A 56,359-nucleotide genomic window follows, 5' to 3' on the forward strand; every position below is an offset into this window, starting at 1 on the left:
GGAACGCGGGCGGGTCTATCTGACCGGCACGCAAGCCCTGGTGCGGTTGCCCATGATGCAGCGCCAGCGGGACGTCGCCGCCGGCCTCAATACGGGTGGCTACATCACCGGCTATCGCGGCTCACCGCTCGGTGGTTTCGACCAGGCATTGTGGCAGGCCAAGCCCTTCACCGAGAAGAACCACATCGAATTCCGGCCGGCGCTGAACGAGGACCTCGCGGCGACGGCCCTCTGGGGCACCCAGCAGATCCACCTCTATCCCGGCGCCCGCTACGACGGCGTCTTCGGCATGTGGTACGGCAAGGGGCCGGGTGTCGACCGCTCCGGCGATGCCCTGAAGCACGCCAACTATGCCGGGACGTCCCCGCACGGCGGCGTGATTGCCCTCGCCGGCGATGACCACATGGCCAAGTCCTCGACCCTGGCCCATCAGAGCGAGCCTGCCTTCATCGCGGCCGGCATCCCGATCATCCATGCTGCCAGCGTCCAGGAGTATCTGGACCTCGGCCTGCACGCGTTCGCGATGTCGCGTTACTCCGGTCTTTGGATCGGCTTCAAGGTCCTGAGCGAGACCGTGGATTCGTCGGCCTCGGTCCATATCGATCCGCATCAGGTCGGAATTTGTAGCCCGACGGACTTCGTCATGCCGCCCGAAGGGCTGCACATTCGGTGGCCTGACGACTGGCTTGGTCAGGAGAGACGCCTCGTCACGCTGAAGCATCCGGCAGCGCTCGCCTACTGGCGCGCCAATCGGCTCGATCGGGTGATGATCGGCCGGGCCGATGCGCGCTTCGGCGTCGTCACCGTCGGCAAATCCTATCTCGACGTCCGTCAGGCATTGGACGAGCTCGGCCTCGACGACGCCGAAATCGAGCGGCTGGGCATCGCCATCTACAAGGTTGGTCTGGTCTGGCCACTGGAAACCCAAGGCGCGACCGCCTTCAGCGAGGGCAAGCGCGAGATCCTCGTGGTCGAAGAGAAGCGGCCGCTGATCGAGCAGCAACTGAAGGACGCGCTGTTCAATGCCCCAGCCGATCGCCGTCCGATCGTCGTCGGCAAGATCGACGAGCAGAACCGGCCACTGCTCAAATCGGACGGCGAGCTGACCCCATTCGAGATCGCTTCCGCTATCGTTGCCCGCGTCGGCCTCGGCGCCTTCAGTCAACGCACGCGGGAGCGCTTCGAGGGCCTGAGGCGGCGCGCGCTCCGGCAGATCCGCAACGAGGCCGGCATGGCGCGGGTGCCCTATTTCTGCTCTGGCTGCCCGCACAACACTTCGACCAAGGTGCCGGAAGGCTCGATGGCAATGGCCGGCATCGGCTGCCACACGCTCGCGATCGGCATGGAGCGCAACACCAGGACCTTCACGCACATGGGCGCCGAAGGCGCATCCTGGGTCGGTGCCAGCCATTTCACCGACATGCCGCACGTTTTCCAGAACCTCGGCGACGGCACCTATTTCCATTCCGGCTATCTCGCGATCCGCCAGGCGATCGCCGCCGACACGAACATCACCTACAAGATCCTCTACAACGACGCGGTGGCCATGACCGGCGGCCAGCCGCACGACGGCAACGTCCATCCATGGACGATCAGCCAGCAGGTTCACGCCGAGGGCGTGCGGCGCATCGCGCTGGTGAGCGACGAGCCCCGCAAATATCCGGCCGACGCCCGCTGGGCGCCGGGCGTCACCTTCCACCATCGCGATCGGCTCGACGAAGTGCAGCGCGAGCTGCGCGACTGGAAGGGCGTGTCTGTGCTCATCTACGACCAGACCTGCGCCGCCGAGAAGCGCCGGCGCCGCAAGCGCGGGACCTATCCCGACCCGGCCAGGCGTGCCTTTATCAACGAGGCCGTCTGCGAGGCCTGTGGGGACTGCTCCGTCCAGTCGAACTGCCTCTCCGTGACGCCGGTCGAGACCGAGTTCGGCGTCAAGCGCGCCATCGACCAGTCCTCTTGCAACAAGGATTTCTCCTGCGTGAACGGCTTTTGTCCCAGTTTCGTTACCGTCGAAGGCGGCCGCCTGCGCCGGGGCGCGGCAGAGAAGGCCAAGCCGGCGCCGGTCGCGAGCGAGCCGCCACTTCCCATGGCACCTCGACCGCCTTCCGTCAGTGACAGGCCATACGGCGTGCTGATCACGGGTATTGGTGGCACAGGGGTCGTCACCATCGGTGCGATCGTGGGGATGGCCGCCCATCTCGAGGGCAAGGGCGCCACCGTGCTCGACCAGCTTGGCATGGCGCAGAAGGGGGGCGCGGTCATCAGCCACGTCCGGATTGGCCAGTCGCCCGAAGCACTGCACGCAGTCCGCCTGGGCGCCGGCGGCGCCGATGTGTTGCTGGGCTGCGATCTGGTCGTGAGCGCGAGCCCCGAAGCCCTGGCCAAGCTCGAGCCCGGGGTTTCCCGCGCCGTCGTCAATACCCACGAAACCATCACCGGCGAGTTCACGCGCCGACCCGATCTCGCCTTTCCCTCACATACGCTACGCCTCTCGATCGAGGCAGCCGCGGGTGCCGAGGCCTGCGATTTCCTCGAAGCGACGAAGCTCGCCACCGGCCTGACCGGCGATTCGATCGCGACCAATCTCTTCATGCTGGGATACGCCTACCAGAGGGGATTGATCCCGATCGGCCATGATGCACTCGAACAGGCGATCGAATTGAACGGTACCGCGGTAGCGATGAATCTCGGCGCCTTTCGCTGGGGCCGCCGCGCGGCCACCGATCGCCATGCCGTCGAGAACCTCGTGGCGCCGGCCGCCCCGGGCAATGTCGTCGCGTTCACTCGCGCATCGCATACGCTCGACGAGCTCGTCGCTTCCCGAACAACACTGCTTGCCCAGTTCCAGAACCGGTCACTGGCGGAGCGCTACCGCGCACTGGTCGAACGAGTTCAGGCGGCCGAACAGAAGGCCGTGCCGCGCGAGAGCCCGCTCGCAGAGGCCGTCGCCCACAACTATGCCAGGCTGCTCGCCTACAAGGACGAGTACGAAGTGGCGCGTCTCCACACGCATGCCGCCTTTGCCGCAGGGCTCAGTCAGCAGTTCGAAGGCGACTACCGGCTCAGGTTCCATCTGGCACCGCCGTTGTTGGCACGCCGCGATCCCGGGACGGGCCATCTGCTCAAGCGGGAATACGGTCCCTGGATACTGCCCGCCTTCCGCCTTCTCGCGCGGTTGAAATTCCTGCGCGCCACGCCATTGGATCCCTTCGGTCACACGGCCGAGCGCAAGCAGGAACGCGGCCTGATCGGCGACTACGAGCGGCTGGTCGACGAGCTTCTCTCGGGCCTCACGCCAGCCAACCATGCGCTCGCCGTCAAGCTCGCGTCGGTGCCCGACGAGATCAGGGGCTACGGACATGTCAAGCAGGCCAACCTCGTGAAGGCCAAGCGCAAGGAGGCCGACCTTCTCGCCCAATGGCGCAATCCCGCGCCCTTCAAGCAGGCGGCCGAGTAGCCGGCTGGAAAAGAAGACGCAAACCGCATAGAAGAGCCGCATGCGCCTGCGTCTTCCGACAGTCCTGACCTTTGCCGTCCTCGGGCTCACTGCCTGTGCACCGGCATACGAGGACGGTCACCTCTCGCGTTCGATCAATCAGCAGCGGGTCGTGCGCGATACCTGCCTTTCCACCGAAGCGAGCTCGCTCGATGATGGACGTTCCGCCCCAGAAGTCGTCGCCCGGGCCGCCTCCGCCGCCTGCACCGCCCAGAACGACAAGCTCATTCAGCTCATGTCGACGATGGACCAGGGTGGCGAGGCGCAAATCACCGAAGCGGTCCGCAAGGACTCGGTCGTCAAGGCCACGTCCTACGTTCTCGCCATACGGGCCCGGAACGGAAAGTAGATCGATCTCTTCGTCCGGCCGTCAGCGCGGTGTCACCCGTTTGGCCCGCAGCACCGCCGCCTGCCCTTGGTCGGCCGGCACTTCGCTGATCGAGCAACGCGGACCCCAGAGGCCGCCATTCATGGCAACCTCGACATACCGCGTCTCGCCGGCGGCGATGTCGACCTGCCGTTCCGCGGTGTTGTCGGTCTTGCACACGATATCGATAGGACCAGGTGGTCCTTCGAGCCGGAAGTAGGTATTCGCGGCAAGCGCGGCGCCATAGCCACCGGCCACGCCGACATCGACCGTCTTGGCGAGCGCCATCCAGCCCGGCCGGTAGACATATATCGCGCCCGCCCCTTGCGCGGGCGGATCGAAGCGCTTGCCCTCCTGATCGGCTTGCGGGTCGGCCATCGGCACGCCGGCGCAGGCCGCGAGCGCCATCGTCAGGGTCGTCGTCAAGACAATGCGGATCACGGACGGGCTCCTCGCTCTGGGCATCGAGGCTTATCGCATGCGCCGGCTTGCGGGCGAATTGACGGCGAATTGGTGGAAAAGCACATCGCAGCAACGATCGGGCGAGCCCGGCGTTGCTCACGCATGCGCCGGTGCAAACCGTGCTTGCCAGCGCCGCCCGACTTTCACGAGGGGAATGCGATGCCGTCCAAAAAGCCACCCTCCGCGGAGACCAAGCGCAAGACCGACGACAAGCTGGATCAGGCCCTCAAGGACAGCTTTCCCTCGAGCGATCCGGTTTCCATCATCGAGCCCGCACCCGAGGAACCCGGTGAAACTTCGGAAACGGAGAAGCGAAAGCCACCGGAGAAAACTCCGCGCTCGCGGGCCCTGAATCGCGGTTGAAGCAAGGCGGCCGCAGTCAGCGGCCGATCTTCTGCCACCACTGGCGATCAGGCTGGGGCCAGCCACGCGCTGCCATGCAACTCGCAATCAGGCGATCGCTGGACTTGGCATCGCCGTAGGCATCCATCTGGGCAGGCAGCGCACCTTGGCCGTAGCGGTCGCGGTCGTCGCGGAACACGTCACGACGGGTAGTGTCGACCATCCGCCGACTCTTCAGATCGTCGTTGACCTGGGCGGCGCAAAGCGAGTGGTCATGGTCGTATTTTTCCGGGTTCTTCGCGCGCGCATCGTCAGCTGCCGGTTGAGTGCAGCCGGCCGCCAGCAGCATCACGGCCATGACGACGGCCCGCCTTCTCATTTGATGCCTCCGACGGCAGCTTCGATCGCCTTGAGGGCGTCCGGCGCCCGGGCCGCGTCGGGACCGCCGCCCTGGGCCATGTCGGGGCGGCCGCCGCCGCCCTTGCCGCCCAGCGCCGCGACGCCCGCCTTGACGAGGTCGACCGCGCTCAGCGTCTTCGACAGATCGTCGGTGACTCCGACCACCGCCGAGGCCTTGCCCTCCTCGACGCCGATCAACGCCACAACACCCGACCCGAGTTTCTTCTTGAATTCGTCGGCCATGCCCTTGAGGTCCTTGCCGGGAACGCCGTTCAGGACCCGGCCGATCATCTTCACCTTGCCGACCTGCCGCACCTCGTCGGCGACGCCGCCGCCTCCGGCGCCGCTGCCCGCGAGCGCCAGCGCCTTGCGGGCATCGGACAGCTCGCGCTCGACCTTGCGCTGGCCTTCGACCATCGCCGCAAGACGGTTCGGCAGGTCTTCGGGCCGAACCTTCAGCGTGTTGGCCGCCTGATTCAGCAGGTCGAGCTGATGACGCACATATTCCTCGGCCGCCGCGCCAGCCAGGGCCTCGATACGACGCACTCCCGCCGATACCGCTCCCTCCCCGACGATGCGGAACAGGCCGATGTCGCCCGTGCGCTGGGCATGGGTCCCACCGCATAGCTCGATCGAGTATTTCTCGCCGTCGGCGCCGCCCATCGAGAGGACGCGCACCTCGTCGCCGTACTTCTCGCCGAACAGCGCCATGGCGCCGGCCGCAATCGCCTCCTCGGGCGTCATGAGACGCGTATCGACCGGCGTGTTGAGGCGAATGCGCTCGTTCACTTCATCCTCGATGCGCCGCAGCTCCTCCTGCGAGATCGACTTAGTGTGGCTGATGTCGAAACGCAGCCTGTCCGGCGCCACCAGCGAGCCCTTCTGCGTGACATGCGTGCCGAGATGACGGCGCAGTGCCTCGTGCAACAGATGGGTCGCCGAGTGATGAGCCCGCAACTGCGCACGGCGGACGGCATCGACCGTCATGACCACATCGTCGCCGACCTTGATTGCGCCCTTGCCGACCTTCGCATGATGGGCGTGCAAATCGCCCACCATCTTCTGCACGTCGGCAATCTCGGCCTCGCCCGCCGGACCGACGAACCGGCCGGTGTCGCCGAGTTGGCCGCCCGCCTCGGCATAAAACGGCGTCTGGTTGACCACCAGCCAGCCGGTCTGCCCGGCCTCGAGCGAAGTGACTTCCTTGCCCTCGACGATGATCGCCGTGACCTTGCCTTCGGCGCGCTCGGTATCGTAGCCGAGGAACTCAGTGGCACCGACCTTCTGGCGGACATCGAACCAAATCGCCTCCGACGCCGCCTCGCCCGAGCCCGCCCACGCCGCCCGGGCCTTGGCACGCTGCTCGTCCATCGCCTTGTCGAAGCCGGCGGTGTCGACCGTGATGCTGCGCGCGCGCAACACATCCTGCGTGAGGTCGAGCGGGAAGCCATAGGTGTCGTACAGCCTGAAGGCCACCTCGCCCTTCAGCGTGCCGCCCGCGGACAAGCCTCGGGTCTCGTCCTCCAGAAGCTTGAGGCCGGTGCCGAGGGTGCGCTTGAAGCGCGTCTCCTCGAGCCGCAACGTCTCGGTGATCAGCACCTGCGCGCGTCCGAGCTCGGGATAGGCGTCACCCATCTCATGCACGAGCGTCGGCACCAGCCTGTAGACCATCGGCTCGGTCGCCCCGAGGATATGCGCATGCCGCATCGCCCGGCGCATGATACGGCGCAGGACGTAGCCGCGGCCCTCGTTCGAGGGCAGCACGCCGTCCGCGATCAGGAACGAGGTGGCGCGCAAGTGGTCGGCAATCACCTTGTGCGAGGCCGACTGCGGGCCGTCGGGATCGACGCCGGTCTCATGCGCGACAGCCTCGATCAGGACGCGGAACAAATCGATGTCGTAGTTGTTGTGCTTACCCTGCAGAACCGCGGCGATGCGTTCCAGCCCCATGCCGGTGTCGATGGAGGGCTTGGGCAGCGGCATCCGCAGGTCCCTGGTCTGCTGCTCAAACTGCATGAAGACCAGATTCCAGATCTCGACGAACCGGTCGCCGTCCTCGTCCGGGCTGCCCGGAGGCCCGCCTGGAATCCCCTCGCCGTGATCGAAGAAGATCTCCGAGCACGGGCCGCAGGGGCCGGTGTCGCCCATTGCCCAGAAATTGTCCGAGGTCGGGATGCGGATGATCTTGCTGTTGGAAAAGCCGGTGATCTTGCGCCAGCAGGTCTCGGCCTCGTCATCCTCGGCGAACACGGTCACCAAAAGCCGGTCCCGGGGCAGGCCGAATTCCTTGGTGATCAGGTTCCAGGCCAGCTCGATCGCGCGTTCCTTGAAGTAGTCGCCGAACGAGAAATTGCCCAGCATCTCGAAGAAGGTGTGATGGCGCGCGGTATAGCCGACATTCTCGAGGTCGTTGTGCTTGCCGCCGGCCCGCACGCATTTTTGCGAGGTGGTGGCGCGCGAATAGGGCCGCTTCTCGAGGCCGGTGAAGACGTTCTTGAACTGCACCATGCCGGCATTGGTGAACATCAACGTCGGGTCGTTGCGCGGCACCAACGGGCTCGAGCCGACGATCTCGTGGCCGTTCTTGTGGAAGTACTCTAGGAATGTGCGACGGATGTCGCTGACGCTTGCCATGGTGCGATCCTTGTAGCGTGCGCGCGTCGCCCAAGTCCATCCGCGGGGAATAGCGGTTTTATGGTCGATTCAGGCCAAGTCACGGCCACTTTGCGCCTCTCCGTCGGGGATTTTCGTATCGCCCATCCCATGACCGTGCCGGTCGATGCCGTCCCTGCGACAGCGGTCGTTCCGGTGCTGCAAGGCCTCGTTAACGCCGTGGTCGAGGCCGCCGAGGAGCGCACCTCACAGATGGGAAAGGCCATCTCTTGCCGCAAGGGCTGCGGCGCCTGCTGTCGTCAGCTCGTGCCGATCTCTCGGACCGAAGGCGAAAGGCTTCTGGCCGTGCTTGACGCTCTGCCGGTCGAGCGGCGCGCCGCCGTGCAGGCCCGCTTTGCTGCAGCGGACGCCGCGCTCGCACAATCGGGCCTGCGCGACGGGCTGCTCGATCCCGAAAAGCGCGCGAGCAAGACGGACCGCGAGCTTTCAACCGCCTATTTTGCCCTCGGCATCGCCTGCCCCTTCCTCGAAGACGAAAGCTGCTCCATTCACCCCGAGCGACCGCTGGTCTGCCGCGAATATCTCGTGACATCGCCGGCCGAGCTTTGTGCCGGACCGGCACAAGAAGGTGTGGCTCCCGTGCCGGTGCCGAAGCTCTCGGCAGCTGCCCGCGGTCTCCAGGACGAGACCGAGACCTGGTTTCCGCTCGCCCTGCTGACGGCATGGAGCCAGGCGCGCCGCGCCGACCCCGTCAACCGGACAGGGCCGGAATGGGTACAGCGCTTCCTGAAGATGCTCGGTTCGAAGTAACCGGACCTTGCTGCTCTACTTGGTCGCCGACTCTGTGGGTTGCTTCGGACGAACCGAATCGGCAACACCCTGGATGAAGGCAATGATCTTGACCACGTCCTCGTCCTTCAACTTGCCGGTGAAGTCCGGCATGCCTTGCGGCTTGAAGGGACCGTTGAACACTATGTCCTTAAGATTCGTGATCGTCTCCGCGCTGACGTAGCCGAGATTCCTGACGTTGCCGCCGTTGTAGACGCCCGGCACGCCGTGACAGATCGCGCAGTTCGACACATAGAGCAGCGTGCCCGGAACGACATCGGCCGGATCGTATTTCACGCCCGTGAGCAGGCCTGCAGTCTGGTACTTGGTGAAGGGTGGCAACTGCGCCTTGCCGTCCACGGCGAAGGTATAGACCGTGCCGGGACTGTCGAGTTCCGTTGCTCGCACCGCCACGCCGAAAACGCCGCCCCAGCCGACCGCGACCGACACATATTGCACGCCGTCGATCAGGTAGGTCGAGGCCGCCGCGACCACGCCGGTGCCGGTCGGCGTCTCCCAGAGCTTCTCGCCGGTCTTGGCATTGTAGGCGATGAAACGACCGTCCGCGGTACCCTGGAAGACGAGGTTGCCGGCGGTGGTGAGCGTCCCCCCATTCCAGGGCGCAACATAATTCTGACGCCAGACCTCCTGCTGCTTCACGGGATCCCAGGCGATCAGCCGGCCGAACGGCAGGCTCTTGGGTGGCGTCGCATTTATCGCGAAGCCCAGGTTCCAGCCGAGGTTGCCCGCGAATTCGCCCGGCTTGTTCCCGTTGTGCGACCAATTCGGTTGCCCGGTCAGATTCACCGGCACGTTCTGCGCCGGCAGATAGACGAGGCCGGTCATCGGATTGAACGACATCGGGTGCCAATTGTGGGCGCCATACGGGCCGGGAATGGCGTCGAACGCCTTGTCGGGCGAGCGGGCTTCGGCCACTTCGATGGGCCGGCCATCCGGCCCGTATCCGGTCGCCCAGTTCACATCGACGAAGTTCTTGGCCGAGATGAACTTGCCGTTGGTGCGATCGATGACGAAGAAAAAGCCGTTCTTCGGCGCGTGCAGGATGACCTTGCGCGGCGCGCCATCGATCGTGATGTCGGCCAGGATCATCGGCTGGGTGGAGGTATAGTCCCAATTGTCGCCCGGCGTTTCCTGGTAGTGCCACTTGTATTTGCCGCTGTCGGCGTCCAGCGCCACGATCGAGGCGAGGTAGAGATTGTCGCCGCCGGCGGGGCTGCGCAGGTTGCGATTCCACGGCGACCCGTTGCCGGTGCCGATATAGACCATGTTGAGGTCGGGATCGTAGGTGATGGTGTCCCACGGCGTTCCGCCGCCGCCATTGATCCAATACTTGCCCGCCGGATCCCAGGTCTTGGCGGCGGCCGCCATCGACTCGTCCTCGTAGGGCTTGCTCGGGTCGCCCGGCACCGCGAACCAACGCCATGCCTGGTTGCCGGTCTCGGCGTCATAAGCGGTTACGTAGCCGCGCACGCCGTACTCGGCACCGCCGTTGCCGATGATCACCTTGCCCTTGGCGGCGCGCGGAGCGCCGGTGATGGTGTACGAATGGGAGTGATCGATGATCGTGTCTTTCTCCCAGACCTTCTGGCCGGTCACGGCATCGAGCGCGATCAATCGGCCGTCATAGGCGCCCACATAGACCTTGCCCTTGTAGAGTGCCACGCCCCGGTTCACGACGTCGCAGCAGCCCTTGTAGCCGTTCTCTCGGGCCACGCCGGGATCGAAGGTCCAGATCTTCTTGCCGGTGCGGGCATCGATGGCGTGGACGACGCTCCACGAGGCGGTGACGTACATGATGCCGTCGACCACGATCGGGGTCGCCTCGACGCCGCGGGACGAGTCGAGGCTGTAGGACCAAACGAGACCGAGTTTGTTGACGTTGTCGGCATTGATCTGATCGAGCTTGCTGAACCGCGTCTCCGCGTAGTCCAGGCCGATGGTCGGCCAGTCCTTCGAGGTCGCAGTGTTGGTCCGGACCGCGCTCTCGTCGATCGCCGACGTCACGGACCTTATGTGCTCGGCCGATCCCTTGGCTTGTTGCGCCAGCGCGCCGGCGCCGAAGGCGATCGTCGTGACGACTGCCGCCATCGCCCAGGGGAAAAAGTTGTTCGGGAGAATCGCAGCGAATTCGGCACGGTCGGCAAGACGTCCCATGGCATCCTCCCCGATGGTTTCTGACGCCCGAGAGCGTTCTCAAACGAGGAAAGGCCGGCTGGTGCGAAAAACTAGTGCGGACGCCACGCGGCAGCCAGTCCATACCGAACGCGCTCGCGGATGATCGCTATGGAATGTTGGCGGGTGCCGGAAGGCTCGTCAATAGAAGTAGATAAAGCTTCTCGTCTTCGTGCTGCAGAAATGAAAGGGGCGGTGCTGCGCGTGGGGGAACAGCACCGCCCGGACCGGAGACAGAGGCTTGATGTAGTCCGGTCGAAAGCCTAGTCGTCCTGATCCTCGTCGCCGCCCTTGCCGCCATCCATCAGCGCGTCGGCGACGATCCCGGCGTTGGCCCGGACTTTCTGCTCGATCGCCTGGGCGATCTCCGGATGTTCCTTGAGGTAGGTCTTGGCGTTCTCGCGGCCCTGGCCGATACGCTGGCCGTCATAGGAGAACCAGGAGCCCGACTTCTCGACCACGCCGGCTTTCTCGCCGAGATCGATCAGCTCGCCGCTCTTGCTCACGCCCTCGCCGTACATGATGTCGAACTCGACCACCTTGAACGGCGGTGCCACCTTGTTCTTCACCACCTTCACGCGCGTAGCGTTGCCGACCACCTCGTCCCTGTCCTTGAGCGCGCCGATACGACGAATGTCGAGGCGCACCGAAGCGTAGAACTTCAGCGCATTGCCGCCGGTCGTCGTCTCCGGGCTACCGAACATCACGCCGATCTTCATGCGGATCTGGTTGATGAAGATCACCAGGGTGTTCGACTTGGAGATCGAGGCCGTGAGCTTGCGCAGCGCCTGGCTCATCAGGCGCGCCTGCAGGCCCGGCAGCGCGTCCCCCATCTCGCCTTCGAGTTCGGCCCGCGGCACGAGAGCGGCAACCGAGTCGATCACCAGCACGTCGATGGCGCCGGAGCGAACCAGCGTGTCGGCGATCTCGAGCGCCTGCTCGCCTGCATCGGGCTGGGAAATCAGGAGGTTGTCGATGTCGACGCCCAGCTTCTTGGCGTAGGCCGGATCGAGCGCATGTTCGGCATCGATGAAGGCACAGGCGCCGCCCTTCTTCTGGGCTTCGGCCACGCAGTGCAGCGCCAGGGTGGTTTTGCCAGAGCTTTCCGGCCCGTAGATCTCGACGATGCGGCCCTTGGGCAGGCCGCCGATGCCAAGCGCAATATCGAGGCCCAGCGAGCCGGTCGACACCGCCTCGATCTCCAACGCCTCGCGCTGGCCGAGCTTCATGATCGATCCCTTGCCGAAGGCGCGTTCAATCTGCGCCAGAGCGGCATCGAGCGCCTTGTTCTTGTTCTCCATGCCCTCTTTCTCGACCAGTTTCAGCGCTGCCGACATTGGCTGCCTCCTCTTGTTCTCCCACGCTCGCGTCCGAAGCGGCAATGCGGATAAGTCCGCCAGGGAATGACGCCAATGTACCTAGTTTGTTCACATCATCAAGTGACTAATTAATCACCTGAAATAATTAAACTTATTGACACAAGTTCTAGGTATGTTCTGTCGTCAGCGACGCCAGCCTGTGGATCGCGGCGATAAGGCCGACGACCAGCCATTGTTTGTCCACGACCCGTCGGCCGGCGTAACATCGGCGCAACCAAATGGAAATGGGCGCATCATGGGGGGACTGTAGCGGTCGGCGATGACCAGCATCGCAACAGAGGCGCCGTCCCTGACCCCGACCCGGCCGTCTCGCCGCACGCTGCGCGGCCGGCTGGGACGACGGGTCTTGCCCTATTTGCTTCTCGCGCCCTCGCTCGCGCTGCTCGCGGGTTTCACCTACCTGCCGATCGTACGCGTGGTCTGGGACTCCCTGCGCGACCGGCCGCTCGGCCGGCTCGCAAGTGTGTTCGTCGGATTCGGCAACTATGCCGGGCTGCTCTCCGACCACGCTTTCATGAAGGCGGTCGTCAACAACCTGATCTACGCCTTCGGAACCGTACCGCTCAGCATGGTTTTGGCTCTCTTGTTCGCACTCGCCTTGCAGCGCTCGACGCGGGTCAACTCGATGCTCCGCGCTCTGGTGCTTTTCCCGTCGATGGTGCCGCTGGTGGCGGCCGCGTCGCTGTTCTTCTTCATCTTCCTGCCCGGTGTCGGATTGTTCGACTACTATCTCGGCAAGATCGGCGTCAGGGGCGCCAACTGGCTGGGCGATCCCGACATCGCGCTGTGGTCCCTGATCGGCATCACGGTGTGGAAGAACGCCGGCTACTACATGCTGTTCTATCTCGCCGGTCTGCAGACCCTGCCCGGAGATGTTCTCGAGGCCGCTACCATTGATGGCGCCAACACCTGGCAGCGCCTGCGTCACGTCATCGTGCCCCTGCTAGCGCCCACCACCGCTTTCGTGCTGGTGATCGCCCTGATCAACGTGCTCACCCAGGTCGACCATGTGATCGTGCTGACCAAAGGCGGACCGAGCAACTCGACCAAGCTGGTGCTCTACTACATCTTCGAGCAGGCGCACGAGAACTTCGCCGCCGGCAAGGCGGCCGCGGCGAGCGTGCTGTCGGTAGCCTTCCTGCTTGCAGTGTCGGTCGTGTCGCTCAAGACCATGGAACGGGGCGCCCATGCGGCGAGCTAGCCTCGCCATCACCGGGCTGATGCTGGTTGTCGGCTTCTTCTGGTCGACACCGTTCCTGTGGACGCTGGTCGCCTCGTTCAGGCCGGACAGCGCCATCGGCATGGCGTCGTTGGTGCCGGACTACAAGCCGACCTTGGCCAACTTCGCGGAAGCACTCGATACCGGCAACTTCGCGATCTACTACCTGAACACCGCCATCGTCGCCTTCGGTATCCTGGCGGTGCAGATCGTGACCATCTCGCTGGCCGGCTACGCCTTCGCGCGCCTCTCCTTCCCGGGCCGCGAGCTGATCTTCTACGTCTTTCTGCTGCAGCTCATGCTGGTGCCGCCGATCCTGATCGTGCCCAATCTACGCACCATCGTCGATCTCGGCCTCTACGGCAGCCTGCTCGGCGTGATGGCGCCCTACTTCGCCTCCGCCTTCGGCACCTTCCTGATGCGCCAGACCTTCCGTCAGATCCCGCGCGACTTCGAGGAAGCTGCGGTGATCGACGGTGCGCACTGGTGGCAGACGCTGTGGCACGTCCTGCTGCCGATGGCCAAGCCCGGGCTGGTCGCCTTCTCGCTGGTCTCTCTGATGGCGCACTGGAACGAGTTCCTGTGGCCGTTGATGGTGCTGAACGAGCCGCGTACCCAAACGCTCACCATCGGGCTGGCGACCTTTGCGCTCGGCAGCGAAGGCGGCAAGGAATGGGGGGTGCTGGCTGCCGGTACCCTCCTCGTGATGTTCCCCCTGCTCGCTCTGTTCGCGGTCTTCCAGCGGCAGTTCGTCAACAGTTTCATGTTCTCGGGACTCAAAGGATAAAGGAGATAGCTCATGCGCTGGCTTTCCTTCGCTGCCGCCGTCGCCCTCGCGGTCATCGCGCCGGCGCTGGCCGACGCCCAGACGAGAATCGACTTCTTCTTTCCCGTGCCGGTCGACGGCAAGCTCGCCAAGGAAATGACGCGGCTGGTCAAGGTCTACAACGAGAGCCAGAAGGACGTATCGGTCACGGCCGTCTATACCGGCAGCTACGACGAAACCAAGCTCAAGGCGCAGGCCGCGGCAAGTGCCGGCAAGCCGCCGGCGGTCGTGCTGATGAGCGCCAACTTCGTGCTCGACCTCAAGCTTTCCGGCGACCTGATTTCGCTCGAGCCGATGCTCAAGGCCGACGGCGCGACTCGCGAAGCCTTCCTGGCCGACTTCTGGCCGGCGCTGCACGCCAATGCCACGGTCGACGGCGAACTCTATGCCGTGCCGTACCAGAACTCGACGCCGCTGCTTTACTACAACAAGGATCACTTCAAGGAAGCGGGCCTGGATCCCGAGAAGCCGCCAAAGACCTGGTCCGAGCTGGTGGCCGACGCCAAGAAGCTGACCAAGGGCAGCGGCGACAATGTCGAGCGCTACGGCTTCTCGATGCCCGAAGGCTACGACTACATGGGCTGGATCATGGAAGCCCTGTGCCTGTCCAACGGCGGCCGCTACTTCAACGAGGAGTATGGCGGCGAGGTCTACTACGACACGCCGTCGATGCTGGGCGCCGCGCAGTTCGTCGAGGATCTCGTCTACAAGCACAAGGTGATGCAGCCGGGCGTGGTCGAGGGCGGTGCCGTGTCGACCAACTTCCTCGCCGGCAAGGTGTCGATGATGCTGCTCTCGACCGGCAGCCTCTCCTTCATCCGAGACAACATGAAGGCGAGCTACGGCGTGGCCTACGTGCCGAAGAACGTGCGCAATGCCGTGCCGATCGGCGGCGGATCGCTGGTCATGTTCAAGGGGCTCAACGAGGATCAGAAGGCGGCCGGCTGGAAATTCATCAAATGGCTGAGCTCGCCCGAGACCCTGGGCGGCTGGAGTCGTTTCACCGGCTACTTCGCACCGCGCAAGTCGTCCTACGACCTGCCCGAGATGAAGGAGTTCATGGCCAAGTACCCGGACGCCAAGGTGGCGATCGAGGAATTGCCGTTCGCCAAGCCGTGGTTCGCGACCTACCAGACCGTGGCGGTGCGCAAGGCGCTGGAAGACCAGATTCAGGCCGTGCTGAACGGCAAGAAGAAGGCCCCGGAGGCAGTCAAGGAGGCGCAGCGCAACGCCGATGCGCTGATGAAGCCCTATGTCGACCAGACGGCGCTGAAGTTGCCGTAGCTTGATTGGAGTACCAGTATGACTCTCATTGCGCAGATCACCGACATGCACATCCGGCCTTCAGGGAAGAAGGCCTACGGCGTGGTCGACACGGAGGCAATGCTGCGTGGTGCGGTGTCGTCCATCCTTGCGGAGTCGCGGCGGCCCGACCTCGTGATCGCTTCGGGCGACCTTACAGACTGCGGGCTGGTCGAGGAGTACGAGCTGTTGCGCGACATCCTGAAGCCCTTGCCGATGCCGGTGTACCTCATCCCCGGAAACCACGACCGGCGCGAGAATCTTCGGCTCGTGTTCGGGAGCGAGGGCTACATGCCGATGAACGGCGAGTTCCTGCACTATACGGTGGAGGATCAGCCGCTGCGCCTGATCGCGCTCGACACCGTGGTCCCCGGCAAGGGCCATGGCGAGATGGATGCGCCACGACTTGCCTGGCTAAGGTCGCGCCTCGACGAGCAGCCCGACCGGCCAACCATGATCTTCATGCACCATCCGCCGTTCCCGACGGGTCTGCAGCACATGGATTCCATCAACTGCCGCAACGCGGACGCAATGGCGGAGCTGGTGCGCCGGTATCCCAACGTCGAACGCGTGGTCTGCGGCCACCATCACCGTTCGATCCAGATCCGCTGGGCCGGAACGATCGGCAGTGTCGCGCCGTCGGTCGCCCATCAGGTCGTCCTCGACCTGCAGCCGCACGAGGATGCGCTCTTCACGATGGAACCGCCGGGCTATCACCTGCATCTCTGGCAACCCGACGCCGGCGTCATCACCCACACCTCGTTCGTCGGCCAGTTCGCCGGCCCCTATCCCTTCCTGCTCGATCCCGACTATCCGGCGTTCGGCGACAAGGCGGCGGCGCCTATGACACACAATGCTGCAACAAAACCGATGTCGTCCCGAGCATAGCGCGCGGGAACCCCGGTTACCGAAAGGTCCTTCGGCCTTTGGCTTCGGGAGGACAAGCAAAAATGCCGAGCCTCTTCATTTCGGCCCCAGCATCCCCGCCGTCTTGAGCGCGGCGATGCCGGCCCGGTCGTAGCCGATCCCGGCAAGCACTTCCTCGTTGTGCTGGCCAATCTCGGGCGGGTCGCTGACGAGCGGCGGCCGCCAACCGAACATCTGAACGGGCAGCAACGGCAAGCGCGTCTTCACGCCGCCCGGCAGCGTGGTCGGGGACAGCGAGCCGTTGGCCAGCAGATGGGGATGGTCGAACAGATCCTGCGGTCGAGCGACCGGCGCGAACGAGATGTCGGCTTCGAGCGCCAGCTTTTCCAGTTCATCCTTGATGTAGCGTTTGAAGACCTCGGCCACCTTGGGCACCAGCCACGGTCGCGCCTCGATGCGCTGGTTGTTGGTCGCGAGCCTGGGGTCGCCGGCGAGTTCGGTCTGCCGGAAGACCTCGCAGAAACGCTTCCACTGTCCGTCGCTGGTGATGCCGATGAAGACCTGCTGGCCGTCGGCAGTGGCGAACGTTTCGTAGACCGCCCATGAGCTCACGCGTTCGGGCATCGGTGGCGGCGGTGCCCCGTTCATCGCCGTGATCGCAAGATGCTGGCCCATCAGGAAGACGACAGACTCGAAGAGCGCACTTTCGACCAGCCCGCCCTTGCCTGTGCTGTCGCGCTGCTTCAGCGCCAGCACCGTGCCGAAGGCGCCGAACATGCCGCCCACGATGTCGACCACCGACGTGCCGGCCCGCAACGGGCGGCCGCTCGGGCCGGTCATGTAGGCGAGGCCGCCCATCATCTGCACGACCTCATCGAGCGCCGGCCGCTTCTCGTACGGGCCCGGCAGGAAGCCCTTGAGCGCGCAATAGACGAGGCGCGGATTGATCTTCTCCAGATGCTCCGGCCCCAGGCCGCGCCTGCTCATGGAGCCCGGCGCGAAGTTCTCGATCAGCACGTCGGCCGACTGCAGGAGGTTCTCCAGCACCTTGCGGCCCGCGGGCGCATCGGCATCGAGCGCGAGGCTCTTCTTGTTGCGGTTGAAATAGCCGAAGAAGCCCGCGCCAAAGCCGCGTAGCTTGCGTGTGCGGTCTCCGTCCACCGGCTCGACCTTGATCACCTCGGCGCCGAGATCGGCCAGGATCATGCCGCAGGAGGGGCCGAGGATGGTATGCGTGAGCTCGACGACGCGGACGCCTTTGAGGGGCGGTTCGATGCTCATGGGAGCCCGTCGCTCCAGTGACGTCTCATGTCATGAGCGCCACTGGAGTGGCGCGCCCCTATGAAAACCACGTATCGATGTCCTTCGTGAAGGGAAGACCGGCGGCTTCGCCCAGAATGTGGTGTCCCATACCGGCGCCCACCAGGAAAGCCTCTTGATGCGGCACTGAGTTCGCCCTGAGCATCGCGCGAACGGCCGCGGCGTCATGGCCCCAGCCGATCGCCTCCACCTTGCCGTCGAAGACGCGATTGAGGATGCGGAGGAAGCCGGCCCGCTCCTCTTCGCTGAGCGCGGGCACGGCATCGATGTCCCCGAGCAGAAACAAGCGGCCGCCGAACCTTGCAATGAGGGCCGCGACGGAATTGCGCGGCTCGACGATGATTTCGCGTTTCGGACCGCGCCGTACCCGCGCCGCAAGCGAAAGGGGCATGACCGCGGCCCCGAGATTGGTGCCGGTATCCATCAGTGCCGCCGTCAACTCGCGATAGCTGATGCCGAGCCGCTCGGCCCGCCGGACGCGCATTTTCGCGACCTCCGGATTCGGCGTCTTCCAGGCCTTGGCGGCAGCACGTCGCCACACCCAGGCCTCCCACGACATGTCGAAGGTCGGGCCGTTGTTGTGGCCGATGCCCGGCCTGCGCAGCAGGGTCTCGACATTGGCATGCCGGCCCCGTAGACGGTCGAAGCGATCACCCATTGCGCAAGTCTACTGCAAGGATGATGCCAAAACGAGGAGCGCGCCCAACCGGGGAGTGACAGGTGGACGATTTTCAGGTCGATGTACTGATCGTAGGGGCTGGAAATGCGGCAGCATGCGCGGCGCTGGCGGCTCGCGAGACCGGCGCCACGGTGGCGATGCTGGAGGCGGCCCCGGAAGCCGAGCGCGGCGGCAACAGCACCTACACCGCCGGCGCCATGCGCGTGGTGTTCCACGGCGTCGACGATCTCGTGCAGCTCTACGACCTCACCGAGGACGAAAAGCGCGACGTCGATTTCGGCAGCTATACGGCCGATCAGTACCTCGACGACATGGGTCGCGTGACCAACTATCGCTGCGACCCCGAGCTCACGGACATCCTGATCGGTCGGAGCTTCGAGACCCTGAAGTGGATGCGCTCCAAGGGCGTGCGCTTCCAGCCGAGCTACGGTCGGCAGGCCTTCAAGGTGAACGGCAAGTACAAATTCTGGGGTGGCTTGGCCGTCGAAGCCTGGGGCGGCGGTCCGGGCCTGGTCGATCTCGAGCACAAGGCCGCCGTCAAGGCGGGGATTCCCATCCATTACGAGACCCCGGCGGTCTCCCTGATCGAGGAAGATGGCGTGGTGCGCGGCGTGATCGCCCGTCACAAAGGGCGAAAGATCAGGATCGGCGCCAAGGCCGTGGTGCTGGCCTGCGGCGGCTTCGAGAGCAACGCCGAGATGCGCACGCGCTATCTCGGCCCGACCTGGGATCTCGCCAAGGTGCGCGGCACGCGGTTCAATACCGGTGCGGGCATCAACATGGCCCTGGCCGTCGGCGCCATGCCGCATGGCAACTGGTCGGGCGGCCATGCCGTGGGCTGGGACATGAATGCGCCGCAGTTCGGCGATCTCGAGGTCGGCGACAACTTCCAGAAGCACTCCTACCCGCTCGGCATCATGGTGAATGCCAACGGCGTGCGCTTCGTCGACGAGGGAGCCGACTTCCGCAACTACACCTACGCCAAATACGGCGCCGTAATCCTGGCTCAGCCTCAGCAGTTTGCCTGGCAGATCTTCGACTGCAAGGTGCTCGACAAGCTGCGTGACGAGTACCGCATCAAGCGCGTGACCAAGGTACGGGCCGATACGATCGAGGAGCTGGCAAGGAAGCTGGAAGGCGTGGACGCCGAGCAGTTCCTGAAAACCATCAGGGAATGGAACACAGCCGTCATGACCGATGTGCCGTTCAACCCCGCGATCAAGGACGGCCGCGGCACGCGCGCGCTCGCCGTGCCGAAAAGCAACTGGGCCAACACGATCGACGCGCCGCCGTTCGAGGCCTATGCGGTGACCTGTGGCCTCACCTTCACCTTCGGTGGACTCAAGGTCACGACCGACGGCGAGGTCGAGAGTACCGACGGCACCCCTATTCCCGGGCTGTTCGCGGCGGGCGAACTCGTCGGCGGGCTCTTCTATCACAATTATCCCGGCGGCACGGGCCTCGTCTCCGGTGCCGTGCTCGGCAAGCTTGCCGGCGACTCGGCGGGTCGTTACATCTCCGGCAAGAATTGAGGCCGTCTCTCCCTCTCCTTGCTCCTTGCCGGGCAACGACATGATAGTCTTGCCGGGGAACCAAGGAGGGCATCATGCAACACATAGCGCTTCGCGGTCGTGCCGTCGTAATGCAGCCCGGCACAGGTCCTTCCTATTGGCAACCGGTCCCGGCCAACGGGCACGCCGATCCTGTTCTGATCCCGGAGAACACGGGCTTCGAGAGTCTGTCCATGGGCTTTCAGACTGTGGCGCCCCGAAGCCGGATCCGTGAACATTCCCACGGCGATCAGGTCGAGCTGCAGATCTGTTTCCGCGGCAAGGGGCGAGTCATGGTCGACGGTGTCGAACATCCCCTGCTGCCGGGCACAGCCTGCTTCCTGGGCTATGACGTCAAACACGAAATCATCAACGACGCCGACGAAGAGCTGGTCATGCTTTGGGTCATCTCGCCGCCGGGACTGGAGGATTTCTTCCGTGCCATCGGTCGCCAGCGTGTCGCGGGAGAGCCCGCGCCCGACCCCTTCCAGCGTCCCGCCGACGTGGTGGCAATTGAACGCAAGATGGGGATGAACGATACGGCGGCCTAGGGTCAGCTACCGGCCTTGCGATACGTGCCCGGACCGCGGCAAGTGGGCAGGCAGGGATCGACATCATCAATCCAGGGAGACCAGTTAATGCAGCATCTCACACGACGCCAGGCTCTGGCTGCCGGCGCCGGCGTTCTTCTCTTGCCGTCGGGGTCACGCGCCGAAGGTACCTGGCCCAGCGGTCCGGTCACGATGGTCGTCGGCTATGCAGCGGGCGGCGGTGCCGACATCAATGCGCGCGAGCTGGCGCAAATCCTGTCCCCCCAGATAGGCCGGCAGGCGCTCGTCGACAACAAGGGCGGGGCTGCGGGCAGTCTGGGCGTGCGTGTGGTCGCGAGTGCCAAGCCCGACGGCCAGACGCTCTTCTATGCCGTCGGCACCAACGTAATCATCAATCCGCACATCCAGAAGGGCATGATCGACACGATGGCCGCGCTGGCGCCGATCTGCCAGACCACCGCCTACCAGTACGTGCTGGCAGTCAACCCCAAGGTCCCCGCCCAATCGGTGGCCGAGCTGGTGGCGCTCGCCAGGAAGGAGCCTGAGAAGCTCACCTTCTCCTCGTCCGGTGTAGGCGGAAACAATCATCTGGCCGGTGCTCTGTTCGCCGAGGCCGCCGGCATCAAGTTGACGCACGTGCCCTACAAGGGTACCGGCCCGGCGCTGGCGGACGTGATCAGCGGCCAGATCACCATGAACTTCTCGTCACTGCCGCCGGCCGTCAGCCAGATCAAGGCCGGCAACCTCAGGGCGCTCGCCGTGACGGGTGGGACGCGCGTGAAATCGCTGCCCGACGTGGCGACCCTCAAGGAACAGGGCATCGACGTCGTCGTGGACAGCTGGCATGGGCTGTTCGCGCCGGCCAGGACTCCCGATCCCGTGCTCGACCGGATTGAGAAGGCGGTCAAGGAGGCGATGAAGGAGCCGAAGTGGGAAGCCGCCCTGTCCAAGGACGGCCTCGAGCTGGCGCCCGAACGCAGCCGCGCGGAGTTCGCGGCCTTCGTCCGCCATGAGCACGATTTCTGGGGCAAGAAGCTCAAGGCGCTCAATATCGAGATGGAATAGCGATCGAAGCGACGGTGTCGCTCCAACTGTCACCTGAGGTCCCCGGTGGACAATCTTTCAGGTCCTCCGCGTTTCGGCACTACACAGAAGCCCTGCGCCTCCACACCCAGGGTCGGGTTGAACTTGCTGCGAAAGTTCTCGAATGCCACGGCCGCGGTCAGCTCGACGACTTGCGGCTCGGTGAAATGTTTCCTCAGTTCGGCAAACAACGCATCGTCGACCTGCTGGTCGGTCAGGGTAATGCGTTCGGCGTATTCGAGTGCCACGCGCTCGGCGGCACTGAACAGCTTACTATCGCGCCAGGTGAGCACTTCCGCGACCTTGTCCAGCCCGCCTTCGCTTTCCGCCGCACGGACGGAATTGACGTCAATTCAAAACGGGCAGCCGTTGATCGACGCCACGCGCAGATAGATCAGCGGCAGCATCCCCTTGGGAAGATGGCCCGACTGACCGATCGCCTGGCCGAGTTGCTGGGCCGCCTTCAAGATCGGCGGGCAGTGCGCCATCACTTTCGTCGGATTGAGCAGGTCGCCGAAGATCTCGCGCTGCTTGTCGAAGATCGGCTTCAGGGTCGGATCGCCGCCGTCCTCCGTGATTTCACTCACTCGCGCCATTCCGCCACCTCTTCGACGAGCAGATTACAATCGTCGTCCACAGCAGCACGAGGAACCTTTCCTCATGCCAGCCTGAGCCGGAGTGAAGATCCCGCGCTTCGCTCCGGACAACAGCAGCCCTAGAACCCCAGCACCTTCGCCTGCACCACGCCCTCCACGGCGGCGATCTTGGCCAGCAGCGCGGGCGAGATCGGCTGATCGACCTGGACAAGCGCGATCGCCGAACCGCCGGGCTTGTCGCGGCCGAGGTGGAAGGTTGCGATATTGACCTTGTTCTCGCCCAGGATCGTGCCCAATCGGCCGATGAAGCCGGGCTTGTCGTCGTTGGTGATGTAGAGCATGTGCGGAGCGAACTCGGCCTCGATCTCGATGCCCTTGATCTCGACGACACGCGGATGTCGGCCGCCGAACAGCGTGCCGGTCACCGACCGCGTGTACTTCTCGGTCGTGACCGCGAGCCGGATAAGCGACTGATAATCGCTGTCGCGCTCATGCTTCACCTCGGCGACGTCGATGCCGCGCTCGCGTGCGACAGCGGGAGCGTTCACCATGTTCACCGAGTCGAGCTGAGGGCGCAAAACGCCCATCAGGGCCACCTGCGAGAGCGGCTTGATATTGAGGCCCGCTACCTGGCCTTCGTATTCGATCGAGACCGCCTTGATGTCGGTGTCGGTGAGCTGGCCCGCAAACGAGCCGAGCTTCTCCACTAGATCGAGGTATGGCGCAAGCTTGGGGGCCTCCTCGGCCGTGACGTTGGGCATGTTGAGCGAGTTCACGACCGCACCGGTCAACAGATAGTCCGACATTTGCTCGGCCACCTGCAGTGCCACGTTCTCCTGCGCCTCGACCGTGGAGGCTCCGAGATGCGGCGTGCAGACCAGGTTGGGCGCCCCGAACAGCACGTTCTGCTTGGCCGGCTCCTCGGTGAAGACGTCGAAGCCTGCGCCGGCGATGTGGCCGGAGACCAGCAGGTCGCGCACCGCGAGCTCATCGACCAGGCCGCCGCGGGCGCAGTTGATGATGCGAACGCCTTTCTTGGTCTTCATCAGGTTGGCGCGGCTGAGGATGTTCTTCGTCTGCTCGGTGAGCGGCGTATGCACGGTGATGAAGTCGGCACGCGCCAGCACCTCGTCGAGCGTGCCCTTCTCCACTCCGAGTTCGGCTGCGCGCTGGTCGGACAGGAACGGATCGTAGGCGAGTACCCGCATCTTCAGTCCCAGCGCCCGTTCGGCCACGATCGAGCCGATGTTGCCGCAGCCGATCAGGCCGAGGGTCTTGAAGCTGAGTTCCGTACCCATGAAGCGGTTCTTTTCCCACTTGCCGGCCTGCGTGCTGGCATTGGCATCGGGTACCTGCCGCGCCATGGCGAACATCAGGGCGATCGCGTGCTCGGCGGTGGTGATCGCGTTGCCGAAAGGCGTATTCATCACCACGACGCCGCGGGCGGTGGCGGCCTTGATGTCGACATTGTCGACGCCGATGCCGGCGCGACCGACGACCCTGAGCTGCTTGGCTTCGGCCAGCACCTCCGCAGTGACCTTGGTGGCCGACCGGATGGCGAGACCTTCGTAGTTGCCCACGACCGCGCGCAACTCGGCGGGCTTCAGCCCCGGCTTGAAGTCGACGTCGCAGCCACGCTCGGAAAAAATCTCGACCGCGCGCGGACTGAGCTCGTCGGAGATGAGGACCTTGGGTTTTGCCATTCTAAACATCTCCTTCATCGGAGCGTGCCACGCCAGTGGCGCTCGGAGCCCCGGCCGCCAGTGGCGCGCTTCCTCGAGCCCTCAAGCCGCAACCTTGCCGAACTCGCGTTCGATTTCGGCATAGGCCCAGTCGAGCCAGGGCAGCAGCGCCTCGAGGTCGCTCGCCTCGACCGTGGCACCGCACCAGATCCGCAGGCCCGGCGGTGCGTCACGGTAGGATCCGACGTCATAGGCGGCCTTCTCGGTCTCCAGCAAATCGGCGATCTTCTTGGCCGCCGCAGCCTGCTTGTCGGCCGGCAAGGCCCTGAACCATGCAGCGGTGATGTTCAGGCAGACGGACGTATTCGAGCGGATCGCTCGATCGGCCGCCAAGAAGCCGATCCAGTTGCGGCTCGCGACGAACTTCTCGAGCACCGCGAGGTTGGCGTTGGAGCGCGCCATCAGCCCCTTGAGGCCGCCGACGCTTTCGCCCCAGCGCAGACCGTCGATCGCATCCTCGATGCAGAGAAGCGAAGGCGTGTTTATCGTGTCGCCCTTGAAGATCGCTTCCGAGAACTTGCCGCCAGAGGTCAACCGAAAGATCTTGGGCAGCGGCCACAGCGGCGAATGGGTTTCCAGCCGCTTCACGGCGTGCGGCGACAGAACGAGCATGCCATGCGCGCCCTCGCCGCCCATCACCTTCTGCCAGGACCAGGTCACGACATCGAGCTTGTGCCAGGGCAGATCCATCGCGAAGACGGCCGAGGTGGCGTCGCAGATCGCGAGCCCCTCGCGGTCGTCGGCGATCCAGTCGCCGTTCGGCACCTTCACCCCCGAGGTCGTGCCGTTCCAGGTAAAGACGACGTCATGCGTCCAGTCGACGGCTTTGAGATCGACGATCTGGCCGTAGCCGGCCTTGAGAACCCGCGCGTCCTTGAGCTTGAGTTGCTTGGCGACGTCGGTGACCCAACCCTCTCCGAAGCTTTCCCAGGCCAGCATGTCGACCGGGCGGGCGCCCAGCAGCGACCACAGCGCCATCTCGACCGCGCCCGTGTCCGAGGCCGGCACGATGGCAACCTTGTAGTCGGCGGGAATGTCCAGCAGCGCACGGGTGCGATCGACGGCCTCGACAATCTTCTTCTTGCCGAGCTTGGAGCGATGGGACCGCCCGACGGCGGCGTCTTTGAGGGCTTCCGGTGTCCAACCCGGACGTTTGGCGCAGGGGCCCGACGAAAAGTCGGCGCGCGCCGGACGTGCGTTCGGCTTCATAAAACCTCTCCCTTGCAGAAGAGCTGCGCTCCGGTGGGGGAACGTGGCCCGCCGCCCCTATAGTCGTGCGAAATGCAGCCGTCAATGTGCACTATTGGCCCTGTTGGCAACCGTCCGCCGCGCTCAGGACGATGGCCAAGAGCGACTCGATTCCCTGGATCGCTTGCGACGTATCTAGCGGAGCGGCCGTCGAGAATCTCATCGCCACGACCAGGCGCAAGACGATCGACGGCTACCTGACATCCGTCTTTCTCTGCATGCGGCACGAGATTCGCCTCGTGCTCAAGACCGGGGCGGCGGGATCGTGAACAACTCCTGCGTTGACGGGCTGCGCGGATCTCTGTTCCCCGGCGGCACCGCCTATTCGGCCGCCAAGCATGGTGGTTGCATGGCGTAGCTAAAGCGCGCCGCGCGGGTGCAGCTCGTAGTATTGGCCGATCAGTGCATTCCTGAAGACCGGCCGCACCTCGTAATTCTCGTGCAGCATCGTGTAGATTGCCTGCGCCCGGCTCTCGGCAGACAGCGACCCGAGATGCTGCTCCAGTTCCTGCTCGCTCCAGTCCCAGAAATCCGAGACGGCCACGCGGTAGCCGAGTTGAAGGGCGAGGTCGATCTGCTGCTTGAGCGCCGCCGCGTGTTGCGCCGCCGTCCAGTCGGCATGCCGGATGGCCCCAGCGTCGACGGCGATCCACTTGAAGCGGGGCCGATTGGAGGGCGCGGGATCGGGCGGGGCCACGAAATCCCAGTCCCAGGTATGGCTCCAGAGGGCGTACTGCCATGTCGCGATCGTCTCGAAGCCCCAATAGAGAAAGACCGTGCGATCTGGAGGGAAGTGTCGCTCGAGGTCGGCAAGCGCCGCCACCGCGGCGGCATCGGTCCCGCGCCATCGCGACAGCGATACGACATTCCAGGCGAGCGGCACGATCGAGAGAACAGCGAGCGACAAGACGGTCCACGATCGCAACGCCGTGCCGCGCTGCTTCGCCACTGCCGCGGCGACGATCAGGGCCCACGTCAGCGTCAGCCACGGCATGACGTTGATCTGCATCTGCGGATCTTGCGGCTGGGAGTAGAAATTCATCACCTGGCCAGCAGCGAGCGTGCCCATGAAGACGGCGGCGACCGCCCGCAGGCGCAGGTCGTTGCGCCGCGGCCACAGGATCACGATCCCGACGACAAAGATCGCGACCTGCAGCAGCACGGAAACCGACAGCGGCAGCAGGGCGCGCCTGGCCGCCGCCGGGTCGAAGTAGCTGCCCATGATCAGGAAGTAGTTGCCGAGCCCCGACAGCATCATCCACGCCTTGGCCCAGCCAAAGCCGCCCCAGCCGGTGCCGACGCCCTTGCCGGTCCACAGGATCTCGAACAGGCCGAGCGCACCGTTGTGCCCTTCCCATATCTGCTGGACGATTCCCGTGACCGCCACGATCGACACCAGCAGCGTGGCGATCAAAGCCACTCGGCGGCGAACCGGAATGTCTGCCACCGCAAGCGCCAGCAGGAAGCCGGACAGGGTGGGAAAGATCAGGCGCCATTCGATGAGCCAGGCGAGCGTGAAGAGCGCCGCCACCAGTGCCACCCGGAGATGGGTCGGTCGGTCGAACCACAGGCCGGCCGGCAGCATGGCCCCCATCAGCACGGCATAGGCCGGCATGATGTCCTCGTTGACGACGCCGAGGAGGAGGAACGTGCCGCAGCCGAGATGGAAGAGAGCGGCGAGCGCCGCCGCCAAAGCGCTGCCGGTCAGCCGATGGACGAAGGCGTAGACGAAAACGATGCAGAGGCCGGCCCAGAAGGCGTTGAGATAGGCGAACTGCTTCCACGCCACGCCGCGCAGAATGCCGAGTGCATCGAGCAGCTTGCAGAGCGCGCCATAGAGCGGAAAGTAGAGATAGTTGGCATAGTCGAGCCGCGCGCTTGCGAAGTCGTGGATCCACGGCTCGGCCTCGATGCTCTTGTACATCCCGTTGGTGGTCAGGATATGCACGTTCTGCAGCCAGCCGATCATGCCGGCCAGGAACAGAAGCGACAGGATGAAGGCCAGAGCCAACTGCGAGCCGAAAGAAAGGGCCTTCATCGCCTGCTCTTGGTCAGGACCGCCTGAGTTTCACGCGACCTTGCGCGCCGAAACGACGTATTGCGCGCCGAGCGGCAACCACGTCAGCACACGGTCCACGTCGCGCAGAAGACCGATGCCTGGCGGCATGAACATGAGATACTCCGTCCCGAGATCATAGCGCGCGACATCCAGCAACCCATGCCGTACCTCCGTCGCGTCGAGAAGAATTGCGTTCTCGTCGATCGGCGTCCGGGCGATGACGTAGCGCACGAGTGGATTGCGCGGATTGTGCTCGAATACGTAGAGGCGGCCGCCGGGTTTCAGGATGCGCCCCAACTCGCGATAGACGCCGGGCCTCTCGGCCACGGCAACGTGATGCAACACGGCGCTGATGGTGACGATATCGAACCGCCCGTCGGCGAACGGCGTGCGGGCGCCGTGCTGTGCGGCCAGCGCCGGCGAAGGCCCGTGTCGCGCAGGCCAGCGTTTGGCGGCCTCGGCCAGCATGCCCTCCGATACGTCGCAGCCGGCGAAGTTCGGCCGCGCGCCGAGATCGGCCAGGACGCGCATCAGATCGCCGGCGCCGCAACCGTAGTCGAGCAGGTTCAGCGACCCGTCGCGCAATCCCGTTTCCCGGCGAAGCAGCCAGCGCGCCTTCACGGCGATGAACTGGTCGGCCGAGCTGCCCATCATCCGCTTGACGGGATTGTCGAGGCCGCCGTCGTAGCTCGCGGCGTGCCGGTCGAATTCCGCGCCGCTCACGGGCCGCCCACGATTTCGCGGATCATGAACAGCGGCCGCCCCTTGCTCTGGTCGTACAGTCGGCCGAGATAGGCCCCGATGATGCCCAGCATCAGGAACTGCATGCCGCCAAGCAGGCCGAGTGCCGCCATCAGCGATGTCCAGCCGGGCAGCGCAGCGCCCAGCAACCAGCCGACGATCGAATAGACGAAGAAGGCAAATCCGACCGCCGCCATGATCCAGCCGATGGTCATCGACGCCATCAGCGGGACGACCGAAAAGGCGGTGATCGCATCGACGGCAAATCGCACCATCTTGCCCACGGGATACTTGCTCTCGCCGGCCGCCCGCGCCTTGCGATCGTAGACCAGCGGCACCTGGCGGCCACCGATCCAGGCCACCATTCCGCGGATGAAGCGGTGCCGCTCCGGCATGGCCAGCAGGACCTCGAGCACGCGCCGCGTGATCAGACGAAAATCGCCGGCGTCGTAGGGAATGTCGACATCGGTCATGCGGCCGATCAGGCGATAGAAGACAGCAGCCGTCGCCCGCTTGAAAAGGCTCTCGCCCTCGCGCTGACGGCGCTGGCCGTAGACGACGTCTGCGCCCTCGTCCATCAAGGCCATCATCTCCGGCAGCAGCTCCGGCGGGTCCTGCAGATCGGCGTCGATGATCAGGATGCGCTCGCCGCGACAGAGCGACAGACCCGCCGTCAAGGCGAGCTGATGGCCATGATTGCGCATCAGCCGCACCGCGACCACGCGCCTGTCAGCCGCTGCCGCAGCGGTCAGGACCTGCCAGGTGCCATCGCGCGAACCGTCATCCACCAGCACGATCTCGCTCGAGCCGCCCAGGCCGTCGAGCACCGCGCCAAGCCGCCGCAGGAATTCGGGCAGGACGCCCTCCTCGTTGAAGCAGGGCGCCACCACGGAAAAAGCCGGTCGGTGGACGTCGTTCATGTCCTTGCGAGCAATAGCCCAACCGCAGCCGGAAACAAGCGCTCCCTCCCCTTCCCATCCACAATGGGCTATCAAGCCGCTCCATGAGCGCCAACGACAACGAGCATCGCGGCCTTCTTCCGGCCGGTCTGGCCGACCTGCTGCCTCCCGACGCCGCCCGCGAGGCGCACGCCATCGGCGTGGCAATCGCCCGCTGCGCCGCGTTCGGCTACGAGCGGGTGAAGCCGCCGGTGGTCGAGTTCGAGGAGTCGCTGCTGGGCGGCCCCGGCGCGGCGCTCGCGTCGCAGACCTTCCGGCTGATGGATCCCGTCTCGCAGCGCATGATGGGCGTGCGGCCCGACATGACCCTGCAGGTGGCCCGCATCGCCGTTACCCGACTGAAGCACGTCGAGCGCCCGCTGCGACTCTCCTATGGCGGCAACGTCATCCGCGTGCGTGGCAGCGCTCTGAAGCCCGAGCGCCAATTCGCCCAGGTCGGCGCCGAGCTGTTCGGCGTCGATACCGCCGAAGCCGATGCCGAAGCGGTGCTGCTGACCGTCGATGCGCTGCGCGCTATCGGCGTTACCGACCTTACGGTCGATCTCAATCTGCCGACCCTGGTTGCGGCGGTGGCCGGAGGACTGAACCTCGAGAGCGAGCCGCTGCGGCGCCTGCGCCGTGCCCTTGATCGCAAGGACGAGGCCGCGATCGCCAAGGCGCTCGGCGGCGACAAGAAGACTGCGACGCTGTTCGTGGGCCTGCTGCGCGCGGCCGGCCCTGCCGACAAGGCGATCGCGCAGTTGAGCAAGCTCAAGCTACCGCCGGCCGGCGCCGCCGAGGCGTCCCGTCTCGCCGAGGTGGTGGCGCTGGTGCACGCGGCCGATGCCGATCTGCCGCTGACCCTCGATCCGGTCGAGTATCGCGGCCTCGAATACCAGACCGGCGTCTCCTTCTCCGTCTTCGCCCGCAAGGAGCGCCAGGAGGTGGCGCGCGGCGGCCGCTATTCGGCCGGCTATCCCGAGGACGGCGTCACCGAGCCCGCGACCGGCTTCACGCTCTACATGGACGCCGTACTCTCGGCCTCCAACAACACCAGCGAGCAACCGCGGCTCTATCTTCCCCTAGGCACGGCGTGGCGCGACGCCGGGCCTTGGCAGGCCAAGGGCTACGCTGTCGTGCGCGCGGTGGTTGCCGCGAGCGATGCGCGCCAGGAGGCCAGGCGCCTGCGCTGCACGCATGCGTTGATCGAGGGCGAAGCCGTGCCACTGTAGCAGTCGTACAAGGAGGATCCGCCATGCCGTTGTATGAAAGAGGCAATGTCCACATCCACTACGAAGAGGCGGGATCGGGCTTTCCGCTGCTCGTCATTCCCGGCGGCGGGCTGAACTCCACCATCGCCGGCCTTGACGGCAACCATCCCTTCAATGCGATGAAGGAGTTCAAGGACCGTCATCGTTGCATCGCCGCCGATCTGCGCAACGCAAATCCCGGCCAGTCCTCGGGTCCGCTCGAAGTCGACCGCCCATGGGACGCCTACACCGATGACCATCTCGGTTTGATGGACCATCTCGGCATCCGCGAGTTCATGGTCCTGGGTTACTGCATCGGCGGCCCCTTCATCTGGAACCTGTTGAAGCGTGCGCCCGATCGCGTCGTCGCCGCCGTGCTGACGCAGCCGAGCGGCCACAGACCGGAACTGCCCGACCAGTTCTACGAGAACAACATGAAGGGCTGGGGACCAGCCCTTTGCGCCCGCCGGCCCGACATCACGATGGAGCAGGTAAGCTTGTTCTTGAGCAACATGTATCGCGCTCGCGCCGACTTCGTGTTCACCGTGACTCGCGACTTCGTGCGCGCCTGCCGGACGCCGATCCTTGTCCTGCCCGACGACATCCCGCCGCATCCTTTCGCCGTGGCGATGGAATCGGCGATGCTTGCCCCCAACGCGCAGGTGAGCCTCTATCCGTGGAAGGACCCGAAGGACCGTATACCTCTGGCCGTGCGCCACATCCGGACGTTCCTGCGCGCGAACGAGCCGGCGGCGGCGGCTGTCGGGCAGAGAGCGGCAGCTGCTGACTAGGGCGTGTACTCACTATCCCTCAGAGATCTCTTGTGGCTCGCAGCAGCATGTGTGTTGCTCGCCGCTACCCCGTTGCAACTGACGCCGGCGCGCGCCGAGCCGCAAGGCGGGTCCGCCAGTGCTTCAAACGATGAGGCTGCGAAGACCGCGAAGACCGACGCGCAGCCGAAGGGCCCGCGTCCCTCGGTTGACGACATCTGCCGCGCGCTGGCGCAGGCGGCGGCTGACAACGAGCTCCCGGAGGAGTTCCTCACGCGCCTCATTTGGCAAGAGAGCCGCTTCGATCCAGCGGCGGTCAGCCCGGCCGGAGCGCAAGGCATTGCGCAGTTCATGCCGCAAACCGCCGCGACTCGCGGGCTCACCAACGCGTTCGACCCGCTGCAGGCGCTCGCTGAGTCGGCAAGCTATCTGCGCGAACTGCGCACGACATTCCACGGCAACCTGGGTCTGGCCGCGGCCGCCTACAATGCCGGCCCCGACCAGGTCGAAGCATGGCTCTCGGGCCGCCGCTCCCTTCCAGCCGAAACGCAGGCTTATGTCCGCATCGTCACCGGCTACGCCGCGCAGGCGTGGACTTTGCAGCCGCTTCCCCAGTTTCAGTCCTCGAACACGCCGCCCTCGGGCACGACCCCATCGAGCACGACGACGGGCGCGCGCTGCGTCGATCTCGCGAAGCTGATGATCGAGGGTGCGCAGCACCGTCCCGACCTCACGTCCAGCCCGGCATGGGGTCCGTGGGGCGTCCAGCTTGCCGGCAACTGGTCCGAAGGACGTGTCCTCGCCACCTACGAGCAGCTCAGGCGCAAGTACGCTGCCGTTTTGGGCGACCGACTGCCGCTGGTCCTGCATGCGCGCCGGTCGGACCTCCCTACCTTCGCCATCCGCGTCTCCGAAAAAAACCGGGCAGACGCGGAAGCACTATGTGCGAGGCTTCGGGCCGCGGGCGGTGCTTGCGTGGTTCTCCGTAACCCGCGCGACTGAGATGTCGCTTCGACCGGGCTGGATGCACTCTGGCGGCGCTCGTGTTCCTAACTGACGACGGGCCGTCCAATCGTGATTTGTGAGCAACCCTTAGACGGGACACTTTCTGAAGAACGCCCAAGGCTCGCGCATGAACCTCGCTCTCGCCTCCGCCTGGCTCGCGGGATCCCACAGCGGCGCCGCGGCGCGGCGCTGGAAGAGCATGTCCCGGCGTAAATCGGAGGTGTTGCGTGACGTGCCATGCGCCACGAAGCTGTGCGTCACGATGATGTCGCCGGCCTCGAGGCGCGGCACGACGAGCCGGGCGTCGGCGAGCAGCACGGGCTGGTAGTCGAGCTTCACCTGGCCCCAATGGACGGCAGGGTCGGTCAGATGCCGCCGGAACTCGGCGGTGTATTTGTCGTGCGAGCGCGGCAGCACGTGGAAGCCGCCCGCCGTATCCGACGCGACCGGCGTCAGCGCGACTCCGAAAAGGATGTTGAACAGATCGAGTGAAGGACCCTGGCCGCCGTCGAGATGAAAATGCCGGCCCACGCCGCCCTTGGTCGCAAAGCCGGGCATCGTCGAGGCGAACTGCACGAAGTCGAGAGGCGGGGCCGATTCGAGGATCTCGAGGGCCAGCAGATCCAGTACGTTTGCGGCAATCGCGAGAAACGCGGGTTGGCGGCAGTACCGGACCTCGCGCCACAGCTCGTTGCGGCTCCTTTCCCAGCCGCCGTCAGGATGGATCGTGTTCAGATGGCCGGCGACGTTCCGCGCAGCGCGCAGGGTTGGCTCGTCGATCGCGCCGGAGACGACCGTGTAACCCTCGTGGAAAAGCTCCTCCCAGTGCGCTTGCTCGAACATGACTGCAGGCCCTCGTCGAGGTGTCCGCCGCTCGTCACCATCATATAGGCCGGCCCGACGCCACGACCAATCGCGGAACGCGGCAGCCCGGCGGGCCGTTCCTACAGGAGGTGCCCAACCCAAGGAGGAACCCCGATGTTCCGATCCATTCTCGTTCCCGCCCTCGCCTCCGTGGCCCTCGTTACGGCCGCAGCCTGGGCCCAATCCCCGCCCTCCGCATCGGCTTCCGGCGCGCCGGAAACCAAGGGTGACGACGCTCGGAATCTGCCGCAGAAGATCCGTGACAAGCTGACGGCCGACGGGTTCAAGGACGTCGAGGTCGTCCCCAACTCCTTCATCGTCAGCGCCAAGGACAAGAACGACAACCCGATCATGATGCTGATCGGGCCCAACGGCATGACCATGTTCAAGAAGCCGAAAGCCGGGAATCCCTCGACGGCCGAACACAAGGACAGCAAGGACCAGACCATCCAGGAATAGGCGCCGCGGCCCAAAGGGCGCACCGGTCGGCGGCTTTTCCCCTTCGCCCTTTCCGGCCGAAGTGCTATCCAAGCTCACGCCTTTCCGGCACCGGCCCGGGGAGGCGTTTTCGTGTGCGCGGGCCGGCCAATCGGGACGATATTCGGGATAGGGCAGATGGCCAACGTGGCGGTGATCGGCGCCCAGTGGGGCGACGAAGGCAAGGGCAAGATCGTGGACTGGCTTTCGGAGCGCGCCGAGGTCGTGGTGCGCTTCCAGGGCGGCCACAATGCCGGCCATACCCTCGTGATCGGCAATCAGACATACAAGCTCGCGCTCCTGCCCTCGGGCGTCGTGCGAGAGGGCAAGTTGTCGGTCATAGGCAACGGCGTCGTGGTCGATCCCTGGCACTTCCTCGAGGAGGTGAAGAAGGTCTCGGGCCAGGGCGTATCGGTGACGCCGGACAATCTCAAGATCGCCAATCACGCCGTTTTGATCCTGCCGCTGCATCGCGACCTCGACGGCTGGCGTGAGGACGTGCCGGGCACGATCAAGATCGGCACGACGCGGCGCGGCATCGGCCCTGCCTACGAGGACAAGGTCGGCCGCCGCGCGATCCGCGTCGGCGACCTCGCCGAGCCGGACCAGCTCAAGCACAAGGTCGATACGCTGCTCGCGCATCACAACGCGCTGCGCCAGGGGCTCGGCAAACCGATGGTCAATCCGGAGAAGCTGCTCTCCGACCTGCTCGAGCTTGCGCCGAAGATCCTGCCCTTTGCCGAGGACGTTTGGGAGCGGCTCGACGTCCTGCGCGCCTCGGGCAAGCGCATCCTGTTCGAAGGCGCGCAGGCCACGATGCTCGATATCGATCACGGCACCTATCCCTTCGTCACTTCGTCCAACACGGTGGCGGCACAGGCGATGATCGGCTCGGGCATGGGCAACGGCGCAGTCGGGTACGTCCTGGGCATCGCCAAGGCCTACACCACGCGCGTGGGCGACGGCCCCTTCCCCACAGAACTCAAGGACGAGATCGGCCAGCTGCTGGGCGACCGCGGCAACGAGTTCGGCACCAACACCGGGCGGCGCCGGCGCTGCGGCTGGTTCGATGCGGTGATGGTGCGGCAAGCCGTGAAGCTGAACGGCATCGACGGCATCGCGCTCACCAAGCTCGACGTGCTCGACGGGCTCGAGGAGATCAAGGTTTGCGTCGGCTACGAGCTCGACGGGCAGAGGATCGAGCGCTTCCCCTTCACCATGGGCGCGCAGGCCAAGCTCGAGCCGGTCTGGGAAACCTTCGAAGGCTGGCGGGAGAGCACGCATGGCGCGCGCGCCTATGCCGAGCTGCCGGCGACCTGCATCAAGTACGTCCGTCGCATCGAGGAGCTGGTGGGCTGCCCGGTGGCGCTGCTCAGCACCAGCCCGCAACGCGAGGACACGATCCTGATGACCGACCCGTTCCGGGATTGATGGCCCGCAGTTGATCGCTTCGCGCGGGACGCGCTAGGCTCCGGCCTGTCGCGTCGCGTGTCGTAGGCCGATAAAATCAACCGAGAGGAAATGTCATGTCCAGGACGAGGACGCTCGCCGGCGCGCTGACGCTGGCGGGGGCGCTTTTTGGCAGCGCATATGCCGCCGATTTCACATTGACCAGCACGACGATCAAGAGCGGTGGGTCGGTACCGAACGAGCAGGTTTTCAATGGCTTCGGCTGCACCGGCGGCAACATATCGCCCGAGCTTTCGTGGAGCGGCGCACCTGCGGGCACCAAGAGCTTCGCCCTCACCGTCTACGACCCCGATGCACCCACCGGCAGCGGCTTCTGGCACTGGCTGATCGTGAACATTCCGCCCGACGCCAAGGAACTCCCCAAGGGTGCCGGCAAGCCGGGTGCTCCCGGTCTGCCGGCCGGCGCCTTGCAGACCCGCACCGATTTCGGCGCGCCCGGCTATGGCGGCCCCTGTCCGCCCAAGGGCGACAAGCCGCACCGCTACCAGTTCACGCTGTTCGCGGTCGATCTCCCCAAGCTCGATGTCACGGCGGATACCTCGGCGGCCGTCGTGGGTTTCAATCTCCACTTCCACACGCTCGCCAAGGCCACCTTCACCGCAACGTACGGGCGCTGACTTATCTTCGGGACCGCGAGCTTCCAGGCGCGGAGACTACTGCGCGCGCGACTCGCTCATGAGCGCCGCCGGAATCGCGCGATCCGATGGACGTCAAATGCTGAGATCGAGGAGGTTGTAGTCCTTGATCCCGGCCTTCGCCTCGGCGTCCCAGTGATAGATGAGCCCCTCGTCGGCATGCGGCTTGTAAACGAAGGAAGTCTCGTTCGGGAAGCGCTGGCGGCGGGCGTCGATGGCATAGCCTATCAGGCGGGCGCGGTCGCGGATGCGATCGGTGTCGTACACCGCCTCCTTGTTGTGGAGCCCGCCGCCCTTCACGCCCAGAACCGACTTCCGGCGATGGAAGCCCATGTTCAACGTCACGCGCCAGTCCTTGCTGGTATTGGCGAACGAGCCGTGCAGCGCCTGGCGATTGGTGACTGCAACGTCGCCCGGCTTGCAGATCATCGGCACGGCGTCTGGCAGGCGTTCGCTGCCGGCCCGGGCAACCAGCGCCTTGATGTCGACCTTGCCGAGCTTGTGCGAGCCCGGCACGACCCACACCCCGTTGGCCGCCGTGCAGCCATAGAGCTGCGCCATCATGTTGAACCCGTGGCTGCCCTGGTCCCAGTCCGGGCTGTTCCAGTGCGTGACACCGTCCTGATGCCAGGCGACCGAGGCGCCGCGGCCAGGCTCCTTGATGAAGATCGCATCGGCGAACGGGGTGAAGTCGGCGCCGTTGATCCCCGCTGCGACGGCGAGAAGCTGTGGATGCCCATACAGGCGAAGGGCCGCGTCGGAGAACTGAAGCGACCCCAGAATGAGATAGACCACTTCCTTCGGCGCATCGGCCGCCGCCTTGGGCTCGAACATCTTCACGGGATGGCGACCATTGGCGAGGTCGGTGCCGCCAAACGGATCGCCGAGCGGCTTGGACCAGAAGAGTGTCGGCGCCTCGCAGTCGGCAGCGAGCGCCGGCCGGCCCGTGGCGTCGACCGTCGCGCCGCGCTCGACGGGCAAGCGGCCGAGGATGTCCTTCACGTCGCGTTCGATGTCGTCGAGTTCGTCCGCCTTCAACACGCCCTCGAAAACGTAGAAGCCGCAGCGCCAGTAGGCCTCGACGATCTCGGGATGCAGTTCGCCCGAGGACGTAAAGCGGATCGGCCCCCGATTGCCGAGGGCAAGGGCGCGCTGCTCACCCTCGCCCAGATAGGCCTGCATCGCCGCTTCCTCGGATCCGTAGTTGACGGCGGCGGTCGCACTGGATCCGTCCATGTCTTCCTCCCGGAAGTGATTTGCCGGGAGGATAGCGTTCGGTGGCAATAACTGACAACCGCTCAGGGCCCTGACCGCCTTTCGCATCGCGGCGACTTCAGCCTAGCGGGAGCCGCTGGTCATTTCGCTGCTGCCCGCGCCGCGCTACCTTCTCGCCCTTCAAGGAGGAAGACATGCCCGACGTCCGCGTCACCAATACCATCACGGGTCGCGACGCTTTCCTGCGCGTGTTGAGTGACGAAGGCGTGGTGAAGATGTTCGGCAATCCCGGCACCACCGAGTTACCGATCATGCACGCCCTCTCGTCGGCGCCGGAGATGGGCTATGTGCTGGCCCTGCAGGAGGCGATCGTCATCGCCATGGCCGACGGCTATGCCCGTGCCTCGGGCAGGCTTGTCTCCTGCAACGTCCACGTGGCGCCCGGACTCGGCAACGCCATCGGGTCGATCTACACCTCCTACGTCTCCGGCACGGCGATGATCGTGACCGCAGGCCAGCAGGAGCAGGGCCATGGCCTCACCGAGCCGCTGCTCTATGCGCCGCTCGTGCCGATCGCGACACCGGTCGTGAAATGGGCAACCGAGGTCAACCGCATCGAGGACCTGCCACGCATCCTGCGCCGTGCCGCCAAGGTGGCGACGACCGCGCCCACCGGACCGGTGTTCATCTCCCTGCCGGGCGACATCCTGAACAACGAGGCGGCCATCGATCTCGGCGAGCCGACGCGCGTCGATACGGCAGTCCGTCCATCGGATGCCACGCTCGAACACCTGGCGAAGCGGCTGCTGGCAGCCAGGAAGCTCGTCATCATTGCAGGACCGGAGATCGCGTCCTCCGATGCCTTCGCCGAAGCCGCCGCACTCGCCGACACGCTCGGCGCGCCGGTTCTGCAGCAGACCGTAGGTTACGGTGCGCATTTCCCCAGCGAGCATCCGGCCTATCTCGGCGCGCTCAATCGCGACCAGAAGCGCGTGCGGCAGATCCTTTCCGAATACGACCTGATGTTCTGCGTCGGCTCCGACGTTCTGAAAATGTCGGTATGGAGCGAGGTCGAGCCCTTGCCCGAGACCACCAAGGTGGCGATGCTGGGCTTGCGCGACTGGGAGATGGGTAAGAACTTCCCGGCCGAGATCGCGCTGCGCGCCGACGTGAAGGAGACGCTGAAGGCGCTGGTGCCGCTCCTGAAGGAGCTCGGCGGCGCGGCGCTGGCCGGGAAAGCCAAGGCAAACCTCTCTGCCCTCGCCTCGAAAAACTGGAGCACCCAGCGCACGCAACGGCTGAAGGGCTTGGCCAAGCCAGTGGCCGGCCAGCCGCTGGCCGCGGAATGGGTCATGGCGACGCTCAGCCAGGCTCTGCCCAGGGATGGTGTCGTGGTCGACGAGGGCATCACCAGCGCCGGCACCCTGACCTCCTATTTCCCCTATCGCGATCGCAACAGCTTCTTCGGCAATGTGAGCGGCGGTATCGGATGGGGTATCGCCGCGGCGGTAGGCGTGCAGATCGCCTTGCCCGACCGTCGCGTGGTCGCGGTGATCGGTGACGGCAGTGCGATGTATTCAATCCAGGCGCTGTGGACCGCGGCCAATCTCCGGTTGCCGTTGACCTTCCTCATCTGCAACAACGGCGGCTACCAGATTCTGAAGAACCGGCTGAAGCTGTTCCATGGCAACGATCGGCCGATCGGCATGGACTTCAAGGACCCGCCGATCGATGCCTGCGCGCTCGCCAGGGGATTCGGCGTCGCGGCCGAGCGTGTCGACACGGCCGAGGGCTTCGAGGCGTCCCTCGCGAAGTCGCTGAAGTCGAGCGGCCCGACCTTGATCGAGGTGATGGTCAGAAGCTGAGCGTGCTCGCCGCGTCCAAACGAAGTGTCACCGCTCAACGATCCCCTGCTGACGCTCTGGATGACACATGACTCGGACACCTACTCCGCGGCGCGCGCCGACGGTGCGGGCGGATGGACCGCTGTCGCGAGCGTCGACTCGTAAACCTGCTGCCACGGACTCTGGTCGGCGCTGGTGAAGTAGCCGCTGCGCGCGCCGCGATAGATGCCGGCGTCCTCGACACCCGGCGGTAGCTTTCCCTGATCGCGCAATGTCCGCGCGGCCACCAACAGCCGGCGGCGCGTACGGGTGATCATCTGATCCGAGGGTGCCAGATGCTCGAACGCATGGTCGGTGACCGGCCCCATGCTTTCGGTGATCGCCTGGTCCTGCAGATGAATGCCGTCGATGCCGCTATAGATCGAGTTGCTGCGCTGGGCCTCGCGGTCCAGGCCCCAGTCGTTGCCCTCGTTCATCGCCATACGCCAGCGGCCGAGCCAGTCGGCGGTGTTGGGCAGGAACTTCAGTCCGCCGCGGCCGGTGCCGCCGATCGGCCGGCCGTCCTTGAAAGCAGGCTGCGGCAGGCTTTGCGCCGATCGCGCGCGCTTCCACCAGATGAAGACGAACATCGTGTGACCGTCGTCGAGCGGCACCCAGCCGCGCGCATGCATGTGGCTCTCGAACTCGCCGTTGGGCGCCTGCGACCAGCAGGGGAACAGAAAATTGGCGAAGCGCCAGTAGGTGCGGCCGGGGCCGGCAGCCCGGTAGCCGGCATATTGCGTGCCCCAGGGCGCGTCAGAGACGTGATACTGCGGCGCGCGGTTGGTGATCGTGTAGTAGAACGGATCGCTTTCCGGGACGTCCTCGGGGTCGACGTGGCCGCCATGCAGGAAGCCGAAATGCGAGGTGTCGATCTCGCCTTCCAGCGCCTGCAGCCAGTTGCAATCGCGCTGGATCAGGCTGACGTTGATCTCCTCCTCGGGCATGTCGAGGATCTCGAACCCGGGTAGCGGCGGCGCCTCGGCGCGCTCGCCCATATAGACCCAGACGAGGCCGGCGCGTTCGACCGTGCGATAGGCCCGAGCTTTCACCTTGTGCTTGAAATCCTGGTGCTCGGGCACGCTCGGCATCTCCAGGCAATTGCCCGCGACGTCGTATTTCCAGCCGTGATAGAGGCAGCGCAGGCCGCCCTCCTCGTTGCGGCCAAGGAAGAGCGACGCGCAGCGGTGCGGGCAGCGATGATCCATGACGCCCACACGGCCGGAGCTGTCGCGGAAGGCGATCAGCTTCTCGCCCAGCAGCATCAGTCGCAGCGGCGGACCGTCGCGCTCGAGCTCCGACGACATCAGGGCCGGCAACCAGTAGTGCCGCATCAACCGGCCCATCGTCGTGCCCGGTCCGACCTGCGTGAGTTCCGCGCCTTCGCTCGCTGTCGTCATGGCGTCGCCTCAGGCTCCGTGGCTCGGCGCAGGATAGCCGGTCGCCACGCCCCAATAAAGGATCGACCGCGCGGTGGATATTCAGCAGCCGACGCCAAGGGGCAATCGACCAAAGAGGCGCGAGAGATGTTATTCGGGGAAGAAGCCGGCCCCGATCAGGCCCGCCGTGCCGTCGATCTTGATTGTTTTGACATAGCTCCACTTGTGGGAAGGCTCGGTCTGCCCGGGTTTCGGAAACATGTAGTCCACCCAACCCGCGCCCTTCGCCTGCACCACCTTCAAGAACTCGTCGTGAAACAGTTTGCCGTTCGCATCCTTTTCGCCATGTACATTGGTGCCTTCTCGCTTGGGAAATGCGGGGTTGAGCAAGACGTTGAGATGGTCGTCGTAAGCAAACAAGTAGGTATTGCCGTGCCACCACTCGCTGTCCCGCTTTCGAAATTCGGCGAATGCGGCTCTTCCATGCTGATTGACCAGAGCAGCAGCTCGCTCGACGAGGTCTTCGACTCGTTTGGCCTGGTCGGACGGGGGCGGAGCCTCCTGGGCATGGGCTGAACTTGCCATCACAAGGCAGGCCAGTGCGGTGCAAACGAGCAGTGATTTCATCATGGCCTTCCTCGATCGTTCGATTGCGCTACGGAAGCATCGACCGGGAAGCGCCGTCCAATACACAACTTCTCTGGCGCTTTATGCTGTTCGGGCATAAACAACGCAGATGGACCTTCGGCGCGCGCGAACCTTCGTGACCGTGGCCGAGCTTGGCACGGTATCCAAGGCAGCGTTGCGGCTGCGCATCGCCCAGCCGGCTCTATCGCGACAAATCAACGCTCTTGAACAAGAACTCGGCCTCAAATTGTTCGATCGTATCGGCCGTCGCCTGCTGTTGACTGGCGAAGGCGAACAATTGCTCGACGATTGCCGGGACCTGCTAAGTTGCGCCAGTGCAATCGGCGAGCATGCACAACTATTGCAGCGCGGTGACGCCGGCGTGCTCAAGGTCGGCGCCTCGCCGCAGCATATCGAAAGTGTGCAATCGACGTTCCTGCATCGCTACACTCGGCGCTATCCCGATGTGCAGGTGAAGTTGGTCGAGGCCGCCGGGCGGGACACGATGGCGATGCTGGAACGGCGAGAGATTCACCTCGGACAGAATCTCGCTCCGATCATTGGCCCCGACGATCGACGCTTCGGCAGCGTTGCCTTGCAACACGTCGATTTGCTGGCGGCTTGCCATCCAAGCCTCAGCTTCGGCAAGGGATCTACGGTCGAGATCAGCCGTCTGGCGCCTCATCCCTTGCTTCTCCTCGCTTCGAGTTTTGTGTTTCGCAGAGTATTTGATGCCGCCTGCCGCCTTGCCCACGTCAGGCCGAATATTTTCATCGAGAGCCACACGCCGCACACCCTGCTCACGCTCGCCGAAGCCGGACATGGTGTGGCGATCATTCCCTCACAGCTCCGAGCGCGCCACCATCAACTGCACATCGTCGCCGTGACTTATCGCGGTCGACCGCTGCGCATACCGATGGTCATTCTATGGGATAGGCAGCGTCCGTTGCCGAGTTACGCCACAGCCTACTGCGAAATGCTCGCCGACTATGTCCGCGAAATTTTCCCTATAACGCGACCGGCCGGTTCGACGCGCGACACCAAGGCAGGGCAACCTCACGCACGGCCTGCACGCGCACCCGGCTTCCGCTAGTCCGCCGCCTTCTCATGTTTCTTGATCGAGGGCATCAGGCCGGTGGGATCGACCAGCTTGCCGTGCACGATCATGTTGTGGGCATGCGCCAGATGGTGCAACGCGAAGGAGGTCTGCATGGCGCCCACGCGGCCTTGCGCGTCCTGCGCGGCATTGACCGCCTGCTTCACCAGGCGGAGCGCAAACAGCGGCTTCTGCGCGATTCGCTCCGCCATCGCCATCCCGAAGGCCTCGAGTTCGGCGCGCGGCACGACATGGTTCACCATGCCGAGTCGATGCGCTTCGTGCGCCTTGATCCAATCGGCGGTGAACAGGAACTCCTTGGCCTTGCGCACGCCCATCTCCCAGGGATGGGCGAAGAACTCCGCGCCGCCCACCCCCATCGCCACCGTATGGTCGAGGAACTCGGCATCATCGGACGCCACGATGAGATCGCACGGCCACATCAGCATGAGGCCACCGGCGATGACCTTGCCGTGCACGAGAGCCATGGTCGGCTTCGGGATATTGCGCCAGCGCTCGCAGAAGCCGACGTAGATCTCCTGCTCTCGCGCATACTGCGCCTCGGCACCTGGTGTACCGAAGCCGCCCCACGTGCCGACAGTCTCGTGCTTCTTCATATTGCCATGGCCGTCCGCCTCACGCAGGTCATGGCCCGAGGAGAAATGCGGGCCGTTGGCCGACAGCACGATCACCTTTACCCGATCATCCTGCGCGGCGCGGTCAAAGGCTTCGTTCAGCGCATAAAGAAAGGCCGTGTCCTGGGCATTGCGCGTATCGGCCCGGTTGAGCACGATGCGCGCGATGGTGGGTATCGGCGTTTCATAGAGGATGGTACGGCTCGTCATGATCTCCTCCAGCGTTGCACCAGCTTAGCAGGAGAGCCAACAATGTCGCCAAGCCGGACCGCCGTCGCGCTAACGACCATAGCGTCGAGCGGATTCCTGGTCGCGGTCGTAACCGTGGCGCTGGCCCAGAAACCCCTGCCGCAGAGGCTTTCACACGAGCATACCTTCCAACGCTCGGTCCGGGCCGGCGGCGAGGTTCGCATCTTCACGTATGCGCGTTGGCACCGAGACTGTTCACCGGCGGAGCCGCCGAGCATCGAGATCCTGACGCCCCCGGCGCACGGCACCACATCGATCCGTCCCGCTCCCCTCACGGTCGACCAGATACGCGAGGGCGAGGCCGACTGCACTGGCAAGACCTACACCGGGACCAGTCTCCGGTATGCCCCGACAGCCGGATTTCACGGAACCGACCGCTTCGACTGGAACGTCTATGGCACGAGCGAAATCTCTCACGATTCGGTCGTTGTCGAGGTGAGGTAACAGGCTGGTCGGCAGCGAGGCGACGATATGGCGGCCGTGAAGCACACTTTCCTCGAGGCGCGCGGTTTCACGATGCACGTTGCCGAAACCGGCAACGGGCCACCGCTTATCCTGCTGCATGGCTGGCCGGAATTCTGGGCCACCTGGGAGCCGATGTTCGTGCGCCTCGCCAACCGCTACCGCCTGATCGCGCCCGACTTCCGGGGTTTCGGCGAGAGCGGCAATCCTGATCGAGGCCGCTCCGACCAGGCCGGGCCCGACGTGCTGGCCGACGACATCGCCGCTTTCATGGAGGCGGCCGGGCTGGAGCGTGCCAGCTTCGTCGGCCACGATGTCGGCGGCTATGTGATGCAGCGCCTGGCACTCAACCATCCGAACAAGGTCGCAGGCCTGTTCTTCTTCAATTGCGCCACCCACGGCGTCGGCACGCGCTGGCGCGATCCGCAGCAGATCAACGAGATCTGGTACCAGACCTTCCATCAGATGCCGTTCGCGCCGGAGTTTGTCGGCGCCACGCGCGACAGTTGCCGCGCCTATATCGGCTACTTCCTGCGCCATTGGTCGTATCGCAAGGACGCCTTCGAGGCTGTGCTGGAGCGCTGGATCGACAACTTCCTGCGGCCCGGCAATTTGCAAGGCGGTTTCAACTGGTACCTCTCGCAGAACGCCGGGCGGCTGGCCGTCATGTCCGGCTCGGCGCCGAAGCCGCCCAAGATCAGACAACCCGCCCGCGTCTTCTGGGGCCGGCATGATCCGGTGCTCAGGAGCACCTGGATCGATGTGGTCGGAGACTATTTCGAGGATGTCGAGGCGGGCATCGCCGAGGATGCCGGCCACTTCGTGCACTACGAGACGCCGGACGCGGCAGCGATGGAGATCGACCGCTTCTTCAAGCGAATCGGTTACGCCTGACTGCCCCACCTGCGTCACGACACTTAGACATTGATCCAAGTATCGAGGGGCAGCAAAGACGCCGCATGGCTGCCGCGGTAAAAACCATCGACTCCGTTGTCTGAGCCCCTGCCGATCCAGCGGCAGGGGTACGCGCTGTACCGCGACCGCCATCCACCGCGACGAGGATGGCCGGAAGAAGCACGGGAAAATGGGCTTCCATCAGGGTTGGGCACCGTGCTGGAGCAGCTCGTCGGCTATGCCAGGGCGATGTGACGGCCCTTCGAAAGACTGCCGTCATTTCTTCACGATCACCACCTCGAGATATTCGCCCGGCACGACCATCGTGCCGTCATCGGCCTTGTTGAGACGGCCGATCAGCGCCTGCAAGTCGGCGACGAGCGCAGCGCGCCGGCTATCGTCGAGCGACGACATCGCCTTCAGGACCGGGCCGTAGTAGTTCCGGAACACGTCGATGAAATGGTCGGCCGAGCGATAGCGGAACACGAAGTCGCGCGGCTCGGCCGCGATCGACCGGGCGGCCGAGCCGAACAGCTCGGTCAGGCGCTCCCCGGTGCCCCACAGGATCGGCGATTTGACCCCGGCCGGCGGCGGCACATATTGGCCCATAACCTTGAACACTTGTCCGATGAAGCCGGCAGGCGTCCAGTTGGCCAAGCCGATCTTGCCGCCGGACCGGCACACGCGCAGCATCTCGCTCGCCGCCTTCTGCTGGTCGGGGGTGAACATCACGCCATAGCTCGACGCCACGGCGTCGAAGGTCGCGTCTGCGAAAGGCAGCGCCTCGGCGTCGGCCTCCTGGAAGCGCACCGCCAGGCCATCCGCCGCCGCCCGCTTCTTGCCGTGCTCCAGCAGGGCCGGCACGTAGTCGGTCGAGGTCACATCGCACCAGCGTCGCGCGGCCGCCAGGGTCACGTTGCCATTGCCGGCCGCCACGTCGAGCACGCGCTGCCCGGCGCGCAGATCAAGCGCCTCACAGAGCATCTCCCCGACGATCTGCAATGTCGCGCCGACCAGCGCATAGTTCCCGGAAGACCACACGCCCTGCTGGCGGGCCTTGATGGCAGCAAGATCGGGCGCAGACGCGGCCGCGGTCACCGTCGTCGGCGCAGTCATTGTCGTGGTCATGGCATTTCCTCCAGCTATCTCGGATGGACACAGGGTGTCCCGGTGCGATCGCACGTCGCTATGCAGCTAGCGCCGGATAGTGCAGAATCCGCTTCGCCCGGTGACCGGTCGACAGAGAGCAGACATGGATGATCGAGCGCATCGTCCGATAGGCGGAGAGCAAGACGCCGGTAGGAAGCTGCCGGCCGGACTTGGGCGCGCCCTCGCTTGGCTCAATGGACGGCTGGAAGAGCCCGTGCAGCTCGAAACGCTCGCCGCCATCGCCGGCCTCCGGCCGCGAACCCTCGAAGCGCAATTCAAGCGTCATCTTGGTACGACGCCGCTCGGCTGGGCGCGGCGGTTGCGCCTTGCGCGGGCACGACAGCAACTGTTGTCCGCCCCCGACAGTGCCAGCGTGACCGACGTCGCCATGGCGACGGGTTTCACGCAGTTGGGCCGTTTCGCCGCCTACTACCGGCGGCAGTTCGGCGAGCTGCCGTCGCAAACCCTAAGGACAGCCAGATCCGGGCCGGGCGACAGAGACAACCATTTCGACGACGAAGCACTGCGGCTGAGCTGGCGGGCGATAACGTCGGCTTTCGGCGTCGGCCCGGCCGCCTGTCAGGCCGCTATCGCCGATGTCGAGCGGGCCCAGGAACTGGCGCCGCACCTCGCCCTGCCGAAGGCCATCGCGGCCTGGTGCTGGAGCCAGCGCGCCGCGCACAATTTCAGCCGCACGCCACAGCTCGACCACGCGCAGGCGGTGCGGCTCGCTGGCGAGGCCAAGAGGCTGGCGCCGCATGATGCCCTTTCGTTGAGCCTCTGCGCCGGCGCCATGACGCTGACACGGCGACTTGGCGACGCCGACCGATTGATCGAGCGCTCACTCGCCATCGATCCCTGGTCGCCTTGGGGCTGGGTCCGCCGAGGCTGGCTTTCGGCCTATGCCGGGGACGACGACGGTGCGTTGCGGGAGCTCATGATCACGCTCCGGCTGATGCCTTTCGAGCCGCTGCGCCATCTCATCTTCATCGGCATCGGCTGCGTCCATTTCAACGCCGGCCGCTACGACCGCGCCATCGGCTGGATCCGCGACGGCACGGCCGCAGTACCGGATTCCTTTTGGGCCGATCGGATCGTCGTGGCGGGCACCGCGCTGGCGGGCGCCCGCAGCGACGCGCGCCGTTCGGCCCGCCGGCTGCTGCGCAAGGACAAGAGCTTGACGGTCGATATCGCCCGGCGAGCCTGGCCGTTCCCACCGTCCTTCATGCATCGGCTCAGCGACGGCCTTCTCCTGGCCGGCGTCCCCAAGAGCTAAGGCGCGCCGGCAGTCGGCTAACGTGCCGCCGACCGTGCCTCTGCCTTGCGCGAAGATTCAGCGGCCGCCTCGACAACCATGTTCTTCATCGCCTTCTGCAGCTTGTCGAAGGCGCGGACTTCGATCTGACGCACACGCTCGCGGCTGATGCCGTATTTGGTCGACAGATCCTCGAGCGTCTGCGGCTCGTCGATCAGGCGGCGCTCGACGATGATGTGCCGTTCGCGGTCCGTGAGCTGCTTCAGCGCCGCCGCCAGCATGCGCTGACGCTGGCCGAGCTCCTGGCTGTCGGCCAGACGCGCCTCCTGGTTGGGCGATTCGTCAACCAGCCAGTCCTGCCACTCCATGTCCCCTTCGGCCTTGACGGAAGCATTGAGCGAGCTGTCGGGCGCGGCGAGCCGCCGGTTCATGTTCACCACCTCTTCCTCGGGAACGCCGAGGCGGGTGGCGATCTTGGAGACCTGCTCGGGCGACAGATCGCCCTCCTCGATCGCCTGCATCTGACCCTTCAGCTTGCGCAGATTGAAGAACAGCTTCTTCTGGGCCGCCGTGGTGCCCATCTTCACCAACGACCAGCTATGGAGGATGTATTCCTGGATCGAGGCGCGGATCCACCACATGGCGTAAGTGGCGAGGCGAAAGCCGCGGTCGGGATCGAAGCGCTTCACCGCCTGCATCATGCCCACGTTGCCCTCGGAAATGAGCTCGGCAACCGGCAGGCCATAGCCGCGATAGCCCATGGCGATCTTCGCCACCAGGCGCAAATGGCTCGTCACCAGCTTGTGCGCGGCCTGGGAATCCCCATGTTCCCGCCAACGCTTGGCGAGCATGAATTCCTCCTGCGGCTCCAGCAGGGGAAATTTGCGGATCTCCTGGAGGTAGCGGCTGAGATTGCCCTCCGGCGACAAGGTCGACGGCAGGGCGGGAAGATTTGCGGACACAGCACTCATTGGGGACTCCCCCTTTCCGTGTGAACGGGCGTTTAGCACTCTCGCCCGTCGACTGCTAATTCCGAGTCTAGGAGTCGGATAGCCATCCGGTCAATTCAAAAATCCGACTAATTTCCTCAACAATTAGAGGGATAACTTAACGTCGTTCAGTCGAGCGAGCAGTGTCTCCATGTCCAACGGCAATTCCGCGGCGAACCTCATCTCCCGACCAGTCCCCGGATGGCGGAATTCCAGGACCGCGGCGTGCAACGCCTGCCGTCCAAAGCTTTTCAACGACATTGCGATGTCGGTGTTCCAGGCAGTGATCCGGCTGCGGCCATAAACCGGGTCGCCGACGACCGGACAGCCGATATGGGCCAAATGGACGCGCACCTGATGCGTCCGCCCGGTATGAAGTCGGGCTCCCATCAGGCTGGCCCAAGGCTTGACGGGCGGGCCAAAGCTTTGCTCCAGCCAGTAATCCGTGATGGCATGCTTGCCTCCACTGCGCCGCACCGCCATCCGTTTGCGATCGCCTGGATGACGGCCGATGGCGGTTTCGATGGTCCCTTTCCTGGACCTGGGAGCGCCCCACACGATGGCCTGGTAAGCCCGCGTCAGATCGTGGGCGGCGAACAGCCTCGAGAGCGCCTGGTGCGTGGCATCGTTCTTGGCCACGACCATGACCCCGGAGGTGTCTTTGTCGAGGCGGTGGACGATGCCCGGCCGCCGCACGCCGCCAATGCCCGACAGGCTCGGCCCGCAATGCGCCAGCAGCGCGTTGACCAGGGTGTTGTCGGGATTGCCGGGGGCGGGATGGACCACGAGGCCGGCGGGCTTGTTCAGCACCAGCAGATCGACATCCTCGTGGAGGATGTCGAGATCCTGCGCCTGCGCCTGCGGTTGCGCGGGTTCGGGCTCCGGAACATCGATGATGAAGCGCTCGCCGGTTTTGACCTTGCGGGACGGCTCTTCTATCGTCCCGCCGCCCGCCAGTGCCACATGGCGCCCTTCGATCAACGCCTTCACGCGGCTGCGCGTGAGGGCCGGCAAGGCGGCCGCCAGCGCGCGGTCCAGCCGGTCGCCGGCAGCGCGATCGTCGAAGGTCACGATGTGGCGACCGGCTTCGCTCATGGAGATTTCTTGGCGTCCCCTGCTTCGGCCCGTCCCTCCCACGCCTACGCCCCGCTCTGGCTGAAGGTCCTGGTGGTCGTGATGGGCCTGCTGATCGTGGCGGGCTTCATCGTGATCGCGGCCGAGATCGCCCGGCGCATGTCTACCTCCAACGCCTCGCATTCGCCAGTCGGCGCGGCTTTTGCGCAGCGCATTGCCTTGCCCTCGGGGGCTCAGGTCCTGTCGATGAACGCCGCCGGCGACCGGCTGGTGGTGCACGTCGAGGACGCGGATGGCCTGTCGACCGCGTACGTCGTCGATCCGCGGACCGGCGCGCTGCTCGGCACGATCGCCTTCCCGCCGGGGACGGCACACTGACGATGCTGGACCACCTGTCGATCACCGCCACCGACCTCGATCGCGCCCAGACCTTCTACGACGCGGCGCTCGGCGCACTTGACTATCCGCGCGTCAATCGCCGGCCGAACGCCATCGGCTACGGAGTGCGTGAACGTGCGCCGGGCGCGGCCTCCTACATCTCGATCTATCTCTGTACGGGTCGACTGCTGCCCGACAACCGCCATTGGGCCTTCCGCGCGTCGAGCCGTGCCGCGGTGCGCGCCTTCCACGCCGCGGCCCTTTCTCACGGTGGCACCGACGATGGGGCGCCCGGCCCCCGGCCGCAATACCACGCGGACTACCATGCAGCGTTCGTGCGCGACCCCGACGGCAACCGCATCGAAGCCGTCACGCACCAGCGCGAGGATTGACGATGAACTTCCGCAGCGACAACGAGGCAGGCGCACATCCGGCAATCATCGAGGCGGTGGGCCGCGCCTTCGCCGCCGGCAGCGCCTTCTCGTACGGCGCGGACGAATGGACGCAGAAGGTCGAGCGACGGCTGCGCGAGATCTTCGAGAAGCCGGACCTCAATGCCTATCCGGTCGCGACCGGTACGGCCGCCAATGTACTGGCGCTCGCCTGCTGTGCGCCACCTTGGGGCGCGATCTTCTGCCATCCGGCCTCGCACATCGCGGTCGACGAGGCGAACGCGCCGCAGTTCTTCACGTCCGGGGCGGCCCTCGTTCGCATCGACGGAGCCGCCGGCAAGATCGACTCGCGAAAGCTCGCCTCGATCCTCGCCGAGCCGGTCTATGGCGTCGTGCACCATCCACAGCCCGCGGCGGTCAGCATCACCCAGGCGACCGAGTGCGGCACCGCCTATGCACCCGAGGAGATCGCTGCCATCTCGACGTCGGTTCGCCGCCACGGGCTCAAGCTGCATATGGATGGCGCGCGTTTCGCCAATGCCCTCTCCTTCGTCGGCTGCATGCCGGCCGAGCTCACCTGGAAGGCGGGCGTCGACGTGCTCAGCCTGGGCGCCACCAAGAATGGCGCCATGGGGGCGGAGGTGGTGATTTTCTTCAACGGCGAGCTGGCGCGCGAGTTCGAGTTCCGCCGCAAGCGCGGCGGTCACCTCTTCTCCAAGATGCGGCTCTTGTCGGCGCAGCTCGACGCCTATTTCGCCGACGGGCTGTGGCTTTCCAACGCCCGCCACGCGAACGCCATGGCGCGCCGTCTGGTGGCCGGCCTCACGCCGCTCAAGGGTACATCGCTGCTTTATCCAGTCGACGCCAACGAGATCTTCATCGTTCTGCCGGCGCACATGCACGATGCCCTGCAGGATGCCGGCGCGCAGTATCATCCCTGGCCCTCTGACCGGCCCGGCGAGCGGGCGTTCCGGCTGGTCACTGCGTTCGACACCGACGTCACCCAGGTCGACCAGTTCCTCGCCATTGCCAAGGCAGCACAACGTCTCAAGGTTCCGACATGACTCGTCAGCGTACGCTTACAGCAGCCCATTGGGGCGTCTACGAGGTCGAATACGACGAACGAGGCGGTGCTCGAAGACTGCAACCCTTCTCGAAGGATCCCGATCCTTCGCCGATCGGCCTGCACATGCTTTCAGACGAGGTGGCGCGTCTGCGCGTGCGCCGGCCGGCCATCCGCAAGGGTTGGCTGGAAAAGGGTCCGGGCGCAGCCTGCGACCAGCGCGGCCAGGAGCCGTTCGTGGAAGTTCCCTGGGACGAGGCCCTCGATCTCGTCGCGAACGAACTCAGGCGCGTCAAGGAGGCCTATGGCAATCGCTCTATCTTCGGCGGTTCCTACGGCTGGTCGAGCGCTGGCCGCTTCCACCACGCACAGAGTCAGGTGAAGCGCTTCCTGAACAGTTACGGCGGTTTCGTGCGCCATCAGGATTCCTACAGCCTGGGTGCGGCGCGCGTGGTGATGCCGCATATCGTGGCGTCGATGGAAGAGCTGCAAGCCATGCATACGCCTTGGGATGTGCTTGCCGAACACTGCAAGCTTTTCGTCACCTTCGGCGGCGTGCCGCGGAAGAACGCGCAGATCAACGCCGGCGGCGCCACGCTGCACCACGTCAAGCGCGGCCTCTATGCGATGCGTGACAAGGGCGTGCGCTTCGTCAATGTGACACCGACGGCCGACGACGTCGACACCGGCGGTCCGGTGGAATGGCTCGCCGTCCGACCCAACACCGATGCGGCGATGATGCTGGCGCTCTGCTACGTCCTCCATGTCGAGCAGCTTTGCGACCGGGATTTTCTCGACCGCTGTACGGTGGGATTCGAGAAGTTCGTGCCCTATCTGACCGGTGAAAAGGACGGCCAGCCGAAGACCCCGGCATGGGCGGAGGGTATTTGTGGCATTCCGGCAGTGCGCATCCAGGGCCTGGCGCGCGAAATGGCGGCAACCCGCACCATGGTCAGCATCGGCTGGTCGCTGCAGCGCAGCCATCACGGTGAGCAGCCCTTCTGGGCGCTGGTTACGCTGGCCTGCATGCTCGGCCAAATCGGTCTGCCGGGCGGCGGCTTCGGCGTGGGCTACGGGCCGGTGAACCTGATGGGCAGCCCGCATCCCAAATACGCCGGGCCGACATTGCCGCAGGGCGTCAACCCGGTGAAAGAGTTCATTCCGGTGGCACGCTTCACGGACATGCTGCTGCATCCAGGCGAAGCCTTCGACTACAACGGCGGTCGCCACACCTATCCGGATATACGATTGGTCTACTGGGCCGGCGGCAACCCCTATCACCACCATCAGGATCTCAACCGCCTGCGGCAGGCCTGGCGCAAACCCGACACGATCGTCTTCCATGAGCAGTTCTGGACGGCCTCCGCCAAGATGGCCGACATCGTGCTGCCCGCCACGACCAGCCTCGAGCGCGACGATATCGGTTATGGCAGCCGCGAGCCCTTCGTCGTCGCCATGAAGAAGGCGCGCGAGCCTTTGGGCGAGGCGCGTGACGACTACGAGATCTTCCAGGCGCTGGCCCGCCGCCTCGGCGTCGCGGAGGCGCATTCCGAAGGCCGCGCCTCGAGCCGCCAATGGCTGGAGCATCTCTACGAAGAGTCGCGGGAGAGGTCGGCGAAAGCGGGGGTCGCGCTACCGCCGTTCACCCAGTTCTGGCGCGATGGCCTGGCGGAGGCGAAGGGCGAGCCGCGCGAGCCCGTGATGCTTGCGGCATTTCGCGCCGACCCGGAGGAGAACAGGCTCGAGACGCCGTCCGGTAAGATCGAGATCTACTCGGAGACGATCGCCTCGTTCGACCTCGACGACTGTCCGCCGCATGCGGCCTGGCTGGAGCCGGCGGAATGGCTGGGCGGCCGGACGGCCCGCCGCCATCCGCTGCACATGCTGTCGGACCAGCCGACCGACAAGCTGCACAGCCAGCTCGACCACAGCCCGCATGCCCGTTCGACCAAGATCAAGGGTCGGCAGCCGATCACGATCCATCCCCAGGATGCTGCCGCCCGCGGCATCGCCGACGGAGATCTTCTGCGCGTGTTCAACGACCGCGGCGCCTGTCTCGCGGCTGCCCATCTCAGCGACCGTATCCGGCGTGGCGTGGTGCGTCTTTCGACCGGCGCCTGGTTCGACCCGGCGGATGCCGGCTCCAATCTGCCACTCGAGAAGCATGGCAATCCGAATGCCCTGACCCTCGATATCGGGGCCTCCAAGCTCAGCCAGGGCTGCATCGCCCAGACATGCCTGGTCGAGATCGAACGCTTCGATGGCCCGGCTCCGCCTGTGACCGCGCATCAGATACCGGCATTCGAGCGCCGGAGTTGACACCTGGCATCCCAATGACGTCGATCACAGGGTCGGAGTCATTGCGATCGAAGCGAGCGGCCCAACAGTTCGTTGCCCGCCCTCTACAAGTTCCTTAGTGGCGCCAGCTCGTATCCTTTTTGTCGAGCTTGCGGATCAGCGCCGCGAATTCGAGATCGCCGATGCCTGTGTCCGACTCCATCTCGGAGAAGCGGTCCATGTCCGCGCCCGACTTGCCGGCGAGATTGTCGCCCATGACGTTCAGCGTTCCCGCCGCCGCCGCGTCGACCTGGATCTGGCAGGCGCGTTCGAGGCGATAGAGCCGCAGGAAGGCTTCCGGCACCGACCGGCCGGTCACGAGCAGGCCGTGGTTGCGCAGCAGCATCGCCTGGTGGTCGCCCAGGTTCGCAAGCAGCCGACCGCGTTCGTCGAGATCGAGGCTCGGTCCCTCGTAGTCGTGGTAGGCAAGCTTCCCGTGAAACGCCGTCGACACCATCGAGATCGGCAGCAATCCGTCCTTCAGCGCGCACACCGCCATGCCGGCGCGCGTATGCGTGTGCATCACGACCCGGTGACGGGCGGCATGCGCCATGTGCACGGCCGAGTGGATGATGAAGCCGGCATAGTTCACGGGATACCGGCTCGGCTCGACGGCCTTGCCGTCGAGGTCGATCTTGACGAGGTTCGAGGCGGTCACCTCGTCGTAGTTGAGGCCGTAGGGATTGATCAGGAAATGTGGCGCTTCGCCGGGCACACGGGCGGTCAGATGACCGTAGATCAGCTCCGTCCAGCCGAAATGATCGACCAGGCGGTAAGCCGCCGCGAGCTGCCGGCGCAAGACCGCCTCGCCCTCGGCCGGCGGCAGCGCATAGATGTCGATGCCGGTGAGCGGCAGGTCCTGGGCGATGTGCATGTCCATGGCGTTCCTCCCGGCGGAATCGGCGGGTCATGAGCTTCGGCTAGAATGAGGCAACGCAAGAGGAAGCGCCATGCCTGACACGCCCCAATCAAAAGCCCGACTCGACACGACGCGTCTGCAGAGGATCGCCCAGGCCTACTGGGAAAGCGCCGCTTTGATGGCCGGCGTCGAGCTCGAGATCTTCACGGCAATCGCGCGCGGCCACGACACGATCGCCGCGCTCGCGAAGGTGGTCGGCATCACGGAACGGAATGCCGAGCGATTACTGACGGCGCTGGTCGCCATGACGTTGCTCGACCGCAGCGGCCCTGAGCGAAATGCCCGGTTCTCGAATACGCCTGACGTCCAGCGTTTCCTGGTGAAGGACAGCGACCGCTATGCCGGTCCGTGGATCCTGTTCACGAAGCCGCGCTGGACGGCTTATGGCGAGCTGAGCCAAAGACTCAGGAATTCAGTGGAAAATCCCCTGGGTGCCTACACCGAGTTCGCGATCGAGGACGCGCGTCGCTACCACGCCGCCACCTATTCGATCGGCATGGGAGCGGCGCGGCTGTTCAGCCGCAGCGTCGATCTGACCGGCCGCCGACTCCTGCTCGATCTCGGCGGCGGATCGGGCGCCTACAGCATCGTCGCGACGGCGACCTATCCGGGACTGAAGGCGATCGTGCTCGACCTGCCGCCGGTCACCGTCGTGGCCAACGAGTATATCGAGGCCAACGGCGCCAAAGATCGCGTCAGCACGCTGGCCGGCGACTTCACGGCCAGTCCCTTCCCGCCCGGAGTCGACGTCGTGGTGATGGCGAGCAACCTGCCGCAATACGAGCCGGCCCTGATCCGTCTCGTGGTCGGCAAGGCGTTTGCCGCGCTCGTGCCAGGTGGCGAGATGCATCTGATCGGCGAGACGCTGCATGACGACCGGCGCGGACCGCTGTCCGCGGCGCTGTGGGGCCTGAACGAAGCGGTCTTCGGCAGCACCGGCCTCGCCCACACCGAAGCCGAGGTGAAGGGTTATCTGCGCGATGCGGGCTTCGCCGACGTCGCCGTCCATCCCTTCGTTCCTGGCGTCCTGTCGCGGATCGCCGGCCGCAAGCCCGTCTGATTCGCGGGTTGCGCCGGCACAACCATTCGACTATCAGTCTCGACCTGCCTCGCTCCCATCGTCTAGAGGCCTAGGACGCGGCCCTCTCAAGGCTGAAACACGGGTTCGACTCCCGTTGGGAGCGCCAATCTAAAATCCAGATGAATCAACATTTCACGGAAGTTGGTCGGCGCAATCGCCTGTGCACAACGTGGCGTGGATTACCCCGCACAGCCAAATGTCGCGAGTATCGGGGGAATGGTGCGGGACGCGTTCGTCTATCGTTCCCCCGCATGGACGGTCATCGGTAGCTCGGCGGAGGAATTCGCGACCCTCGCGTCATGAGCCATCGGGCCCTGAACTGCTTCACCACTCCCTGACAAGATTGTACCTTTGCTTTGCTACCGGATCGCCGGGCAGGCCAAACCGACGCTCTGCGGGCGTCGGGGAGATCGCGGACGCAATGTCTTCCGTGTCGAACATGTCATCGATAGATCCACCCGGTTTTGCGACGACATATCGAACCTTACCCCATGGATGAAACCACTTGTGTGGTGCAGTGTGCCCCCACACGCTAAGTGCATACCCCTTCGACGTCCAACCAAACACCACGCCGCCGCCCTTTGCGCATAGCGCCTTGGCGATCTCTTGCAGAAAGAGCCAGCCAAAGTCGCCCTCGGCAACGTTGCATCCATCGAAATAAACGCGCGTGAACGACGGAAAGATACGCCCGTAGTCAACGCCCCCAAAAATGCGTGAAACATCTCCCCAGTGGACGGCTTCGTGTTTGAAGAAGATCATTCCTTTATTTCCATGGGTGTCGAACACCACACGTGAATAAGGACCCCCGGGCGACTTGACGAAGCTGTCCCAGCTGTTTTTCAAGGCAGCAACACCGCCTGATATTGCAAGTTTGCGCGAGGCGTCGCGGTTCTCGCCGAAGCTGCGGCAAGAGCTGTCATCGGCGTCATAGATGGCGAGGCGATCATCGGACATGAGGTTCTCCTGAACTGGACTCCCGTCGGCAGGACCGCGCGAGGTGATTTCACTGATGGAAGCCGGGCCGTCCCTCCCTTCTGACCTTGTCAAGCTATCATCGTCGTCGGTTGTTGTGGCCGCGAAACCAGTCGCTAGCCCATGGGGGCGAAGTGCGCGACTTGCATCGCAACCCATTAAATTCAAACGAGACTGCCGCGCCCTCTCAAGACAGAAAAGGGTTCGACTCCCGTTGAGAGGGCCAATCAAATCAGCGCCTTGCGGGTCGGCGCCCGTTCACCCTTACGGGCACGCCCTGCGGGCCTCTTGGCAAGCCGCGTCCCTCGCGTCCACGCTGCACGAATGGGCATCCTTGACGCCCCTGTCGTAGGCGGCCTGCGCTTCACGCTGGGAGATAACCGATTGTTCGATCACGCCCTGCATCAGGTCATTCGATTGCTGGACCCGGACTCTCATCGCCTCGGACTTGTCGGGCGTCTGCACCAGCTCTCCCCACCTGAATCCGGCGCAGTAGGCTGCCGCCGTCGCTGTCTTCTTCGAGACGCCATCAGCCTGGGCCTGGGCGCCAATCGCCAACAAGCCGACAAAGACAGGCAACAAGTGCTTCATCGCGAGCAAGGCCACCCTTCCCATGCCAGTGTGCCGGTAAAGACAACACGTCACCGGCCATAGTTCCATCGCAGTTCCCGCGGGCAACATTCAAACTCGTAGTGCACGGCCGGCGCGGATCGGCCGACGTCAAATCATGCAAGCGGCACGATCCGCAGTTCGTATCGACTGGGAACCTTGATCGCCTGCTTCAGCGCGATCGGAGTCGGCGCGTGCTTCACCAGCGCTTTGATCGCCTCACGTTCGTTCTTTCCCATCATGCATCCCACGATGATCGATTTCAGGCTCTGGCCGGGAAACCGTACCCAGTGGTCGTCCGCAATCAGAGTCTGGTGATTGAGCTTCTTCGACCGCTCCTGCGCGATCAGCCGGTACTCCGATTCGTAGCTCCAGTGGCTGGGCTTGGCGAGAATCGGCAGCAGCGCATCCTCTTCCTGTTTGATCTTGA

54 protein-coding genes and 1 tRNA gene (1 of these 55 cut by a window edge) are annotated in these 56,359 nt (G+C 65.1%); 29 read left to right on the top strand and 26 right to left on the bottom strand.

Annotated features, from left to right (window positions below; all coding sequences use genetic code 11):
- The coding region (locus VH499_RS02000; protein ID WP_414709734.1) for an indolepyruvate ferredoxin oxidoreductase family protein at positions 1-3,457 on the top strand (3,457 nt) is incomplete at its 5' end.
- Positions 3,458-3,497: 40 nt separating this feature from the next.
- Positions 3,498-3,845, top strand: coding sequence for a hypothetical protein (locus VH499_RS02005; RefSeq protein WP_332051006.1), 348 nt, complete (start codon positions 3,498-3,500; stop codon positions 3,843-3,845).
- Between the two features lie 21 nt (positions 3,846-3,866).
- Here VH499_RS02005 and VH499_RS02010 read toward each other — a convergent pair whose 3' ends face one another.
- Positions 3,867-4,304: a hypothetical protein gene (locus VH499_RS02010; RefSeq protein ID WP_332051007.1), complete on the bottom strand. Its 438-nt coding sequence runs from the start codon at positions 4,302-4,304 to the stop codon at positions 3,867-3,869.
- A 180-nt stretch (positions 4,305-4,484) separates the two neighbouring features.
- Here VH499_RS02010 and VH499_RS02015 point away from each other — a divergent pair, with 180 nt between their 5' ends.
- On the top strand, positions 4,485-4,688 hold the full coding sequence (locus VH499_RS02015) for a hypothetical protein (protein ID WP_332051008.1): 204 nt from the start codon (positions 4,485-4,487) through the stop codon (positions 4,686-4,688).
- A gap of 16 nt (positions 4,689-4,704) precedes the next feature.
- Here the strand turns inward: VH499_RS02015 and VH499_RS02020 are convergent, their stop codons facing one another.
- Positions 4,705-5,025 carry a hypothetical protein gene (locus VH499_RS02020; RefSeq protein WP_332051009.1) on the bottom strand — a complete coding sequence of 107 codons (321 nt, stop codon included), beginning with the start codon at positions 5,023-5,025 and terminating at the stop codon, positions 4,705-4,707.
- Between the two features lie 17 nt (positions 5,026-5,042).
- Complete coding sequence (gene alaS / locus VH499_RS02025; protein ID WP_332051010.1) at positions 5,043-7,700, bottom strand: alanine--tRNA ligase; 2,658 nt, start codon at positions 7,698-7,700, stop codon at positions 5,043-5,045.
- Between the two features lie 129 nt (positions 7,701-7,829).
- Here alaS and VH499_RS02030 point away from each other — a divergent pair, with 129 nt between their 5' ends.
- Positions 7,830-8,489 carry a YkgJ family cysteine cluster protein gene (locus VH499_RS02030; protein WP_332051011.1) on the top strand — a complete coding sequence of 220 codons (660 nt, stop codon included), beginning with the start codon at positions 7,830-7,832 and terminating at the stop codon, positions 8,487-8,489.
- A 15-nt stretch (positions 8,490-8,504) separates the two neighbouring features.
- Here VH499_RS02030 and VH499_RS02035 read toward each other — a convergent pair whose 3' ends face one another.
- Both VH499_RS02035 and recA read right to left on the bottom strand, forming a co-directional pair.
- Positions 8,505-10,616 (bottom strand): PQQ-dependent dehydrogenase, methanol/ethanol family, encoded by a 2,112-nt coding sequence (locus VH499_RS02035; protein WP_414709736.1) that lies wholly within the window; start codon positions 10,614-10,616, stop codon positions 8,505-8,507.
- Between the two features lie 347 nt (positions 10,617-10,963).
- Positions 10,964-12,037, bottom strand: coding sequence for a recombinase RecA (gene recA / locus VH499_RS02040; protein ID WP_332051013.1), 1,074 nt, complete (start codon positions 12,035-12,037; stop codon positions 10,964-10,966).
- 301 nt (positions 12,038-12,338) lie between these two features.
- Here recA and VH499_RS02045 point away from each other — a divergent pair, with 301 nt between their 5' ends.
- Genes VH499_RS02045 through VH499_RS02060 form a run of 4 tightly spaced genes read left to right on the top strand, consistent with a single transcriptional unit; the run spans position 12,339 to position 16,314 of the window.
- Positions 12,339-13,280, top strand: a complete 942-nt coding sequence (locus VH499_RS02045) for a sugar ABC transporter permease (protein WP_332051014.1) — start codon at positions 12,339-12,341, stop codon at positions 13,278-13,280.
- The gene (locus tag VH499_RS02050; RefSeq protein ID WP_332051015.1) at positions 13,267-14,085 is read left to right on the top strand and encodes a carbohydrate ABC transporter permease; all 819 of its coding nucleotides are present in this window, start codon (positions 13,267-13,269) and stop codon (positions 14,083-14,085) included. Before VH499_RS02045 ends, VH499_RS02050 begins: the two co-directional genes overlap by 14 nt.
- A 12-nt stretch (positions 14,086-14,097) precedes the next feature.
- Positions 14,098-15,408 (top strand): ABC transporter substrate-binding protein, encoded by a 1,311-nt coding sequence (locus tag VH499_RS02055; RefSeq protein WP_332051016.1) that lies wholly within the window; start codon positions 14,098-14,100, stop codon positions 15,406-15,408.
- A gap of 18 nt (positions 15,409-15,426) precedes the next feature.
- Positions 15,427-16,314, top strand: a complete 888-nt coding sequence (locus VH499_RS02060) for a phosphodiesterase (protein ID WP_332051017.1) — start codon at positions 15,427-15,429, stop codon at positions 16,312-16,314.
- A 75-nt stretch (positions 16,315-16,389) separates the two neighbouring features.
- Here VH499_RS02060 and VH499_RS02065 read toward each other — a convergent pair whose 3' ends face one another.
- Positions 16,390-17,574, bottom strand: a complete 1,185-nt coding sequence (locus tag VH499_RS02065; RefSeq protein ID WP_332051018.1) for a CaiB/BaiF CoA-transferase family protein — start codon at positions 17,572-17,574, stop codon at positions 16,390-16,392.
- A gap of 58 nt (positions 17,575-17,632) precedes the next feature.
- Complete coding sequence (locus VH499_RS02070; protein ID WP_332051019.1) at positions 17,633-18,271, bottom strand: hypothetical protein; 639 nt, start codon at positions 18,269-18,271, stop codon at positions 17,633-17,635.
- A gap of 62 nt (positions 18,272-18,333) precedes the next feature.
- Between VH499_RS02070 and tcuA the strand changes: the two genes are divergently transcribed.
- From tcuA to VH499_RS02085, 3 genes are all read left to right on the top strand, one after another.
- Positions 18,334-19,824, top strand: a complete 1,491-nt coding sequence (tcuA, locus tag VH499_RS02075; RefSeq protein ID WP_332051020.1) for an FAD-dependent tricarballylate dehydrogenase TcuA — start codon at positions 18,334-18,336, stop codon at positions 19,822-19,824.
- 110 nt (positions 19,825-19,934) lie between these two features.
- Positions 19,935-20,393 carry a cupin domain-containing protein gene (locus VH499_RS02080; protein WP_332051021.1) on the top strand — a complete coding sequence of 153 codons (459 nt, stop codon included), beginning with the start codon at positions 19,935-19,937 and terminating at the stop codon, positions 20,391-20,393.
- Between the two features lie 87 nt (positions 20,394-20,480).
- Entirely contained in the window at positions 20,481-21,458 is a 978-nt protein-coding gene (locus VH499_RS02085) for a tripartite tricarboxylate transporter substrate binding protein (RefSeq protein ID WP_332051022.1), read from the top strand.
- 29 nt (positions 21,459-21,487) lie between these two features.
- On the opposite strand, the gene VH499_RS02090 is transcribed toward VH499_RS02085, so the two are convergent.
- The 4 genes from VH499_RS02090 to VH499_RS02105 form a co-directional block, all read right to left on the bottom strand.
- Positions 21,488-21,769 (bottom strand): hypothetical protein, encoded by a 282-nt coding sequence (locus tag VH499_RS02090; RefSeq protein ID WP_332051023.1) that lies wholly within the window; start codon positions 21,767-21,769, stop codon positions 21,488-21,490.
- A 60-nt stretch (positions 21,770-21,829) separates the two neighbouring features.
- On the bottom strand, positions 21,830-22,063 hold the full coding sequence (locus VH499_RS02095; protein ID WP_332051024.1) for a hypothetical protein: 234 nt from the start codon (positions 22,061-22,063) through the stop codon (positions 21,830-21,832).
- Positions 22,064-22,191: 128 nt separating this feature from the next.
- The gene (gene serA / locus VH499_RS02100) at positions 22,192-23,775 is read right to left on the bottom strand and encodes a phosphoglycerate dehydrogenase (protein ID WP_332051025.1); all 1,584 of its coding nucleotides are present in this window, start codon (positions 23,773-23,775) and stop codon (positions 22,192-22,194) included.
- A gap of 81 nt (positions 23,776-23,856) precedes the next feature.
- The gene (locus tag VH499_RS02105; RefSeq protein ID WP_332051026.1) at positions 23,857-25,023 is read right to left on the bottom strand and encodes a phosphoserine transaminase; all 1,167 of its coding nucleotides are present in this window, start codon (positions 25,021-25,023) and stop codon (positions 23,857-23,859) included.
- A gap of 131 nt (positions 25,024-25,154) precedes the next feature.
- On the opposite strand from VH499_RS02105, the gene VH499_RS02110 reads away from it, so the two are divergent.
- The gene (locus VH499_RS02110) at positions 25,155-25,331 is read left to right on the top strand and encodes a hypothetical protein (protein ID WP_332051027.1); all 177 of its coding nucleotides are present in this window, start codon (positions 25,155-25,157) and stop codon (positions 25,329-25,331) included.
- Positions 25,332-25,420: 89 nt separating this feature from the next.
- Here the strand turns inward: VH499_RS02110 and VH499_RS02115 are convergent, their stop codons facing one another.
- From VH499_RS02115 to VH499_RS02125, 3 genes are read right to left on the bottom strand one after another with little or no spacing between them, the layout of a single operon-like run.
- Complete coding sequence (locus VH499_RS02115; RefSeq protein ID WP_332051028.1) at positions 25,421-27,100, bottom strand: hypothetical protein; 1,680 nt, start codon at positions 27,098-27,100, stop codon at positions 25,421-25,423.
- A 30-nt stretch (positions 27,101-27,130) separates the two neighbouring features.
- Complete coding sequence (locus VH499_RS02120; RefSeq protein WP_332051029.1) at positions 27,131-27,844, bottom strand: class I SAM-dependent methyltransferase; 714 nt, start codon at positions 27,842-27,844, stop codon at positions 27,131-27,133.
- Entirely contained in the window at positions 27,841-28,782 is a 942-nt protein-coding gene (locus tag VH499_RS02125) for a glycosyltransferase family 2 protein (RefSeq protein ID WP_332051030.1), read from the bottom strand. The genes VH499_RS02120 and VH499_RS02125 overlap by 4 nt, the downstream gene beginning before the upstream one ends.
- 83 nt (positions 28,783-28,865) lie before the next feature.
- Between VH499_RS02125 and VH499_RS02130 the strand changes: the two genes are divergently transcribed.
- From VH499_RS02130 to VH499_RS02140, 3 genes are read left to right on the top strand one after another with little or no spacing between them, the layout of a single operon-like run.
- Positions 28,866-30,032: an ATP phosphoribosyltransferase regulatory subunit gene (locus tag VH499_RS02130; RefSeq protein ID WP_332051031.1), complete on the top strand. Its 1,167-nt coding sequence runs from the start codon at positions 28,866-28,868 to the stop codon at positions 30,030-30,032.
- Positions 30,033-30,055: 23 nt separating this feature from the next.
- The gene (locus tag VH499_RS02135) at positions 30,056-30,841 is read left to right on the top strand and encodes an alpha/beta hydrolase (RefSeq protein ID WP_332051032.1); all 786 of its coding nucleotides are present in this window, start codon (positions 30,056-30,058) and stop codon (positions 30,839-30,841) included.
- Positions 30,842-30,892: 51 nt separating this feature from the next.
- The gene (locus tag VH499_RS02140) at positions 30,893-31,822 is read left to right on the top strand and encodes a lytic transglycosylase domain-containing protein (RefSeq protein WP_332051033.1); all 930 of its coding nucleotides are present in this window, start codon (positions 30,893-30,895) and stop codon (positions 31,820-31,822) included.
- A gap of 90 nt (positions 31,823-31,912) precedes the next feature.
- Here the strand turns inward: VH499_RS02140 and VH499_RS02145 are convergent, their stop codons facing one another.
- Entirely contained in the window at positions 31,913-32,668 is a 756-nt protein-coding gene (locus tag VH499_RS02145) for a phytanoyl-CoA dioxygenase family protein (protein ID WP_332051034.1), read from the bottom strand.
- Positions 32,669-32,803: 135 nt separating this feature from the next.
- Between VH499_RS02145 and VH499_RS02150 the strand changes: the two genes are divergently transcribed.
- From VH499_RS02150 to VH499_RS02160, 3 genes are all read left to right on the top strand, one after another.
- Positions 32,804-33,148: a hypothetical protein gene (locus VH499_RS02150; RefSeq protein ID WP_332051035.1), complete on the top strand. Its 345-nt coding sequence runs from the start codon at positions 32,804-32,806 to the stop codon at positions 33,146-33,148.
- Between the two features lie 156 nt (positions 33,149-33,304).
- Positions 33,305-34,597: an adenylosuccinate synthase gene (locus VH499_RS02155; RefSeq protein WP_332051036.1), complete on the top strand. Its 1,293-nt coding sequence runs from the start codon at positions 33,305-33,307 to the stop codon at positions 34,595-34,597.
- Positions 34,598-34,692: 95 nt separating this feature from the next.
- The gene (locus VH499_RS02160; protein WP_332051037.1) at positions 34,693-35,253 is read left to right on the top strand and encodes a YbhB/YbcL family Raf kinase inhibitor-like protein; all 561 of its coding nucleotides are present in this window, start codon (positions 34,693-34,695) and stop codon (positions 35,251-35,253) included.
- A 93-nt stretch (positions 35,254-35,346) separates the two neighbouring features.
- On the opposite strand, the gene VH499_RS02165 is transcribed toward VH499_RS02160, so the two are convergent.
- Entirely contained in the window at positions 35,347-36,507 is a 1,161-nt protein-coding gene (locus tag VH499_RS02165) for a phytanoyl-CoA dioxygenase family protein (protein WP_332051038.1), read from the bottom strand.
- A 173-nt stretch (positions 36,508-36,680) separates the two neighbouring features.
- Here VH499_RS02165 and VH499_RS02170 point away from each other — a divergent pair, with 173 nt between their 5' ends.
- The gene (locus tag VH499_RS02170; protein WP_332051039.1) at positions 36,681-38,351 is read left to right on the top strand and encodes a thiamine pyrophosphate-binding protein; all 1,671 of its coding nucleotides are present in this window, start codon (positions 36,681-36,683) and stop codon (positions 38,349-38,351) included.
- Positions 38,352-38,431: 80 nt separating this feature from the next.
- Here the strand turns inward: VH499_RS02170 and VH499_RS02175 are convergent, their stop codons facing one another.
- Positions 38,432-39,769, bottom strand: a complete 1,338-nt coding sequence (locus VH499_RS02175; protein ID WP_332051040.1) for a Rieske 2Fe-2S domain-containing protein — start codon at positions 39,767-39,769, stop codon at positions 38,432-38,434.
- Positions 39,770-39,898: 129 nt separating this feature from the next.
- Complete coding sequence (locus VH499_RS02180; RefSeq protein WP_332051041.1) at positions 39,899-40,375, bottom strand: cache domain-containing protein; 477 nt, start codon at positions 40,373-40,375, stop codon at positions 39,899-39,901.
- Positions 40,376-40,484: 109 nt separating this feature from the next.
- Between VH499_RS02180 and VH499_RS02185 the strand changes: the two genes are divergently transcribed.
- Positions 40,485-41,468 carry a LysR family transcriptional regulator gene (locus VH499_RS02185; protein WP_332051042.1) on the top strand — a complete coding sequence of 328 codons (984 nt, stop codon included), beginning with the start codon at positions 40,485-40,487 and terminating at the stop codon, positions 41,466-41,468.
- On the opposite strand, the gene VH499_RS02190 is transcribed toward VH499_RS02185, so the two are convergent.
- The gene (locus VH499_RS02190; RefSeq protein ID WP_332051081.1) at positions 41,465-42,319 is read right to left on the bottom strand and encodes an enoyl-CoA hydratase; all 855 of its coding nucleotides are present in this window, start codon (positions 42,317-42,319) and stop codon (positions 41,465-41,467) included. The genes VH499_RS02185 and VH499_RS02190 overlap by 4 nt on opposite strands.
- A 39-nt stretch (positions 42,320-42,358) precedes the next feature.
- Between VH499_RS02190 and VH499_RS02195 the strand changes: the two genes are divergently transcribed.
- Together VH499_RS02195 and VH499_RS02200 are read left to right on the top strand one after the other, a co-directional pair.
- Positions 42,359-42,799 carry a hypothetical protein gene (locus tag VH499_RS02195; RefSeq protein ID WP_332051043.1) on the top strand — a complete coding sequence of 147 codons (441 nt, stop codon included), beginning with the start codon at positions 42,359-42,361 and terminating at the stop codon, positions 42,797-42,799.
- 27 nt (positions 42,800-42,826) lie between these two features.
- The gene (locus VH499_RS02200; RefSeq protein ID WP_332051044.1) at positions 42,827-43,711 is read left to right on the top strand and encodes an alpha/beta hydrolase; all 885 of its coding nucleotides are present in this window, start codon (positions 42,827-42,829) and stop codon (positions 43,709-43,711) included.
- A gap of 276 nt (positions 43,712-43,987) precedes the next feature.
- Here the strand turns inward: VH499_RS02200 and VH499_RS02205 are convergent, their stop codons facing one another.
- Entirely contained in the window at positions 43,988-44,839 is an 852-nt protein-coding gene (locus VH499_RS02205; RefSeq protein WP_332051045.1) for a class I SAM-dependent methyltransferase, read from the bottom strand.
- A gap of 235 nt (positions 44,840-45,074) precedes the next feature.
- Between VH499_RS02205 and VH499_RS02210 the strand changes: the two genes are divergently transcribed.
- Entirely contained in the window at positions 45,075-46,136 is a 1,062-nt protein-coding gene (locus VH499_RS02210) for a helix-turn-helix domain-containing protein (protein WP_332051046.1), read from the top strand.
- A gap of 17 nt (positions 46,137-46,153) precedes the next feature.
- Here the strand turns inward: VH499_RS02210 and rpoH are convergent, their stop codons facing one another.
- Together rpoH and VH499_RS02220 are read right to left on the bottom strand one after the other, a co-directional pair.
- Positions 46,154-47,086, bottom strand: coding sequence for an RNA polymerase sigma factor RpoH (gene rpoH, locus VH499_RS02215; RefSeq protein WP_332051047.1), 933 nt, complete (start codon positions 47,084-47,086; stop codon positions 46,154-46,156).
- Positions 47,087-47,209: 123 nt separating this feature from the next.
- Positions 47,210-48,199, bottom strand: a complete 990-nt coding sequence (locus VH499_RS02220) for an RluA family pseudouridine synthase (RefSeq protein ID WP_332051048.1) — start codon at positions 48,197-48,199, stop codon at positions 47,210-47,212.
- Between the two features lie 9 nt (positions 48,200-48,208).
- Here VH499_RS02220 and VH499_RS02225 point away from each other — a divergent pair, with 9 nt between their 5' ends.
- From VH499_RS02225 to VH499_RS02240, 4 genes are read left to right on the top strand one after another with little or no spacing between them, the layout of a single operon-like run.
- The gene (locus VH499_RS02225; protein WP_332051049.1) at positions 48,209-48,556 is read left to right on the top strand and encodes a DUF6476 family protein; all 348 of its coding nucleotides are present in this window, start codon (positions 48,209-48,211) and stop codon (positions 48,554-48,556) included.
- 2 nt (positions 48,557-48,558) lie between these two features.
- Positions 48,559-48,948: a VOC family protein gene (locus VH499_RS02230; RefSeq protein WP_332051050.1), complete on the top strand. Its 390-nt coding sequence runs from the start codon at positions 48,559-48,561 to the stop codon at positions 48,946-48,948.
- A 2-nt stretch (positions 48,949-48,950) separates the two neighbouring features.
- Complete coding sequence (locus VH499_RS02235) at positions 48,951-50,012, top strand: low specificity L-threonine aldolase (RefSeq protein WP_332051051.1); 1,062 nt, start codon at positions 48,951-48,953, stop codon at positions 50,010-50,012.
- A complete protein-coding gene (locus VH499_RS02240) occupies positions 50,009-52,330 on the top strand; it encodes a molybdopterin-dependent oxidoreductase (RefSeq protein ID WP_332051052.1) in 2,322 nt (773 codons plus the stop codon). Before VH499_RS02235 ends, VH499_RS02240 begins: the two co-directional genes overlap by 4 nt.
- Before the next feature lie 94 nt (positions 52,331-52,424).
- Here the strand turns inward: VH499_RS02240 and VH499_RS02245 are convergent, their stop codons facing one another.
- Positions 52,425-53,228, bottom strand: coding sequence for a class II aldolase/adducin family protein (locus VH499_RS02245; RefSeq protein WP_332051053.1), 804 nt, complete (start codon positions 53,226-53,228; stop codon positions 52,425-52,427).
- 70 nt (positions 53,229-53,298) lie between these two features.
- Here VH499_RS02245 and VH499_RS02250 point away from each other — a divergent pair, with 70 nt between their 5' ends.
- Both VH499_RS02250 and VH499_RS02255 read left to right on the top strand, forming a co-directional pair.
- Entirely contained in the window at positions 53,299-54,327 is a 1,029-nt protein-coding gene (locus VH499_RS02250; RefSeq protein WP_332051054.1) for a methyltransferase, read from the top strand.
- A gap of 51 nt (positions 54,328-54,378) precedes the next feature.
- A tRNA-Glu gene (locus VH499_RS02255) sits at positions 54,379-54,454 on the top strand.
- Between the two features lie 218 nt (positions 54,455-54,672).
- On the opposite strand, the gene VH499_RS02260 is transcribed toward VH499_RS02255, so the two are convergent.
- From VH499_RS02260 to VH499_RS02270, 3 genes are all read right to left on the bottom strand, one after another.
- On the bottom strand, positions 54,673-55,302 hold the full coding sequence (locus VH499_RS02260; protein WP_332051055.1) for a hypothetical protein: 630 nt from the start codon (positions 55,300-55,302) through the stop codon (positions 54,673-54,675).
- A 282-nt stretch (positions 55,303-55,584) separates the two neighbouring features.
- A complete protein-coding gene (locus VH499_RS02265) occupies positions 55,585-55,920 on the bottom strand; it encodes a hypothetical protein (RefSeq protein ID WP_332051056.1) in 336 nt (111 codons plus the stop codon).
- Positions 55,921-56,045: 125 nt separating this feature from the next.
- Positions 56,046-56,359, bottom strand: the 3' end of a protein-coding gene (locus VH499_RS02270) for a DUF2971 domain-containing protein (protein ID WP_332051057.1). 517 nt of this gene lie beyond the right edge of the window; 314 of the gene's 831 nt are visible here — the last part of the coding sequence; its start codon lies off the right edge, out of view; its stop codon occupies positions 56,046-56,048.

The organism is Reyranella sp., assembly GCF_036558665.1.
Classification (GTDB): domain Bacteria; phylum Pseudomonadota; class Alphaproteobacteria; order Reyranellales; family Reyranellaceae; genus Reyranella.

Bases quoted from the DNA above. Each gene is read 5' to 3' on its own strand.
- VH499_RS02005 (WP_332051006.1), top strand. From the start codon at position 3,498: ATGCGCCTGCGTCTTCCGACAGTCCTGACCTTTGCCGTCCTCGGGCTC.
- VH499_RS02015 (WP_332051008.1), top strand. From the start codon at position 4,485: ATGCCGTCCAAAAAGCCACCCTCCGCGGAGACCAAGCGCAAGACCGAC.
- VH499_RS02020 (WP_332051009.1), bottom strand. From the start codon at position 5,025: ATGGCCGTGATGCTGCTGGCGGCCGGCTGCACTCAACCGGCAGCTGAC.
- alaS (WP_332051010.1), bottom strand. From the start codon at position 7,700: ATGGCAAGCGTCAGCGACATCCGTCGCACATTCCTAGAGTACTTCCAC.
- VH499_RS02030 (WP_332051011.1), top strand. From the start codon at position 7,830: ATGACCGTGCCGGTCGATGCCGTCCCTGCGACAGCGGTCGTTCCGGTG.
- VH499_RS02035 (WP_414709736.1), bottom strand. From the start codon at position 10,616: ATGGCGGCAGTCGTCACGACGATCGCCTTCGGCGCCGGCGCGCTGGCG.
- recA (WP_332051013.1), bottom strand. From the start codon at position 12,037: ATGTCGGCAGCGCTGAAACTGGTCGAGAAAGAGGGCATGGAGAACAAG.
- VH499_RS02045 (WP_332051014.1), top strand. From the start codon at position 12,339: ATGACCAGCATCGCAACAGAGGCGCCGTCCCTGACCCCGACCCGGCCG.
- VH499_RS02050 (WP_332051015.1), top strand. From the start codon at position 13,267: ATGCGGCGAGCTAGCCTCGCCATCACCGGGCTGATGCTGGTTGTCGGC.
- VH499_RS02055 (WP_332051016.1), top strand. From the start codon at position 14,098: ATGCGCTGGCTTTCCTTCGCTGCCGCCGTCGCCCTCGCGGTCATCGCG.
- VH499_RS02060 (WP_332051017.1), top strand. From the start codon at position 15,427: ATGACTCTCATTGCGCAGATCACCGACATGCACATCCGGCCTTCAGGG.
- VH499_RS02065 (WP_332051018.1), bottom strand. From the start codon at position 17,574: ATGAGCATCGAACCGCCCCTCAAAGGCGTCCGCGTCGTCGAGCTCACG.
- VH499_RS02070 (WP_332051019.1), bottom strand. From the start codon at position 18,271: ATGGGTGATCGCTTCGACCGTCTACGGGGCCGGCATGCCAATGTCGAG.
- VH499_RS02080 (WP_332051021.1), top strand. From the start codon at position 19,935: ATGCAGCCCGGCACAGGTCCTTCCTATTGGCAACCGGTCCCGGCCAAC.
- VH499_RS02085 (WP_332051022.1), top strand. From the start codon at position 20,481: ATGCAGCATCTCACACGACGCCAGGCTCTGGCTGCCGGCGCCGGCGTT.
- serA (WP_332051025.1), bottom strand. From the start codon at position 23,775: ATGGCAAAACCCAAGGTCCTCATCTCCGACGAGCTCAGTCCGCGCGCG.
- VH499_RS02105 (WP_332051026.1), bottom strand. From the start codon at position 25,023: ATGAAGCCGAACGCACGTCCGGCGCGCGCCGACTTTTCGTCGGGCCCC.
- VH499_RS02110 (WP_332051027.1), top strand. From the start codon at position 25,155: ATGGCCAAGAGCGACTCGATTCCCTGGATCGCTTGCGACGTATCTAGC.
- VH499_RS02115 (WP_332051028.1), bottom strand. From the start codon at position 27,100: ATGAAGGCCCTTTCTTTCGGCTCGCAGTTGGCTCTGGCCTTCATCCTG.
- VH499_RS02125 (WP_332051030.1), bottom strand. From the start codon at position 28,782: ATGAACGACGTCCACCGACCGGCTTTTTCCGTGGTGGCGCCCTGCTTC.
- VH499_RS02130 (WP_332051031.1), top strand. From the start codon at position 28,866: ATGAGCGCCAACGACAACGAGCATCGCGGCCTTCTTCCGGCCGGTCTG.
- VH499_RS02135 (WP_332051032.1), top strand. From the start codon at position 30,056: ATGCCGTTGTATGAAAGAGGCAATGTCCACATCCACTACGAAGAGGCG.
- VH499_RS02145 (WP_332051034.1), bottom strand. From the start codon at position 32,668: ATGTTCGAGCAAGCGCACTGGGAGGAGCTTTTCCACGAGGGTTACACG.
- VH499_RS02150 (WP_332051035.1), top strand. From the start codon at position 32,804: ATGTTCCGATCCATTCTCGTTCCCGCCCTCGCCTCCGTGGCCCTCGTT.
- VH499_RS02155 (WP_332051036.1), top strand. From the start codon at position 33,305: ATGGCCAACGTGGCGGTGATCGGCGCCCAGTGGGGCGACGAAGGCAAG.
- VH499_RS02160 (WP_332051037.1), top strand. From the start codon at position 34,693: ATGTCCAGGACGAGGACGCTCGCCGGCGCGCTGACGCTGGCGGGGGCG.
- VH499_RS02165 (WP_332051038.1), bottom strand. From the start codon at position 36,507: ATGGACGGATCCAGTGCGACCGCCGCCGTCAACTACGGATCCGAGGAA.
- VH499_RS02170 (WP_332051039.1), top strand. From the start codon at position 36,681: ATGCCCGACGTCCGCGTCACCAATACCATCACGGGTCGCGACGCTTTC.
- VH499_RS02175 (WP_332051040.1), bottom strand. From the start codon at position 39,769: ATGACGACAGCGAGCGAAGGCGCGGAACTCACGCAGGTCGGACCGGGC.
- VH499_RS02180 (WP_332051041.1), bottom strand. From the start codon at position 40,375: ATGAAATCACTGCTCGTTTGCACCGCACTGGCCTGCCTTGTGATGGCA.
- VH499_RS02185 (WP_332051042.1), top strand. From the start codon at position 40,485: ATGGACCTTCGGCGCGCGCGAACCTTCGTGACCGTGGCCGAGCTTGGC.
- VH499_RS02195 (WP_332051043.1), top strand. From the start codon at position 42,359: ATGTCGCCAAGCCGGACCGCCGTCGCGCTAACGACCATAGCGTCGAGC.
- VH499_RS02200 (WP_332051044.1), top strand. From the start codon at position 42,827: ATGGCGGCCGTGAAGCACACTTTCCTCGAGGCGCGCGGTTTCACGATG.
- VH499_RS02205 (WP_332051045.1), bottom strand. From the start codon at position 44,839: ATGACCACGACAATGACTGCGCCGACGACGGTGACCGCGGCCGCGTCT.
- rpoH (WP_332051047.1), bottom strand. From the start codon at position 47,086: ATGAGTGCTGTGTCCGCAAATCTTCCCGCCCTGCCGTCGACCTTGTCG.
- VH499_RS02220 (WP_332051048.1), bottom strand. From the start codon at position 48,199: ATGAGCGAAGCCGGTCGCCACATCGTGACCTTCGACGATCGCGCTGCC.
- VH499_RS02230 (WP_332051050.1), top strand. From the start codon at position 48,559: ATGCTGGACCACCTGTCGATCACCGCCACCGACCTCGATCGCGCCCAG.
- VH499_RS02235 (WP_332051051.1), top strand. From the start codon at position 48,951: ATGAACTTCCGCAGCGACAACGAGGCAGGCGCACATCCGGCAATCATC.
- VH499_RS02240 (WP_332051052.1), top strand. From the start codon at position 50,009: ATGACTCGTCAGCGTACGCTTACAGCAGCCCATTGGGGCGTCTACGAG.
- VH499_RS02245 (WP_332051053.1), bottom strand. From the start codon at position 53,228: ATGGACATGCACATCGCCCAGGACCTGCCGCTCACCGGCATCGACATC.
- VH499_RS02250 (WP_332051054.1), top strand. From the start codon at position 53,299: ATGCCTGACACGCCCCAATCAAAAGCCCGACTCGACACGACGCGTCTG.
- VH499_RS02260 (WP_332051055.1), bottom strand. From the start codon at position 55,302: ATGTCCGATGATCGCCTCGCCATCTATGACGCCGATGACAGCTCTTGC.